This is a genomic window from Brachybacterium sp. NPDC056505, assembly GCF_042794925.1.
GTDB classification, from domain to species: Bacteria; Actinomycetota; Actinomycetes; order Actinomycetales; family Dermabacteraceae; genus Brachybacterium; species Brachybacterium kimchii.
This window is the reverse complement of record NZ_JBHTSV010000010.1, coordinates 1-53,891: the sequence shown is the minus strand read 5'-3', so window position 1 is coordinate 53,891 and position 53,891 is coordinate 1. Positions and strand designations below refer to the sequence as shown.

At 72.8% G+C, this 53,891-nt stretch carries 54 protein-coding genes (1 of these 54 running past the window's edge); 24 read left to right on the top strand and 30 right to left on the bottom strand.

Annotation, left to right across the window (positions count from 1 at the left end):
* A protein-coding gene (locus ACFQ53_RS08310; RefSeq protein WP_377857988.1) for a glutamate-5-semialdehyde dehydrogenase crosses the window boundary here: on the bottom strand, nucleotides 1-843 show its 5' portion. 519 nt of this gene lie to the left of the window's left edge; only the first 843 of its 1,362 coding nucleotides appear in the window; the start codon lies at nucleotides 841-843; its stop codon lies beyond the left edge, outside the window.
* 192 nt (nucleotides 844-1,035) lie between these two features.
* Here ACFQ53_RS08310 and ACFQ53_RS08305 point away from each other — a divergent pair, with 192 nt between their 5' ends.
* Both ACFQ53_RS08305 and ACFQ53_RS08300 read left to right on the top strand, forming a co-directional pair.
* A complete protein-coding gene (locus ACFQ53_RS08305; RefSeq protein WP_377857985.1) occupies nucleotides 1,036-1,410 on the top strand; it encodes a DUF488 domain-containing protein in 375 nt (124 codons plus the stop codon).
* Nucleotides 1,411-1,607: 197 nt separating this feature from the next.
* Nucleotides 1,608-2,570, top strand: coding sequence for a ribokinase (locus ACFQ53_RS08300; RefSeq protein ID WP_377857981.1), 963 nt, complete (start codon nucleotides 1,608-1,610; stop codon nucleotides 2,568-2,570).
* Nucleotides 2,571-2,791: 221 nt separating this feature from the next.
* Here ACFQ53_RS08300 and proB read toward each other — a convergent pair whose 3' ends face one another.
* The 5 genes from proB to ACFQ53_RS08275 all read right to left on the bottom strand — a co-directional run bounded on the left by proB (nucleotide 2,792) and on the right by ACFQ53_RS08275 (nucleotide 9,813).
* Complete coding sequence (gene proB / locus ACFQ53_RS08295; RefSeq protein ID WP_249479567.1) at nucleotides 2,792-3,979, bottom strand: glutamate 5-kinase; 1,188 nt, start codon at nucleotides 3,977-3,979, stop codon at nucleotides 2,792-2,794.
* A 2-nt stretch (nucleotides 3,980-3,981) separates the two neighbouring features.
* On the bottom strand, nucleotides 3,982-5,514 hold the full coding sequence (gene obgE / locus ACFQ53_RS08290) for a GTPase ObgE (RefSeq protein WP_377857977.1): 1,533 nt from the start codon (nucleotides 5,512-5,514) through the stop codon (nucleotides 3,982-3,984).
* A gap of 126 nt (nucleotides 5,515-5,640) precedes the next feature.
* Nucleotides 5,641-5,895, bottom strand: a complete 255-nt coding sequence (rpmA, locus tag ACFQ53_RS08285; protein WP_152352809.1) for a 50S ribosomal protein L27 — start codon at nucleotides 5,893-5,895, stop codon at nucleotides 5,641-5,643.
* 39 nt (nucleotides 5,896-5,934) lie between these two features.
* Nucleotides 5,935-6,243 (bottom strand): 50S ribosomal protein L21, encoded by a 309-nt coding sequence (gene rplU, locus ACFQ53_RS08280; protein ID WP_152352808.1) that lies wholly within the window; start codon nucleotides 6,241-6,243, stop codon nucleotides 5,935-5,937.
* A gap of 258 nt (nucleotides 6,244-6,501) precedes the next feature.
* Entirely contained in the window at nucleotides 6,502-9,813 is a 3,312-nt protein-coding gene (locus ACFQ53_RS08275) for an Rne/Rng family ribonuclease (RefSeq protein ID WP_377857972.1), read from the bottom strand.
* A gap of 478 nt (nucleotides 9,814-10,291) precedes the next feature.
* On the opposite strand from ACFQ53_RS08275, the gene ACFQ53_RS08270 reads away from it, so the two are divergent.
* The 5 genes from ACFQ53_RS08270 to ACFQ53_RS08250 are packed head-to-tail and all read left to right on the top strand — an operon-like array spanning nucleotide 10,292 to nucleotide 17,725.
* The gene (locus tag ACFQ53_RS08270) at nucleotides 10,292-11,848 is read left to right on the top strand and encodes a cytochrome ubiquinol oxidase subunit I (protein WP_377857969.1); all 1,557 of its coding nucleotides are present in this window, start codon (nucleotides 10,292-10,294) and stop codon (nucleotides 11,846-11,848) included.
* A gap of 15 nt (nucleotides 11,849-11,863) precedes the next feature.
* On the top strand, nucleotides 11,864-12,946 hold the full coding sequence (gene cydB, locus ACFQ53_RS08265) for a cytochrome d ubiquinol oxidase subunit II (protein ID WP_377857966.1): 1,083 nt from the start codon (nucleotides 11,864-11,866) through the stop codon (nucleotides 12,944-12,946).
* A gap of 11 nt (nucleotides 12,947-12,957) precedes the next feature.
* Nucleotides 12,958-14,805 (top strand): thiol reductant ABC exporter subunit CydD, encoded by a 1,848-nt coding sequence (gene cydD, locus ACFQ53_RS08260; protein WP_377857964.1) that lies wholly within the window; start codon nucleotides 12,958-12,960, stop codon nucleotides 14,803-14,805.
* Nucleotides 14,802-16,601 (top strand): thiol reductant ABC exporter subunit CydC, encoded by a 1,800-nt coding sequence (gene cydC, locus ACFQ53_RS08255; RefSeq protein WP_377857962.1) that lies wholly within the window; start codon nucleotides 14,802-14,804, stop codon nucleotides 16,599-16,601. The genes cydD and cydC overlap by 4 nt, the downstream gene beginning before the upstream one ends.
* On the top strand, nucleotides 16,598-17,725 hold the full coding sequence (locus ACFQ53_RS08250) for a sensor histidine kinase (protein WP_377857959.1): 1,128 nt from the start codon (nucleotides 16,598-16,600) through the stop codon (nucleotides 17,723-17,725). Before cydC ends, ACFQ53_RS08250 begins: the two co-directional genes overlap by 4 nt.
* 107 nt (nucleotides 17,726-17,832) lie before the next feature.
* On the opposite strand, the gene ACFQ53_RS08245 is transcribed toward ACFQ53_RS08250, so the two are convergent.
* Together ACFQ53_RS08245 and ACFQ53_RS08240 are read right to left on the bottom strand one after the other, a co-directional pair.
* Nucleotides 17,833-18,447, bottom strand: coding sequence for a response regulator (locus tag ACFQ53_RS08245; RefSeq protein WP_377857956.1), 615 nt, complete (start codon nucleotides 18,445-18,447; stop codon nucleotides 17,833-17,835).
* 90 nt (nucleotides 18,448-18,537) lie between these two features.
* A complete protein-coding gene (locus ACFQ53_RS08240; protein ID WP_377857953.1) occupies nucleotides 18,538-18,864 on the bottom strand; it encodes a putative quinol monooxygenase in 327 nt (108 codons plus the stop codon).
* Between the two features lie 208 nt (nucleotides 18,865-19,072).
* Here ACFQ53_RS08240 and ACFQ53_RS08235 point away from each other — a divergent pair, with 208 nt between their 5' ends.
* A complete protein-coding gene (locus ACFQ53_RS08235; RefSeq protein WP_377857950.1) occupies nucleotides 19,073-19,690 on the top strand; it encodes a DUF4396 domain-containing protein in 618 nt (205 codons plus the stop codon).
* A 23-nt stretch (nucleotides 19,691-19,713) separates the two neighbouring features.
* Here ACFQ53_RS08235 and mutM read toward each other — a convergent pair whose 3' ends face one another.
* The 6 genes from mutM to ACFQ53_RS08205 all read right to left on the bottom strand — a co-directional run bounded on the left by mutM (nucleotide 19,714) and on the right by ACFQ53_RS08205 (nucleotide 24,163).
* Entirely contained in the window at nucleotides 19,714-20,691 is a 978-nt protein-coding gene (gene mutM / locus ACFQ53_RS08230; RefSeq protein WP_377857947.1) for a bifunctional DNA-formamidopyrimidine glycosylase/DNA-(apurinic or apyrimidinic site) lyase, read from the bottom strand.
* 14 nt (nucleotides 20,692-20,705) lie between these two features.
* The gene (rnc, locus tag ACFQ53_RS08225; RefSeq protein WP_249479544.1) at nucleotides 20,706-21,458 is read right to left on the bottom strand and encodes a ribonuclease III; all 753 of its coding nucleotides are present in this window, start codon (nucleotides 21,456-21,458) and stop codon (nucleotides 20,706-20,708) included.
* Nucleotides 21,458-22,123 (bottom strand): YceD family protein, encoded by a 666-nt coding sequence (locus ACFQ53_RS08220; protein ID WP_377857944.1) that lies wholly within the window; start codon nucleotides 22,121-22,123, stop codon nucleotides 21,458-21,460. Before ACFQ53_RS08220 ends, rnc begins: the two co-directional genes overlap by 1 nt.
* Before the next feature lie 74 nt (nucleotides 22,124-22,197).
* Complete coding sequence (gene coaD / locus ACFQ53_RS08215; RefSeq protein WP_377857941.1) at nucleotides 22,198-22,716, bottom strand: pantetheine-phosphate adenylyltransferase; 519 nt, start codon at nucleotides 22,714-22,716, stop codon at nucleotides 22,198-22,200.
* Between the two features lie 9 nt (nucleotides 22,717-22,725).
* Nucleotides 22,726-23,334, bottom strand: coding sequence for a GNAT family N-acetyltransferase (locus ACFQ53_RS08210; protein ID WP_377857938.1), 609 nt, complete (start codon nucleotides 23,332-23,334; stop codon nucleotides 22,726-22,728).
* A 55-nt stretch (nucleotides 23,335-23,389) separates the two neighbouring features.
* A complete protein-coding gene (locus ACFQ53_RS08205; RefSeq protein ID WP_377857935.1) occupies nucleotides 23,390-24,163 on the bottom strand; it encodes an SDR family oxidoreductase in 774 nt (257 codons plus the stop codon).
* 143 nt (nucleotides 24,164-24,306) lie between these two features.
* On the opposite strand from ACFQ53_RS08205, the gene ACFQ53_RS08200 reads away from it, so the two are divergent.
* A complete protein-coding gene (locus ACFQ53_RS08200) occupies nucleotides 24,307-25,143 on the top strand; it encodes a helix-turn-helix domain-containing protein (RefSeq protein WP_377858081.1) in 837 nt (278 codons plus the stop codon).
* A 33-nt stretch (nucleotides 25,144-25,176) separates the two neighbouring features.
* On the opposite strand, the gene ACFQ53_RS08195 is transcribed toward ACFQ53_RS08200, so the two are convergent.
* From ACFQ53_RS08195 to ACFQ53_RS08185, 3 genes are read right to left on the bottom strand one after another with little or no spacing between them, the layout of a single operon-like run.
* Nucleotides 25,177-26,373 (bottom strand): erythromycin esterase family protein, encoded by a 1,197-nt coding sequence (locus tag ACFQ53_RS08195; protein WP_377857932.1) that lies wholly within the window; start codon nucleotides 26,371-26,373, stop codon nucleotides 25,177-25,179.
* The gene (locus tag ACFQ53_RS08190) at nucleotides 26,370-26,990 is read right to left on the bottom strand and encodes a class I SAM-dependent methyltransferase (protein WP_377857929.1); all 621 of its coding nucleotides are present in this window, start codon (nucleotides 26,988-26,990) and stop codon (nucleotides 26,370-26,372) included. Before ACFQ53_RS08190 ends, ACFQ53_RS08195 begins: the two co-directional genes overlap by 4 nt.
* Nucleotides 26,987-27,664, bottom strand: coding sequence for a GNAT family N-acetyltransferase (locus ACFQ53_RS08185; protein ID WP_377857927.1), 678 nt, complete (start codon nucleotides 27,662-27,664; stop codon nucleotides 26,987-26,989). The genes ACFQ53_RS08190 and ACFQ53_RS08185 overlap by 4 nt, the downstream gene beginning before the upstream one ends.
* Nucleotides 27,665-27,838: 174 nt before the next feature.
* On the opposite strand from ACFQ53_RS08185, the gene ACFQ53_RS08180 reads away from it, so the two are divergent.
* The gene (locus tag ACFQ53_RS08180) at nucleotides 27,839-28,276 is read left to right on the top strand and encodes a helix-turn-helix domain-containing protein (RefSeq protein ID WP_377857924.1); all 438 of its coding nucleotides are present in this window, start codon (nucleotides 27,839-27,841) and stop codon (nucleotides 28,274-28,276) included.
* Between the two features lie 512 nt (nucleotides 28,277-28,788).
* On the opposite strand, the gene ACFQ53_RS08175 is transcribed toward ACFQ53_RS08180, so the two are convergent.
* Together ACFQ53_RS08175 and ACFQ53_RS08170 are read right to left on the bottom strand one after the other, a co-directional pair.
* Entirely contained in the window at nucleotides 28,789-29,370 is a 582-nt protein-coding gene (locus tag ACFQ53_RS08175; protein ID WP_377857921.1) for a ClpP family protease, read from the bottom strand.
* On the bottom strand, nucleotides 29,367-30,086 hold the full coding sequence (locus ACFQ53_RS08170) for a ClpP family protease (RefSeq protein WP_377857918.1): 720 nt from the start codon (nucleotides 30,084-30,086) through the stop codon (nucleotides 29,367-29,369). The genes ACFQ53_RS08175 and ACFQ53_RS08170 overlap by 4 nt, the downstream gene beginning before the upstream one ends.
* Before the next feature lie 143 nt (nucleotides 30,087-30,229).
* On the opposite strand from ACFQ53_RS08170, the gene ACFQ53_RS08165 reads away from it, so the two are divergent.
* From ACFQ53_RS08165 to moaA, 3 genes are read left to right on the top strand one after another with little or no spacing between them, the layout of a single operon-like run.
* On the top strand, nucleotides 30,230-30,715 hold the full coding sequence (locus ACFQ53_RS08165; protein WP_377857915.1) for a molybdenum cofactor biosynthesis protein B: 486 nt from the start codon (nucleotides 30,230-30,232) through the stop codon (nucleotides 30,713-30,715).
* 5 nt (nucleotides 30,716-30,720) lie between these two features.
* On the top strand, nucleotides 30,721-31,155 hold the full coding sequence (locus ACFQ53_RS08160; RefSeq protein ID WP_377858078.1) for a molybdenum cofactor biosynthesis protein MoaE: 435 nt from the start codon (nucleotides 30,721-30,723) through the stop codon (nucleotides 31,153-31,155).
* On the top strand, nucleotides 31,152-32,270 hold the full coding sequence (gene moaA, locus ACFQ53_RS08155; protein ID WP_377857912.1) for a GTP 3',8-cyclase MoaA: 1,119 nt from the start codon (nucleotides 31,152-31,154) through the stop codon (nucleotides 32,268-32,270). Before ACFQ53_RS08160 ends, moaA begins: the two co-directional genes overlap by 4 nt.
* Nucleotides 32,271-32,338: 68 nt before the next feature.
* On the opposite strand, the gene ACFQ53_RS08150 is transcribed toward moaA, so the two are convergent.
* From ACFQ53_RS08150 to glp, 3 genes are all read right to left on the bottom strand, one after another.
* Nucleotides 32,339-32,608 (bottom strand): DUF6457 domain-containing protein, encoded by a 270-nt coding sequence (locus ACFQ53_RS08150; RefSeq protein ID WP_377857909.1) that lies wholly within the window; start codon nucleotides 32,606-32,608, stop codon nucleotides 32,339-32,341.
* A gap of 73 nt (nucleotides 32,609-32,681) precedes the next feature.
* Entirely contained in the window at nucleotides 32,682-33,164 is a 483-nt protein-coding gene (gene moaC / locus ACFQ53_RS08145; RefSeq protein ID WP_377857906.1) for a cyclic pyranopterin monophosphate synthase MoaC, read from the bottom strand.
* On the bottom strand, nucleotides 33,161-34,405 hold the full coding sequence (glp, locus tag ACFQ53_RS08140; protein WP_377857903.1) for a gephyrin-like molybdotransferase Glp: 1,245 nt from the start codon (nucleotides 34,403-34,405) through the stop codon (nucleotides 33,161-33,163). Before glp ends, moaC begins: the two co-directional genes overlap by 4 nt.
* A 252-nt stretch (nucleotides 34,406-34,657) precedes the next feature.
* Between glp and ACFQ53_RS08135 the strand changes: the two genes are divergently transcribed.
* The 5 genes from ACFQ53_RS08135 (at nucleotide 34,658) to fdhD (ending at nucleotide 38,870) form a co-directional block, all read left to right on the top strand.
* Entirely contained in the window at nucleotides 34,658-35,050 is a 393-nt protein-coding gene (locus tag ACFQ53_RS08135; RefSeq protein WP_377857900.1) for a molybdopterin-binding protein, read from the top strand.
* 85 nt (nucleotides 35,051-35,135) lie between these two features.
* Nucleotides 35,136-35,945: a molybdate ABC transporter substrate-binding protein gene (modA, locus tag ACFQ53_RS08130; protein WP_377857898.1), complete on the top strand. Its 810-nt coding sequence runs from the start codon at nucleotides 35,136-35,138 to the stop codon at nucleotides 35,943-35,945.
* The gene (locus tag ACFQ53_RS08125) at nucleotides 35,942-36,730 is read left to right on the top strand and encodes an ABC transporter permease (protein ID WP_377857895.1); all 789 of its coding nucleotides are present in this window, start codon (nucleotides 35,942-35,944) and stop codon (nucleotides 36,728-36,730) included. The genes modA and ACFQ53_RS08125 overlap by 4 nt, the downstream gene beginning before the upstream one ends.
* On the top strand, nucleotides 36,727-37,911 hold the full coding sequence (locus ACFQ53_RS08120) for an ABC transporter ATP-binding protein (RefSeq protein WP_377857892.1): 1,185 nt from the start codon (nucleotides 36,727-36,729) through the stop codon (nucleotides 37,909-37,911). Before ACFQ53_RS08125 ends, ACFQ53_RS08120 begins: the two co-directional genes overlap by 4 nt.
* A gap of 47 nt (nucleotides 37,912-37,958) precedes the next feature.
* Nucleotides 37,959-38,870: a formate dehydrogenase accessory sulfurtransferase FdhD gene (gene fdhD, locus ACFQ53_RS08115; RefSeq protein ID WP_377857889.1), complete on the top strand. Its 912-nt coding sequence runs from the start codon at nucleotides 37,959-37,961 to the stop codon at nucleotides 38,868-38,870.
* A gap of 60 nt (nucleotides 38,871-38,930) precedes the next feature.
* On the opposite strand, the gene ACFQ53_RS08110 is transcribed toward fdhD, so the two are convergent.
* The gene (locus ACFQ53_RS08110) at nucleotides 38,931-39,815 is read right to left on the bottom strand and encodes a helix-turn-helix domain-containing protein (protein ID WP_377857886.1); all 885 of its coding nucleotides are present in this window, start codon (nucleotides 39,813-39,815) and stop codon (nucleotides 38,931-38,933) included.
* A gap of 18 nt (nucleotides 39,816-39,833) precedes the next feature.
* Here ACFQ53_RS08110 and ACFQ53_RS08105 point away from each other — a divergent pair, with 18 nt between their 5' ends.
* Nucleotides 39,834-40,208 (top strand): VOC family protein, encoded by a 375-nt coding sequence (locus ACFQ53_RS08105; RefSeq protein ID WP_377857883.1) that lies wholly within the window; start codon nucleotides 39,834-39,836, stop codon nucleotides 40,206-40,208.
* A gap of 34 nt (nucleotides 40,209-40,242) precedes the next feature.
* A complete protein-coding gene (locus ACFQ53_RS08100) occupies nucleotides 40,243-40,776 on the top strand; it encodes a GNAT family N-acetyltransferase (RefSeq protein ID WP_377857880.1) in 534 nt (177 codons plus the stop codon).
* Nucleotides 40,777-40,790: 14 nt separating this feature from the next.
* Here ACFQ53_RS08100 and ACFQ53_RS08095 read toward each other — a convergent pair whose 3' ends face one another.
* Nucleotides 40,791-41,369 carry an RsmD family RNA methyltransferase gene (locus ACFQ53_RS08095; protein WP_377857877.1) on the bottom strand — a complete coding sequence of 193 codons (579 nt, stop codon included), beginning with the start codon at nucleotides 41,367-41,369 and terminating at the stop codon, nucleotides 40,791-40,793.
* Nucleotide 41,370: 1 nt separating this feature from the next.
* Nucleotides 41,371-43,626, bottom strand: a complete 2,256-nt coding sequence (locus tag ACFQ53_RS08090; protein ID WP_377857874.1) for an ATP-dependent DNA helicase RecG — start codon at nucleotides 43,624-43,626, stop codon at nucleotides 41,371-41,373.
* A 308-nt stretch (nucleotides 43,627-43,934) separates the two neighbouring features.
* On the opposite strand from ACFQ53_RS08090, the gene rpmB reads away from it, so the two are divergent.
* Together rpmB and ACFQ53_RS08080 are read left to right on the top strand one after the other, a co-directional pair.
* A complete protein-coding gene (gene rpmB / locus ACFQ53_RS08085; protein ID WP_152352778.1) occupies nucleotides 43,935-44,129 on the top strand; it encodes a 50S ribosomal protein L28 in 195 nt (64 codons plus the stop codon).
* Nucleotides 44,130-44,258: 129 nt separating this feature from the next.
* Nucleotides 44,259-44,942, top strand: a complete 684-nt coding sequence (locus ACFQ53_RS08080) for an HAD family hydrolase (RefSeq protein WP_377857871.1) — start codon at nucleotides 44,259-44,261, stop codon at nucleotides 44,940-44,942.
* 40 nt (nucleotides 44,943-44,982) lie between these two features.
* Here the strand turns inward: ACFQ53_RS08080 and ACFQ53_RS08075 are convergent, their stop codons facing one another.
* The 5 genes from ACFQ53_RS08075 to ACFQ53_RS08055 form a co-directional block, all read right to left on the bottom strand.
* The gene (locus tag ACFQ53_RS08075; RefSeq protein ID WP_377857868.1) at nucleotides 44,983-46,344 is read right to left on the bottom strand and encodes an LLM class flavin-dependent oxidoreductase; all 1,362 of its coding nucleotides are present in this window, start codon (nucleotides 46,342-46,344) and stop codon (nucleotides 44,983-44,985) included.
* On the bottom strand, nucleotides 46,341-47,399 hold the full coding sequence (locus ACFQ53_RS08070) for an LLM class flavin-dependent oxidoreductase (protein WP_377857865.1): 1,059 nt from the start codon (nucleotides 47,397-47,399) through the stop codon (nucleotides 46,341-46,343). Before ACFQ53_RS08070 ends, ACFQ53_RS08075 begins: the two co-directional genes overlap by 4 nt.
* On the bottom strand, nucleotides 47,399-48,421 hold the full coding sequence (locus ACFQ53_RS08065; protein ID WP_377857862.1) for a transporter substrate-binding domain-containing protein: 1,023 nt from the start codon (nucleotides 48,419-48,421) through the stop codon (nucleotides 47,399-47,401). The genes ACFQ53_RS08070 and ACFQ53_RS08065 overlap by 1 nt, the downstream gene beginning before the upstream one ends.
* Before the next feature lie 62 nt (nucleotides 48,422-48,483).
* Entirely contained in the window at nucleotides 48,484-49,299 is an 816-nt protein-coding gene (locus ACFQ53_RS08060; protein WP_377857859.1) for an amino acid ABC transporter ATP-binding protein, read from the bottom strand.
* Nucleotides 49,296-50,342, bottom strand: a complete 1,047-nt coding sequence (locus tag ACFQ53_RS08055; RefSeq protein WP_377857856.1) for an amino acid ABC transporter permease — start codon at nucleotides 50,340-50,342, stop codon at nucleotides 49,296-49,298. The genes ACFQ53_RS08060 and ACFQ53_RS08055 overlap by 4 nt, the downstream gene beginning before the upstream one ends.
* Before the next feature lie 175 nt (nucleotides 50,343-50,517).
* Between ACFQ53_RS08055 and ACFQ53_RS08050 the strand changes: the two genes are divergently transcribed.
* On the top strand, nucleotides 50,518-53,025 hold the full coding sequence (locus ACFQ53_RS08050; protein WP_377857853.1) for an FAD/NAD(P)-binding protein: 2,508 nt from the start codon (nucleotides 50,518-50,520) through the stop codon (nucleotides 53,023-53,025).
* A gap of 39 nt (nucleotides 53,026-53,064) precedes the next feature.
* On the top strand, nucleotides 53,065-53,841 hold the full coding sequence (locus tag ACFQ53_RS08045; RefSeq protein ID WP_377857850.1) for a Type 1 glutamine amidotransferase-like domain-containing protein: 777 nt from the start codon (nucleotides 53,065-53,067) through the stop codon (nucleotides 53,839-53,841).
* Nucleotides 53,842-53,891: the final 50 nt, after the last annotated feature.

Genomic DNA, 53,891 nt, shown 5'->3' with positions numbered 1-53,891 from the left:
CACGCCGATGCGCTGGGTCTTCGCGTTCTCGACGATCGCAGCGGCCTTGGCGAGGTCGGCGCTCGCGTCGATGAACACGTGCGTGGTGCCCGTGCCGGTCTCGATCACCGGGACCTTCGCGTTCTCGACGACGCGTCGGATCAGGCCGGCGCCGCCGCGCGGGATGAGCACGTCGACCAGGCCGCGGGCGCGCATGAGGACGTCGGCCCCGGCGCGCCCGTGCTCGTCGATGCCGACGACGAGATCCCGCGGGAGACCCTGCTCCTCCAGGACGTCGCGCAGCACGGCGATCAGGGCCGTGTTCGAGTGCAGCGCGGCGGAGCCGCCGCGCAGCACCACGGCGCTGCCGGCCTTGAGCGAGAGCCCGGCGGCGTCGACGGTGACGTTCGGGCGGGCCTCGTAGATCATGCCGATCACGCCGAGGGGCACGCGGACCTCGCGCAGCTCGAGACCGTTGGCGAGCAGTCCGCCGCGGACCACCTCTCCGATCGGGTCGGGAAGGGCGGCGGCGTCGCGCAGCTGCTGGGCGATGGTCGCGACGCGGTCCTCGTCCAGGAGGAGGCGGTCGCGCAGGCCCGCCTCGATGCCCGCGGCGTCGGCCTCGGAGATGTCCTGGGCGTTGGCCTGCACGATCTCGGCGGCGCGCGCGACGAGGGCGTCGGCCATGGAGCGCAGCACCTGATCCTTGCGCTCACGGGTGAGGGTAGCGAGCGCGGGCTGGGCGTCCTTGGCGCGACGGGCGGCGACGAGCACCGCCTCCTCGACGTCGGCCGCGGCGCCGGGGGCGGGCGTGCCGGGAGCGGGAGCAGAGGTGGGCGTGGGCGTCGAAGTCGTCTCGTCCATCCCTCCACAGTAGGCGCGAGGCGCGTCCCGCAGGCAGGTCCGTCCCCCTTCTGGACGCGAGGAGGCGTGGGCGGAGTCACGTTCTGCGGTGCTACGGTCGCGAGCACCGGCGCAGACCCGTCGGCACAGCACCGTCGACCGGGCACCATCGACATGGCACCGTCGGCACGGCCCCGTCGGAAGGAGTCCACGATGACCACGATCCGGGTCCGACGCGTCTACGACAATTCCGAGCGGTCCGAGGGCGCGCGGGTGCTCGTGGATCGCATCTGGCCGCGCGGCGTGAGCAAGGAGCGGGCGGACCTCACGAGCTGGTGCAAGGGCGTCGCTCCGTCGACCGACCTGCGGAAGTGGTACCAGCACGACCCGGAGAAGTGGGAGGAATTCGCCGACCGCTACCGCGCGGAGCTCGACGAGCCCGAGCGCGCGGAGGCCCTCGACGAGCTGCGCGGCTTCGCGGCGAAGGGGGACCTCACGCTCCTCACCGCGTCGAAGCGCGACGACATCAGTGAGGCGACCGTGCTGAAGGACGTGCTCGAGGAGGAGCGCACGGGCCAGGGGTCCTGAGGACAGGGCTGCTCAGCCCGAGGTCCCGGGTCCGCGACGTCCTGGGCCCGGGGTTGCCGCGAGCTGCGGAGCAGGCAGCGCTGATGGGACAGAATCGGAGCATGCACTCCGACTCCCACTCCCCTGCGCCCGCGCCGTCCGCTTCGGCGCCATCCTCGCCCGGGCCCTCTCCGTCCCGGCGCTCGCCTTCCGGGTCCGTGTCGACCGCGCCGGAGTCTTCGGACCCGCGGATCGTGGTGGTCGGCTCGATCAACGCGGACCTCTCCACGCGCGTCGCCCGCCATCCGCAGCCCGGCGAGACGCTGCACGGCACGGGCGGTGAGGTGCGCCCGGGCGGCAAGGGCGCCAACCAGGCGGCAGCCGCCGCGCTCCAGGGCGGAGCGGTCGCGATGGTGGGTGCGGTCGGCGATGACGCCATGGCGTCCGATGCCCTCTCCGTACTCTCCTCGAGCGGCGCGGACCTCTCCGCGGTGCGCACCGAGGAGGGGCCGACGGGCCTCGCCGTCGTCACCGTCTCCGACGACGGCGAGAACACGATCGTCGTGGTGCCCGGCGCGAACGCGAGCATGAACGCCGCGCGGGTGCGCGAGAGGAGTGACCTCATCGCCGGCGCCGGGGTCGTCGTCCTGCAGGGGGAGATCCCGCGCGATGGGATCGAGGAGGCTGCCCACGGCACGCGCGGACGCCTGATCCTGAACCCCGCTCCGGTGCTCGAGCTCGACCGCGACGTGCTGCTGCGTGCGGACCCGCTCGTGGTGAACGAGCACGAGGCGGCGCTCGTCCTCGATCTGCTCGAGGACGACGCAGGCTCCTCCCCCGCTCCGGAGGACCTCGCCCACGCCCTGCGCACGGCCGGTATCAACAGCCTCGTGATCACGCTCGGAGCCGAGGGCGCCCTGGTCGGAGGCTCAGGAGCCGACGACGATCCGCGGTCCGACGCGGCCTGGTCGCTCGTGCAGGTGCCCGCCGTGACGGTTCGCGCGGTGGACACCACGGGGGCCGGGGACGCCTTCGTCGGATCCCTCGCGGTGCGGCTGGCGGATGGCTCGTCCCTCGTCGACGCCGCCCGCTTCGCCACACGGGTCTCCGCCGCATCGGTGACGCGGGAGGGGGCGCAGACCAGCTACCCGCGCGAGGGCGAGGAGCTGCCCGGCGGCTGACAGCGCTGCGCACCTCCGGCGGCTGAGGGTGCTGCACTCGTCCTGGCCTCCGAGAGTGCTGCGCTCGTCCTGGCCTCCGAGAGTGCTGCGTAATGGTCGTTATGAGCGCTCATAACGACCATTACGCAGCACTGAACGCCTCGAAGGGGCCGACGTCCGCCGGCCGCCGCTCACTCGGCGAAGCCGGTTCCCCCGCTCACTCGGCGGAGCTGTTCCCCAGCTCACTCGGCGGAGCCGGTGGCGTCCGCGACGGGAGAGGTGATCAGCACCATGTCGTCGCGGTGCACCACGGAGCGGCCGTAGCGGTCGCCCATGCGGTCGCGCAGCTCCTTCGTGGTGAGCCCCGCCATCGCGCGCAGGTCCTCGCTCGAGTAGGTGACCAGGCCGCGGGCGATCACCTCGCCGTCAGGCGCCGCGATGTCCACCGGGACGCCCGCGGGGAACGCGCCGTCGACCTCGGCGATGCCCACGGCGAGCAGGGAGCGGCGGCGGGAGCGCAGCGCATCGGCCGCGCCCTTGTCGACCACGAGGGTCCCCGCGCCGCGGGTCGCGTATCGCAGCCACACCAGGCGGGAGCGGCGACGGCCCTGCTGAGCGGGGAAGAACGTGCCCACGTCCTCGCCCGAGACGCCGCGCCCGAAGTTCTCGGCGGCGGTGAGCAGCGTCGCGGTGCCGGTGCTCGCGGCGTGGTGGGCGGCGTCGAGCTTGGTGACCATGCCGCCGGTCCCGACGGAGGAGCCCACCGAGCCCACCTTCACGTCCGTCAGCGCCGCGAAGTCCTCGACCACGCTGAGGCGCTCGGCGTCCGGCTCTGCCGGGTTCTTCGTATAGAGCCCGTCGACGTCGGTGAGCAGCACCAGCAGGTCGGCGCCCAGCAGCTGGGAGACGAGCGCGGCGAGGCGGTCGTTGTCCCCGAAGCGGATCTCGTGGGTGGCGGTGGTGTCGTTCTCGTTGATGATCGGGATGATGCCGAGGCCCAGCATCGCCTCGAGGGCGGTGCGGACGCTGCCGTACGTCTCGCGCCGGATGACGTCGGCCTCGGTGAGCAGCACCTGCCCGGTGATCCGGCCGTGCGCGCCGAAGGCCGCGGACCAGGCCGTGGCCAGCAGCGCCTGGCCGACGCTCGCGGCGGCCTGCTGGGAGGGGACGTCGGTCGGCCGCGCATCGAGGCCCAGGGGGCGCAGCGACGCGGCGATCGCGCCCGAGGAGATGATGACGACGTCCCAGCCGTCCTCGAGCAGTCCGGCGATCCGGTCGGCGATGATCCGCAGCCCGGTCTCGTCGAGATGCCCGTCGTCGCGGGTGAGGCTCGAGGAGCCGATCTTCACCACCGCCCGACGGGGTCCGGGGATGTCGGTGCGCGCCTGCAGTCGCGCCGGCTGGTGCGGTTCGTCGGTCACGGTGGCCATGGTCAGTCCTCCTGGTCGTCGATCGCGGGATCGGCCCAGTGCCCGGCGCGGCGCTCCTCCTCCATCGCTGCCAGGCGATCCATGCGGGCGGCGACGCGGGCCTTCTGGTCCTCGCGCTTCTCGTCACGAGTCGGTCGGTGGTTGTCCTCGACACGGCGGTCCGTGCCGCGGCGGCCGAGCATCTCGGCCCCGCCCACCATTGTGGGCTCCCAGTCGAAGACCACGGCGTCCTGTCCAGGACCGATGACCACGGTGCTGCCTGCGACGGCGCCGACCTTGTAGAGCTGGTCCTCGACGCCGAGGGTGGCGAGGCGGTCCGCGAGGTAGCCGACGGCCTCGTCGTTCGAGAAGTCGGTCTGGCGCACCCAGCGCTCGGGCTTGTCGCCGACGACCCGGTACGCCTTGTCCCCGTCGTACTGCTCGGTGACGACCTCGAACTCCTTGACGCCGACGGCGCGCGGGGTGAGGACGATGGGCGCGGCCTCCGGCTCGGGAAGCCGGGCGCGGGCCTCCTCGACGAGCTCGGCGAGGGCGAATCCGAGCTCTCGCAGTCCGCTGCGGGAGACGGCGCTGACCTCGAACACCGGCACGCCGCGCTCGGCGAGACGGTCGCGCACGAGGTCGGCCATGTCGGCGCCGTCGGGCACGTCGGTCTTGTTCAGGACGACCACGGTGGGGCGCTCCATGAGCGGCGTGCGGTCCTCGGCCTCCTCGTCGAGGCGGCCCGCGTAGGCGGCGAGCTCGCCCTCGATGGTCTCCAGGTCCTTCACGGGGTCGCGGTCGGACTCGAGCGCGGCGGCGTCGAGCACATGGACGATCACATGGCAGCGCTCGATGTGGCGCAGGAAGTCCAGCCCCAGGCCCTTGCCGCTGCTCGCGCCCGGGATCAGCCCGGGCACGTCGGCGACGGTGAAGCGATGCTCCCCCGCCTCGACGACGCCCAGGTTCGGCACCAGGGTGGTGAAGGGGTAGTCGGCGATCTTGGGCCGCGCGGCGCTCATCGCGGCGATCAGGGAGCTCTTGCCGGCGCTCGGGTAGCCCACGAGGGCGACGTCCGCGACGCTCTTGAGCTCGAGCACGAGGCTCCGCTCCTGGCCGGGCTCGCCGAGCAGGGCGAAGCCGGGCGCCTTGCGCTTCGGGGAGGCGAGCGCCGCGTTGCCGAGGCCGCCCTGTCCGCCGCGGGCGGCAACGAAGCGGGTCCCGGTGCCGACCATGTCGACGAGCACGTTCCCGTCCTTGTCGGCGACGACGGTGCCGTCGGGCACGCGGAGGATCAGGTCCTCGCCGCGGGAGCCGTGGCGCATGTCGCCCTTGCCGAAGTCGCCCGAGCTCGCACGCTGGTGGGGCTTGTGGTGATAGCTCAGCAGCGTCGTCGTCGACGGGTCGACCTCGAGGACCACGTCGCCGCCGCGGCCGCCGTTGGCCCCGTCGGGCCCGGCGAGCGGCTTGAACTTCTCGCGGCGGATGGAGGCGGAGCCGTGCCCGCCGTCACCGCCGGTGACGTGCAGGACGACGCGATCGACGAAGGTGGCCATGGGTCTCTCCTGCGGACGGCGGGATGGTGCTGCGGGGAAAAGCGTGAAGGGGCGGAGCAGGTGCTCCGCCCCTTCACGAGGGTATGTGCTGCGTCGCGCTGTGCGCGCCGCGCCGGGACCGAGGTCTCAGGCGCCGGCGATCACGTTGACGACGTTGCGGTCGCGCTTGCGGCCGAACTCCACGGTGCCCGCGCTGAGCGCGAACAGCGTGTCGTCGTTGCCGCGGCCCACACCCGCACCGGGGTGGATGTGGGTGCCGCGCTGGCGCAGGATGATCTCGCCCGCGCCGACCTGCTGGCCGCCGAAGCGCTTGACGCCGAGGCGCTGCGCGTTCGAGTCGCGACCGTTCTTCGAGGAGCTCGCGCCCTTCTTGTGTGCCATGGGAAGAACCTTCTCTCGTTCAGCCTGGAAGGGCGACGCTCAGGCGATGCCCGTGATCTTCAGACGGGTCAGCTCCTGGCGGTGACCCTGGCGCTTCTTGTAGCCCGTCTTGTTCTTGTACTTGAGGATGCGGATCTTCGGACCACGGAGGTCCTCGACCTTCTCCGCCGAGACGGTGACCTTGTCGAGGTCACCCTTGGCCGAGGTCACCGAGTCGCCGTCGACGAGCAGCACGGGCGTGAAGTCGACGCTCTGGCCCGGCTCGCCGGCGACGCGGTTGATCACGATGGTGTCGCCGACCGACACCTTCTCCTGACGACCGCCTGCGCGGACGATTGCGTACACCACGTCACTGCTCCATCTTGGTTCGTACTGGGTCGTCGTCTCCCGCCGCACCGCCTCCGGCGCTCCGGGGCGGAGAGCTGGGCGGGTGACGTCCGGGCCGGGTGCGCGACCCGCGAGGGTCGCAGCTCCGCCGACCGAGCGGCCGGGAACGACGATCGACGCGTTCTGCGCCGAGGGACAGCCTACGAGGCCCGGCCGGACCGGTCAAGGCTCATGACCGGTCCGACCTGCGATTTCATCGCTGAGACCCTGTGGAACTCATCACGCGTCGGCGGCGCTGTCGTCGCGCGCCTCGGCGCTCGCGGACCCGTCCGCGGCATCGGGGGTGACCTCGGTCGCCTGCTGCGGCGTGTCACTGTCGGCCTGCGCGGCCTCGGCCTCCACCGTCACGGCCTCGCCGTCGACGACGACCTCGGGGTCCTCCTCCTTGGTGCCCGTGGCCGCGGCGATCGAGGCGATGGTCGCGCGGGCGAGGGCCCGCGAGGCGCTGTCCGACTCGAGACGGTGCACGTCGGTGGAGGCGGTGAGCTCCTCGACGGCCTCCTGGGCGCTCTGGGATCCGCGGCCCGAGCCGCCGTTCCCGCCGCCGGAGCCGTTCGCGCCGCTCCCGTTCCCGCTGTTCCCGCCGTTCCCGCTGCCGCCCTTGGACTTGCCCTTGCGGCGGCGGCCGCCCTTCGAGGAGTCGTCGTCCTGGGAGCCCTGGCCGCCGTGGTGCTGATGGCCGGTGTCCACACCGTCGAGGTCCACGATCATGCCGCGGCCCGCGCAGGCCTCGCAGGTCGTCGAGAAGGTCTCGACGAGCCCCGCGCCCACGCGCTTGCGGGTCATCTGCACGAGGCCCAGCGAGGTGACCTCGGCGACCTGGTGCTTGGTGCGGTCCCGGCCCAGGCACTCCACGAGGCGGCGCAGCACGAGGTCGCGGTTGGCCTCGAGCACCATGTCGATGAAGTCGATGACGATGATCCCGCCGATGTCGCGCAGGCGCAGCTGGCGGACGATCTCCTCGGCCGCCTCGATGTTGTTCTTGGTGACGGTCTCCTCGAGGGACCCGCCGGCACCGGTGAACTTGCCGGTGTTCACGTCGATCACGGTCATCGCCTCGGTGCGGTCGATGACCAGGGAGCCGCCCGACGGCAGGTAGACCTTGCGGTCCATGGCCTTCAGCAGCTGCTCGTCGATGCGGTGCTTGGCGAAGACGTCCTTCTCGCCCACGTGCTTGGTCACGCGCTCGAGCAGGTCGGGGGCGACGTCGGAGACGTACTCGTGCACGTCCGAGTGGACGCTCTCGCCCTCGACGATCAGCGAGGTGAAGTCCTCATTGAAGACGTCGCGGACCACCTTGATGGCGAGGTCGGGCTCCTGCGAGAGGGAGGCGGGAGCGGACTTCGACTTCTGCGCCTTCTGGATCCTGTCCCACTGCTTGCGCAGGCGCTCGACGTCGCGGGTGAGCTCCTCCTCGCTCGCCCCCTCGGAGGCGGTGCGCACGATGACGCCCGCGTCCTCGGGGATGACCTGCTTCATGATCTTCTTCAGCCGCGAGCGCTCGGCGTCGGGCAGCTTGCGGGAGATGCCGGTCATCGAACCGCCCGGCACGAAGACCACGTAGCGGCCGGGCAGGGAGATCTGGCTGGTCAGCCGCGCACCCTTGTGACCGATCGGGTCCTTGGTGACCTGCACCAGCACCGGGTCGCCGCTGGAGAGCGCGAGCTCGATGCGGCGGGGCTGGCCCTCGAGGCCGGCGGCGTCCCAGTTGACCTCGCCCGCGTACAGCACGGCGTTGCGGCCCTTGCCGATGTCGACGAAGGCCGCCTCCATCGACGGCAGCACGTTCTGGACCTTGCCCAGGTACACGTTGCCGACCATCGAGGTGTGCGACTTCTGGGCGACGTAGTGCTCGACGAGGATGTCGTCCTCGAGCACCGCGATCTGGGTGCTGCCCTTGCGCTCGCGCACCACCATGGAGCGCTTGACGGACTCGCGGCGGGCGAGGAACTCGGCCTCGGTGATCACGCTGCGGCGGCGGCCCTGGTCGCGGCCCTCGCGGCGGCGCTGCTTCTTGGCCTCCAGGCGGGTCGACCCCTTGACGGCCTTGACCTCGTCACGGGCCTCGCGGACCTTGACGACGGTGTTCGGCGGATCATCGGAGGAAGAGCCGCTCTCCGAGCCCGACGAGGACCCGGAGCGGCGACGACGGCGACGACGGCGCGAGCTCGACCCGCCCGAGGAGCCGTCCTCGTCCTTGCCCTGGTCCTCGCCGTCCTGCGCGTCGCGGCTCTCGGAGTCGTCCGCCGACGAGTCCTGCTTGTCCTTCTTCTCCTTCTTCGCGTGCTCGGAGGCGTCGTCGGAGGAGTCCTCGGAGCGCTCGTCGCCGTCGCGGGAGTCCTCGTCCTCGCGATCGGCGGAGTCCTCGCCCCGTCCGCGTCCGCGGCGACCACGGCCGCCCCGGCGACGGCGGCGACGCGAGGAGCCGGAGGTCTGGCCGTCCTCCTCCTCGCCGCTGCCCTCGTTCTCCTCGTCCGCGCCGCTCGCATCCGCGTCGGCGTCGTCGCGGGCGTCATCGCGCCGGGCGCGGCGGTCCTCGCCGGAGTCCGGGCGGTTCTCCTCGCCCGACTCGTCCTCGGAGGCCTCGCCCCGGGAGGAGCCGCGGCGTAGACGGCTCGAGGAGCGGCGCCCGCGGGAGCCGCGGCCGCGGCCGCCCTGCTCCTCCTGCGCCTGCTCGTCCGTGCTCGCCTCTGTCTCGTCGGCCTCCGCGGCGTCCTCGTCGTCCGCGGGCGCGTGCCCCTGCTCGGGGAGCACCGCCTCGCTCTGGGGCCGGGTGGCGCGGCGGCGGCGCGAACCGCGGGAGGCGGTGCCGAAGGACAGCTCCGCACTGCCGGACTCGTGGTCCTCGTCGTCGTGGCCGGCGCGCTGCTCGGGCACCGTGGTGCGCTTCTCGGGCGTGGGCGCCTGGAAGATGAGCGAGGCGAAATCGATCTGGGTCTGCTCGCGCACGGCCCGCTTCGGCTCGTGCGGGCGGTTCTCGGCGAGAGCCTGCAGGTCCGCGGCGACGCCGCTGGGCTGCTCCGAGTCCTCGGCGTCATCGGAGTCCTCGGGCTCGACCTCCGTGCTGGCGGCGTCGTCGGTCTCGTCCGCGGCATCGGTGTCGTCCGCGGCGTCGGCCGCAGGGGCCGTCTCGGGCGCGGGCTCGGCGGGCGTCTCGGCCGCGGCGGTCTCGACGACGGGAGTCCCAGCGGCATCAGCTGCCGCGGTCCGCTCGTCGGCGGCCTCGACGGGCTCGGCGGCGGTGGTCGGCGCGGCGGGCGGGCCGGCGGGGGCGCCGGCGGCGCGGCGTCGGCGCGTGGTCGCGGGCTTCTCGGCCGGTGCGGGGGCCGGCTCGCTCGTCGGAGTCTGCTGGGCGGCGACGGTGGTGTGCCGCTGGGGAGCGTCGGGCTCGGGCGCCGTCTCCTGGTGCTGCGGCGCGCCGACCGGGGATCCGGCGCGGCGGCGCGGACGCTTCGCCCTCCCCGTTCCGCTCGTGGTGCTGGGCGTCTCCTGCGACGCCGACGTGTCGGGGGTGCTGATGTCCTCAGCCATGGGGCTGCTCCTCATAGAGGGACCGACGCACCCCGGGCCCTTCGGTCATCGTCCATGCGGACGGAAGTCGTTCGCCCTCTCCGGCGCGCGGCTCCAGGTCAGGAGCGCTGCGATGTCGGCCGCTCGATGCATCTCGATCGCGCTGTGCGCGGTATCGGTGCATGGCTGGTCGGCCCCGAGGAGGTTCCCCCTCCGGGTACGCGGAGGAAGAGCGCTCCCGGCAGTATGGCACAGGCGAGCGCCCCTCCCGGGGACCCGCGCACCCGTGAGACGCGTGCGAAGGGTTCGGAGCGAGGGGGCCCGAGGTGCCCGGACGGGCTCGGGACGGCTCTGGGCAGCTTCGGCGGATCCCGCTCGGATCCCCGCCGGCGGCAGGACCATCGTCCCTCTGCGCCCGCTCCCCCGGGTCCTACGCTGAGCGTGAACGCGGCGCACTCGCGTGCCGCGCCGTCCCCTCGCCCCACGGAGGACAGGACCCATGGAAGCCCTCGACATCGCTCGGTGGCAGTTCGGCTCGATGACCGTCTACCACTTCCTCTTCGTCCCGCTCACGATCGGCCTGTCCTTCCTGGTCGCCGTCATGCAGACGATCTCCATGCGCTCGCGCAGCCCGATCGCCAAGGACGCCTGGACCCGTCTGACGAAGTTCTTCGGCTCGATGCTGATCGTGAACTTCGGCATCGGCATCGCCACCGGCATCCTCCAGGAGTTCCAGTTCGGCATGAACTGGTCGGAGTACTCGCGGTTCGTGGGCGACGTGTTCGGCGCACCGCTGGCCCTCGAGGGCCTCGTCGCCTTCTTCATGGAGTCGGTGTTCCTGGGACTGTGGATCTTCGGCTGGGGCCGCCTGGCCGAGAAGGTGCACCTGCTGACCATCTGGTGCGTCTCCTTCGGCACCATGGCCTCCGCCTACTTCATCGTGGCCGCGAACTCCTTCATGCAGCACCCGGTGGGCGCCTCGATCAACCCCGAGACGGGCCGCGCGGAGCTCGATCCCGACAAGGGCGGGCTGTGGGCGATCCTCACGAACATCACCACCCTCGTGGCCTTCCCGCACATCATCTTCGGCGCCCTGCTGGTCGCCGCCGCCTTCGTCACCGGCGTCGCCTCGTGGCACATGGTCACCCACCACAACCGCGCCCGCACCGCAGGCCTGACCACCGACGAGGGCCGCGCGCACGACCAGCAGGCGCGCACGATCTTCCGCCCCGCCGTCCGCTTCGGCGTGATCGCTCTGTTCATCGCCGGCCTGGGCCTGTTCGTCACGGGCGACCAGCAGGGCCAGATCATGTTCAAGCAGCAGCCGATGAAGATGGCCTCGGCCGAAGCGCTCTGCGAGACGGAGACCGGGGCGTCGTTCTCGATCCTCACCGTCGGCGGACCCCAGGCCTTCCACCAGGACTGCGGGGACGTCACCCACGTCATCCAGGTCCCCTACGTGACCTCGTTCCTGGCCACGCACACCTTCGACGCGACGCTGCAGGGCGTCGACGAGCTGCAGGCGAAGGATCTCGAGACCTACGGCACCACCGTCACCGACGTGCACGGCGAGCAGCACGCCGCCGACTACCGGCCCAACCTGTTCGTCACCTTCTGGTCGTTCCGCCTGATGATCGGCCTGGCCGTCTTCAGCGCGGTCCTCGCCTTCTGGGCGCTGTGGATCACCCGCGGGCGGGGCGAGAAGGCGCGCACCTCCGGCTCGCAGGTCTTCAAGTGGTTCGCCGTGCTGTCGATCCCGATGCCGTTCTTCGCGAACGCCGCCGGCTGGGTCTTCACCGAGATGGGCCGACAGCCCTGGGTGGTGGTCCCCAATCCGGACGACCCCACGGTGTTCCTGATGACGATGCAGGGGGTGTCGGGCAATCCCGCCTGGATGGTGATCACCTCGCTCACCTCCTTCGCCCTGCTCTACACGGTGCTCGCCGTGATCTGGTTCCACCTCATGCGCAAGGCCGCGCTCAAGGGCATACCCCTGCCTCGGCGCGACCCCGAGACGCAGCAGCTGGACACCCCCACCCTGTCCTTCGAGTACTGAGGGAGACACGGAGCCATGGATCCCGTCCTCACCGACCCCACCGCCGTGCAGACCGCGTGGTTCTGCCTCATCGCGTTCATGTTCGCCGTCTACTTCGTGCTCGAGGGCTTCGACTTCGGCGTCGAGATGAACCTGGGCGTCCTGGGTCGCGGCGACAGCGAGCGCCGCGGCACGATGCTCTCGACCATCGGCCCGATCTGGGACGGCAACCAGGTCTGGCTGATCACCGCCGGCGCCTCCCTGTTCGCGGCCTTCCCCGAGTGGTACGCGACGCTGTTCTCCGGGTTCTACATCCCGCTGCTGGTCATCCTGCTCTCGCTGATCCTGCGCGTGTGCGCCTTCAAGTGGCGGGACAAGCTCGAGGGCCGTCGCTGGCGCACCTCCTGGGACGTCGTCCACACGATCACCGCGCTGCTCCCCTCGTTCCTGTGGGGCGTCGCCTTCTCGAACATCGTCGCGGGCGTCGCGATCGACGAGAACAAGTGGGTGACGACCTCCGTGCTGGGCCTGCTCACCCCGTTCGCCGTGCTGGGTGGGCTCGTGTTCGTGATGCTGTTCTGGACCCACGGCTCGCTGTACCTGGTGCTGCGCACGGGCGACCCGCTGCGCGCGGACGCCCGCACCCTCGCGGGGCGCACGATCTGGCCCACGACCGTGCTGGGCGCCGTCTACCTGATCTGGGCGCAGCTGACCGTGTCCCACACAGCGCTCACCTGGATCCCGCTCGCCGTCGCCGCGCTCGCCCTGGTCGCGGTGATCGCGACGAACCGTGCGCGCCGCGACGGACTCGCCTTCATCGCGAGCGCGATCGCGATCGCCGCCGCCGGCGTGCAGCTGTTCGCGGGACTCTTCCCGTTCGTGATGCCCGCCGCGAACGATGCGGCCCAATCGCTGACGGTCGCGAACGCCTCCTCGTCCCCGCACACCCTCACGGTGATGCTGATCGCCGCGTGCGTGCTGCTGCCGTGCGTGATCGCCTACACGATCTGGGCGTACTGGGTGTTCCGCCATCCGGTGACCGGCGATGGGTCCGACGCCCCGGAGTCCCTGCTCGCCAGGGCCCGCCGCGGGTACCGGCAGGCCTTCGAGCAGGAGTGACCCGATCGGCCATGGACCACGCAGCACCGGCGTCGACCCCGACCGCGTCCTCCCCGCGTCCGTCCGCCGCGGACGAGACCGAGGACCGGGCCGCCGGGGCGCCCGCGACGAGCGGGGATCCGACGAGCGGAGATCCGACGGGCGGGAATCTGGCGAGTGGCCGGCGCTCCGGCGAGCGTAGGCCCCCGCTGGACCCGCGGCTGCTGCGCGAGGTCACCGCCGCCCGCCGCCACGTGCTGCGGACCGCCGCGCTCGGGCTCGTGCAGGCCGGCGCTGTCATCGCGACCGCGCTGCTGCTCGCCCGCCTCGGCGCGGGGCTGCTCGTGGACCACCACCCGCCATGGGAGTCCCCCGGCCTGCTCGCCGGCCTGGTGATCGCCCTCGGTGTCCGCGCCCTCGCCGTCCTCCTCGAGCAGCGCACCGCCCACCGCGCGGCCACGGCGGCGATCGCCGACCTGCGCGCGCGCCTCATCGGCCACGCCGCGCGCCTGGGACCGCGCGCGGGGGCGGGGCGCGGTGCGGACCTCACCACCCTGGCGACGACGGGCCTGGAGAAGCTGCGCCCCTACCTCGTCGGCTACGTGCCCCAGCTCCTGCTCACTGCGACCGTCACCCCGCTCACGCTGCTGACGATCCTGCTGCTGGATCCCACCAGCGCGGGGATCGCCGTCATCACGCTTCCGCTCGTGCCTCTGTTCATGATCCTCATCGGCAAGCTCACGGTGGGCCGCTCCGAGGCGCTGCTGGCGGACACGCGCACGCTCTGGTCGCAGCTGCTCGATCTCGTCGACGGGCTTCCCACGCTGCGCGCTCTGGGCCGCGAGCGCGGCCCGGAGAAGATGGTGCGCGACCTGGGCGAGCGGCACCGCCGCTCCACCATGGGCTCCCTGCGCTTCGCCTTCCTGTCCTCGATGGTCCTCGAGCTGCTGGGCACGCTGTGCGTCGCGCTGGTCGCCGTCGCGATCGGTCTGCGCCTGGTCTACGGGGACATGGAGCTCGCCCCCGCCCTCGCGGTGCTCGTGCTGATCCCCGAGGTGTACCTGCCGCTGCGCCAGGTGGGTGCTCAGTTCCATGCCTCGACCGATGGCGTCGCGGCGGTCTCCGCCGCCTTCGAGGTGCTCGGCGAGGAGGTCCCGGCCGACGGCACCCTGACCTGCCCGGATCTGCGCTCCGCGACGCTGCGCCTGGACGGGGTGGGCGTGAGGTCCCGCGACGGCTTCGCCCCGCACCGCGCGAGCCTCACCGTGCGCCCCGGCACCGTGCACGCGATCGCCGGGGCGAGCGGCAGCGGCAAGACCACCGCGCTGCAGGTCATGCTCGGCCTTCTCGAGCCCGACGAGGGCTGCGCCGAGGTGGTCGCGGCCGACGGGAACGCCACGCCCGTGCCGGAGCTGCGCCGGGACTCGCTGTGGTCGCAGACGATGCTGCTGCCCCAGCGTCCCGTGCTGCCCACCGGCACCCTCCGCGAGGTGCTCGCCGAGGCGGCGCCGCTCGATGCCGCGTCTCCCGGGGACCTCGAGTGGGCGGCGCGCGCCGCGGGCCTGGACGATGTCATCGCGACGCGCGGCTGGGAGGCCGAGGTCGGCCGCGGCGGCACCGGGCTCTCCCTGGGAGAGCGCCAGCGCCTCGCCCTCGCGCGGGCGCTGCTGGCCCCTGCACCGCTCGTGGTCCTCGACGAGCCGACGGCCCACCTGGACGGCGCCACCGAGGATCTCGTCCTCGACCTCGTGCGCGCCCTGCGGGCCGACGGCCGCACCGTGGTGCTGGTCGCCCACCGCTCACGGCTGCTCGAGGCGGCCGACGAGGTCACGCAGCTGCGCCCAGGCGACGCCCGAGGCGCCGAAGGGGGCGGACGATGAGCGCGACCAGCACCCGGACCACGCCGCGGGCGCGGTCCTCGGCCCTGCGGCGGATCATCGGCCTCCTCGAGATCCCCCGCTCCCGGATGCTCGCCGCCGTCCTCGCGGCGGCCGCTACCCTCGCCTCCTCCTTCGCCCTCGCGGCGGTCGCCGCCTGGCTGGTGACGACCGCCTGGACGATGCCCAACGTCCTGGATCTCACGGTGGCGGTGGTCGCGGTGCGCGCGCTCGGGATCTCCCGCGGCGTCTTCCGCTGGCTGGACCGCATGCTCACCCACGACGTCGCGCTGCGCGGCGTCGTCTCCCTGCGCACGAACCTCTACACCGCCCTCGCCCGCCGCCGGGGCGATGCCCTCAGCAGGATGCGCCGCGGCGACCTGCTCGCCCGCCTGGGCGATGACGCCCAGGAGCTCGGGGACCTCGTGATCCGCGCGGTCGTGCCGGGTCTGGTGGCCGCGGTGATGACGGTGGTGGTCGTGGTGACGATCGCGCCGCTCAGCCTGCCGGCCGCCGCATGCATGCTTCTCTCGCTCGCGCTGGCCGGGATCCTCGCCCCGCTCGCTGCCCACCGGGCGGCGCGGCTCACGGAGACGGCCGTCGTCGAGACCCGATCCGATCTCACCGCGAGCGGACTGGGCATCCTCGATGATGCGACCGCGCTGCGGGTGCAGAACCGTCTCGAGGAGCGCCTGGAGGAGCTCGCGCGGGCGCAGCGCGCCCACGACGCCGCGATCGACCGCGCGGCCCTGCCCTCGGCGCTGGCCTCGGCGTCGGTCCCGGCGGTGATGATCCTCGCGGTCCTCGGCTCCGTCCTCGCCGCGGGCGCGGCCTGGCTGCACGGGGGCGCCGGAGCCGGCGCGATCGGCATGCTCGTCCTGCTGCCCCTGAGCAGCTTCGAGGCCGTCACCGCGCTGCCCGCCGCGGCCGCCCAGCTGGCTCGCACGCGCGCCGCCGCCGCCCGCCTCGACGAGGCCGTCGGCCCGGACGCGGCATCCCCCACCCCGGCGGGCATTGCCTCCGGCGTTCCCGACGGCGCCGCGGGAACGGAGAGCACGGACGCACGTGCGCAGACCGCTCCCCTGCGCCTCACGGCGCACGGACTCGGCGCCGGCTTCGGACCCGGCGCCGTGCGGGTGGAGGATCTGGATCTCGAGCTCTCCCCCGGGGAGCGGATCGCCGTGATCGGTGGCTCGGGCGTCGGCAAGACCACGCTCCTGCAGACCCTGGCCGGCCTCCTCGACCCCGTCTCCGGGAGCGTCCGCCTGGGCGGCCGGAACCTGCCGACGATGTCCGAGGCCGAGGTCCGCGCCCAGGTGATCGCCCTGCTGGAGGATGCGCACGTGTTCGCGACCACCGTGCGGGAGAACCTGCGGGTCGCGCGCGGCGATGTCAGCGCGCAGGAGTGCGAGGCCGCCCTGCGCGCCGTCGGCCTCGAGGACTGGGTGGAGTCGCTCCCCCGCGGTCTGGACTCGATGCTCGGGCCCGACGGCACCACGATCTCCGGCGGCGAGCGGCGACGGCTGCTGCTGGCGCGCGCCGTGGTCCGCGCCGCGCCGATCACCCTGCTGGACGAGCCCACCGAGCATCTCGATGCGGCGCGTGGCGACGACCTCCTGCGCCGGCTCCTGGACCCCGCCGACGGGTCCCTGCTGCCCGTCGGCGCGAGCGCCGTGATCGTCACCCACCGGGTCGAGGCGATCCCCGACGGCACCCATGTCCTGCGTATCCTGCCCGGTGGCGGGCACGAGCTGGTGCGCGCCGAGTCCCGCACCGACGAGCCCGGGAGCCCGCGATGACCGGCCGCACGCCCACCTCTCCCCGACCGGCCGAGGCGAGCCTGCACGAGCTCGCCGCCGCCGTCGCCGCCGGCGGGGACGTCGAAGACCTACTCGACCTCCTGGTCCGTGCGGTGCCGCCGCGCACCGGCGCCGACGCCGCGGCGCTCGTGCTGCCCCAGCGCCGCGGCGAGTGGAGCGTCGAGGTCGCACAGGGACGGGAGGCGTCGCTGCTGCTGGGCGCTGCACCGGATCCGGGCTCGGCGCTGCATGCCGCCCTGGTCAGCGGCGACCCGGATGCGGTCGGTGCTGTCGACGAGCTCACCCTCGAGGGCCGGACGTGGCACGCACGGGCGGAGATCGTCGAGGCGGGCGACCAGGGTCCGGGCGCCCTGCTCGCGATCAGCGCGGGTGGCATCGCGAAGGATGCGCGTCGTGCGCTCGAGCCCCTCGCGCTGCTGGTCTCCCTCGCGCTCGACGACCGACGCGGCACCGCCGAACAGGACCTCGACGACGAGCGCCGTCGGATCGCGAGGGACCTGCACGACCTGGCGATCCAGGAGCTGTTCGCCGTCGGGATGGAGCTCGAGGGCCTGACGTCCGCGCTCGACGAGGCGGCCGGAGCGGTCTCCAACGCGTCGATCCGCCGCAGCGTCGAGTCGTCGCTGCTGGGCGTCGAGAACGCGGTCGCGCAGATCCGCCAGATCGTCCAGTCCCTGCGCCGCGAGCGCAGCGAGGCGACGCTCAGCGAGCGGCTGCGCCACGAGACGGGCCTCGCCACGGCCGGTCTGGGCTTCGCCCCCGCCCTGCGCCTGCCGCGCAACGTCGCCGCGATGGATGCCGAGGTGCCCGAGGAGATCGCGGAGGACGTGGTCGCAGTGGTCCGCGAGGCACTCGCGAACGCCGCCCGGCACGCGCACGCGAGCGCCGTCGCGGTCTCGGTGACGCTCTTCAGCGAGGGCGTGGATCGGGTGGTGCAGGTGGCGGTCTCCGACAACGGGCGCGGCATCGATCCCTCGGTGAGCCGCCGCAGCGGTCTGGCCAACATGTCGAGCCGGGCACGTCGTCATCAGGGCTGGGTCGATGCGATCTCGCTCGAGCCGGGGACGATGATCAACTGGCGGGTGACGCTCCCGCCCGCGTGAGGCGCGGTGCGAGCCCGTCGCAGAGCAGAGCAGAGCAGAGCAGGTCTCAGGGCGCAGGTGAGCGGATCCGAGCACGCGGCTCAGGGCGAGGGGTCAGGGGTCAGGGCTCAGGACTTCCAGCCGGCCCGCCGACGGGCCGCCACCATCGCCGCGACCTGGGTGCGCCGCTGCAGACCGAGGGCCTGCAGGATCACGGTGACCCGGTTCTTCACCGTCTTCTCGGCGATGCCCACCTCCTCGGCGATCTCGCGATTCGAGTGCCCGTCGCCGATGAGCTCGACGATGCGCTGATCGGAGGCGGAGAGCTCGGGCCCGTCGGCCGCTCGGTCCTCGGGCCAGATCGACTCGCCGCGGTGCACCGCGAGGATCGCGCCGACGATGTCCGCGGCCCGGGCCGACTTCAGGACCAGTCCCGCGGCGCCCGCTGCCCTCGACTCGTGCACGGCGGGGTCGTCGTCGAAGCTGGTGAGCACGAGCATGCGCATGTCGGGGTCGACGCCGCGCGCCGCGCGCATGACGTCGATGCCCGTGCCGTCGGGCAGCTGCAGGTCCACCACGAGCACGTCGGGCCGGATGGCCGGCAGGCGGCGCGCCGTCTCGGCGACGCTCGCCGACTCCCCCACGACCCGGAGGCGGGGGTCGGCCGCGACCACCGTCGCGATCCCCCGTCGGACGACCTCGAAGTCGTCGACGAGCATCACGCCGATCGGGGCGTCGTCCATGGCAGAGTCCTCCGCGAGTGGGTCCGGCGGGTGGTCGGGGTCCGGCTCTCGCCACGCTACCTCAGGAGGTCATCCCCTCCCTGAGGGTGCTCAGGCCTTGTCGCCGGGGAGCTCCGGGATCGCCGCGTACGGATGCACCTCGACGCGGCGCAGCGGAGGACCGTCGAGGGTCTCGAGGATCTCGTCGCGCAGCTCGTCGGCCAGCGGACTGTTCTCGTAGTGGTCCTTGTCCTCCTCCGAGCGGAAGATCTCGATGTTCCACAGCACGTCGGGGTCGGCGTCCTCGCGCAGCATGATGAAGCGGTCGGAGGCGCCGGACTTGAACATCCCCTCGGTGGCGAGCTCGAACAGACGGTCGCCCATGCCGGGCTTCGCGCGCATCTGGATGACGTAGCCGGGCTGGTCCTGAAGTGCCATGAGCGTCTCCTTCTCCTGCGGTGCGCACCCTCGCGGGTGCCTGGCCGACGCTAGACCCGCGCCGCGATGCCCACAAGGAGCTCCGCGGGCCGACGCAGGGAGCTCCCGGCCCCTCCGCAGGGGCGCCGCGGACGGAGCGGGTCGTAGCATCGACGGGTGGCGTCGGCCCGACGCGCGCAACCAGCGCAGGACGTGGAGGAGGACCCTGGTGGACCACACGCCGGATGAGCATGCGCACCACGATCACGGTCCCGGCGCGCAGGCCGCAGCGGACCCGCACGGCGGGCACCATGCCCATGACATGTCGGGGATGGCCGTGGGCGCGACGCTGCACTGCCTGACGGGATGCTCCATCGGGGAGATCATCGGGCTCCTCGTCGGCACCGCCGCGGGATGGACGAACCTCCCCACGACGCTCCTGTCGATCCTCCTGGCCTTCGTCTTCGGGTACTCGCTCTCGTCGCTGCCGCTGCTGCGCGGCGGCATCGCCCTGAGCGCCGCACTGCGCCTGGTGCTCGTGGCCGACACCCTCTCGATCGCCGTCATGGAGATCGTGGACAACCTCGTCATGCTCGTGATCCCTGGGGCGATGGGCGCGACGCTGCTCGACCCGCTCTTCTGGATCTCGATGGCGATCTCGCTCACCATCGCGTTCTTCGCCGCGTGGCCCGTCAATCGCGCGCTGCTGCGCCGCGGCAGGGGGCACGCCGTCACGCACCATGCGCTGGGCGAAAATGCGGCGATGGACAACCGGCCGCTGCTGATCGGCATCAGTGCGTTCCTGCTCGGCGGCTTCATCGCCTCGATCGGCTCGCTGCTGGGCTGAGCACCGCCGCGGGAGACGGCGGGTCACGCCTTACGCTGGCACCTCGGGCAGTAGAAGCACGAGCGCTGCTGGAGCACGGAGCGGCGGATGATCGCGCCGCAGCGCGGGCACGGCTCGCCCGCCCTGCCGTAGGCGGCGAGGGAGCGGGCGAAGTACCCGGAGCGCCCGTCGACGTTCACGTAGAGGTCGTCGAAGCTCGTCCCTCCCACCTCGAGCGCCCGGCGCATGACGGCCTCGGCGCCGTCGAGGACGCGTCGGGCGCGACCGCGGGTGAGCGTCTCGCCGGGGGCGTCGTAGCGGGTGCGGGCCGCCCACAGGCCCTCGTCGGCGTAGATGTTGCCGATGCCGCTGACCAGGGACTGGTCCAGCAGCAGCGCCTTGATCGGCGCGCGCCGCGAGCGCATCACCTCGATCACGGCCGAGCGGTCCTGCGCGGGGTCGAGCAGGTCGCGGCCGATGCCCATCACGTCGGCCGGCAGCAGGTCGTCGATGGAGTCCGCGGTCGCGGGCAGACCATCCGCGTCCTGCTCGAGCGGGCTCGTCCAGAGACCGCCGAAGATCCGCTGGTCCACGAAGTCGACCTGCGCGCCGTCGTCCAGGTGCAGGACGATGCGGCGATGCCTGTGCGGATCGCTCGCGGGACCCTCGCCGCGCGGGGCGGGATCCGGTGGGGCGGGGTCCGACGGACCGGGCGACAGCGGCGCCATCTCCGCGCCTCCTCCCCCGCGCACGCGCATCTGGCCGCTCATGCCCAGGTGCGTCATGAGCGCCTCGCCGAGCTCGTCGCCGCGCTCGTCCTGCAGACGCCACCACAGGAACTTGCCGCGCCGCTCGAGCCGGGCGACGCGGGCACCGGTGACGGCCTGCACGAACGCATCGGGCCCGCCGATCTGGCGGCGCAGGGACCTCGGCTCGTGGACGTCGACGCGTGTGATGACGCGGCCGTCCACGTGCGGGGCGAGGCCGCGGCGGACCACCTCGACCTCGGGCAGCTCGGGCATGGACGGTCTCCGGTTCAGCCGCGCGGGAGCACGGACTCGCCGCGGGCCTCCAGGAGGCTGCGCACGGCGTGCTGGGCGGCGGCGAGCTCGGCGTCCTTCTTCGAGGCGCCCTCGCCGCTCGCGGTGACGATGCCGGCGATGGTCGCGGTCGCGGTGTAGGTCTTCGCATGCTCGGGGCCGGTGCCGGTGATCTCGTAGACGGGCACCGTCCCGGTCTCCGCGGCGATCTCCTGCAGGCGGGTCTTGAAGTCGTACCCGGCCTCGAGGATCTCGTCGCTCTCGAGCAGCGGGCGCAGCAGCTCGAGCACGTACCGGCGGGAGACGTCCTGTCCGCACGAGAGGTGCACGGCGCCGATCAGCGCCTCCATGGTGTCGGCGAGGATCGAGGCCTTGTCGCGGCCGCCCGAGAGGTCCTCGCCGCGGCCCAGCTTCACGTACTGGCCCAGCTCGATGCGTCGGCCGATGAGCGCGAGCGCGCGCGTGTTCACCGTGGCAGCGCGGCGCTTGGCGAGGTCCCCCTCGGGCAGCGTCGGATGGACGGTGTACAGCTCCTCCGTGGTCGCGAGCTGCAGCACGGCGTCGCCCAGGAACTCGAGGCGCTCGTTGTGCGGGATCTGCTCGTGCTCGTAGGAGTACGAGCGGTGCGTGAGCGCGAGGTCCAGCAGTCCGGACTCGGTGAGCCGGCGCGCCTGGTCGGGGAACAGCGGCAGCGTCGCGAGCAGCTCCTGGGGGTCCTTCGCCTCGGTGGACCGCCGTGAGCGGGCCATCAGCGCTCCTCGTCGACGGCCGCGCCGTCGTCGGGGTCGCCGTCGGTGCGGTCGGCGTCGGTCCCGCCCTCGGAGCCGGCGGACTCGGAGTCGTCCGCGTCGGCCGACTGCCCCTCGCCGCCGAGCAGGCCGCTCAGGGCCGCCCAGCGCGGGTCGATGACGTCGTGGTGGTGGTCGGGATCGTCCTCGAGGCGCGCGCCGCACTGGGCGCACAGGCCCATGCACGAGGGCTTGCACAGCGGGCGCTCCTCGGCTTCGAGCGCGATGACGTCGTGCACGAGGGGGCCGAGGTCCACGTCGTCGCCGCTGAGGGCGGGGACGTCGTCCTCCTCGTCGGCCCTGATCTTCTCGGGGTAGCTGAAGAGCTCGTCGATGCGAGCGTCGACCTCGCGCTCGAGCGGGTCCAGGCAGCGCGAGCACTCGCCGGTGACGCGGGCCTCGACCGTGCCGCTGACGAAGATGCCCTCGACCACGGACTCGAGCTCGGCGTCGAGGCTGATCGACTCGCCCGCGGGGACGGTCAGGGCGAGGTTCCCGACCTTCTGGTCGACGACCTCCACGGTGCGGTCCACGTGCCGGTGGGCTCCCGGGCGGCCGATGAGGTCGACGACGTCGAAGCGGAGGTCGAGATCGTCGGGCGCGGGGATGCTGGCTCGAATGTTCACGGCCCCAGGATACGAGCGGGAGCGCCGACGCGGCTCGGGGCGCGCGGGTCGGGTGACGGGTCCGACCCGAGGCGTCAGGCCTCGGACGATCCCGTGGGCGCCTCCCGCTCCGCGAGCGCCGCCTCGAGCGCGCGGCGGGAGGCCTCGGGGAGCATGTCGTCGATCGGGCCGCCCAGCTGGGAGACCTCGCGCACGAGGCTCGAGGAGATGTGGGAGTACCGGGCGTCGGTGAGCAGGAAGACGGTGTCGACATGCGCGAGGTGCTGGTTCATGCGCGCCATCGGCTCCTCGTAGGCCAGGTCGATCTGGCCGCGCATGCCGCGCACCACGGCCCGTGCGCCGTGCTCGCGGCAGAAGTCGACGAGCAGTCCGCGGGGCAGCACGGCGCTCGTGACCTTGGGGTCGAGCCCCTCGGCGCGGATGGTCTCGTCGATCGCCTGCTGGCGCGCCTCGAGGCGCAGCATCCCCTTCTTGTTCGGGTTGTGGGAGATCGCGATGATCAGCCGGCTGCACAGCATCGCGGCCCGGCGGGCGAGATCCAGGTGGCCGAGGGTGAACGGGTCGAAGGAGCCCGGCAGGACGATGGTGCTCATGGAGGAAGCCTAATCGGCCGACGGCGACTGCCCGGACGGCCTCTGGTCAGGGTGCTGCGCGTGCCACTCCTCGTCAAGGATCGCCCAGGTCATGCCGTCCATCCAGCCGCGGGTCGCATGCAGCGAATCCCCGCGGAAGACGCCCTCGCAGCGCAGCCCGATCTTCTCCATGATCCGGGCCGAGGGCGCGTTCGCGGCGAAGCAGCTGGCCTCCACGCGGTGCAGCCCCAGCCCGGCGATCGCGATGCGCAGGAGCGCCGCCGCGTACTCGGTGCCGAGCCCCCGGCCGTGCACGTCGGGGTCGAGGACCCAGGACAGCTCGCCCTGGCTGCGGTGGGCGGCGGCGATCGCCTGGCGCTGGGACCAGGAGTCCTGGACCATCACGCCGCCCACGGCGACGACCCTGCCGTCGAGCTCCCCGACGATCCTCGCCGCGAGCGACTGCTCCCAGGTCTCGACATGGGCGGCGCGCGAGGCGGGCAGGCCGTAGGTCCATTCGTGGACCTCCGGCCTGCCGTACCAGGGCCAGATCGCCTCGGCATCCTCGGCGCGGGCGCGGCGCAGCGTGAGTCGCTCGGTGCGGAGCGGCCAGTCGAGGTCTGCGAGCGTGGTGGTCACCGCGCCAGGGTACGCACGTGAGCACGGTCCGACGGGGGATTCGCCGGGGCCGGGATCAGGGCTTGCCGTGCGGGTCGCGGGCGTTGAGCATCTCGACCACCTGCGGATAGTCACCGCCCACCTCGGCATAGCGCAGCACCTTCACGGACTCCACCTGGATCTCGCGCAGGGAGGACGCGTCCCGCGCCGCGAGGATCTCCATGACCTCGTCGGCGAAGGCGTCGAGCGGCATGGCCATCTCGTTCTCGGCGTGCCCCGGCATGAGGTCCGTGCGCACGGCCGGCGGCTCGAGCTCGAGGATCCGCACCCCGGTGCCCTCGAGCTGCAGGCGGACCGACTCGCTGAGCATGTGCATCGCTGCCTTGGTCGCGTTGTAAGTCGGGGTCGCGGCGAGCGGGGTGAAGGCGAGGCCCGAGGAGACCGTCATGATCGTCGCGTCCCGTCGGCCGACGAAGTGGTCCAGCAACGCGGCGATCAGGCGGATCGGCCCCAGGACGTTGGTGGTGACGGTGGCCTCCGCGGTCGCGAGCAGGCCCTCGGACGTCGTCCAGTCCTCGGCGCGCATGATCCCGGCCATGGCGATGAGCATGTCCAGGTCCGGGTGCTCGGCGAGAACGGTGCGGGCAGCCGCCTCGATGCTGCGCGGGTCGGTCACGTCCAGGGCCACCGTGCCCAGGCCCGGATGCTGGGCGGCGAGCTCGGCGAGGCGCTCGGTGCGTCGGCCGCCGATGATGACGGTGTTGCCGCGCTCGGAGAAGCGCAGCGCGAGGGCGAGGCCGATGCCGCTGGTCGCGCCGGGGATGAAGATCGTGTGTCCGGTGAGTTCCATGGCAGGGAGTCTTCGCCCCGCGTCGGGTGCGCACCAGGGCCGGCTGATCGGGGGATCCGCGATCCCTGGATGCGCGGGCGCGCTGCCGGGATACTCGGGGCATGGAGCCAGTGAGAACGGGGACGGGCGGCGCACGCACGGGGATGGACCGCGAGGCGCTCGCGGGGTTCCTCGCGGCGAGGCGCCGCAGCATCTCCCCTGCGGACGTGGGTCTGCCAGCGGGCACGCGCCGGCGCACCCCGGGGCTGCGACGGGAGGAGGTCGCGCAGCTGGCGACGATGTCCGTGGACTACGTGACGCGTCTCGAGCAGAAGCGCGGCCCGCAGCCGTCGACCGCGATGCTCGCCGCGCTCGCGCGGGCACTGCGCCTCACGGCCGACGAGCGCGACTACCTGTTCCGCGTGGCCGGGCACAGCGCCCCGGACCGATCCGTCGCGCACTCCTATGTCGCGCCCGGTCTGCTGCGGGTGCTCGACCGGATCCGCGACGTGCCGGCGATGATCATCTCCGACCTCGCCGAGCCGCTCGTGCAGAACGAGCCCGCACGCGCCCTGTTCGGCGACGCCTCCCTGCTGGAGGGATGGGAGCGCAGCGCGATCTTCCAGTGGTTCGCCCGCCCGGAGACCTGCCGGGGCATGTACCCGGCCTCCGACCATGCCCGGCAGAGCCGCGCCCAGGTCGCGACCCTGCGCGCCGCCTACGGTGCAACGGGTCCGCGCTCCCGCGCCGGCGAGCTGGCGCGCGTGCTGCACGATCGCAGCGAGGAGTTCGCCGAGCTCTGGGACGCCCAGATCGTGGCGCGGAGGTTCGAGGACCACAAGGTGGTGGTCCATCCCGAGGTCGGAGAGATCGAGGTGGACTGCCAGGCCCTGTTCACGGAGGACGAGACGCAGGTGCTGCTCGTGCTCACCGCGGCCCCGCACACCGAGGACGCGGGCAAGCTCGAGCTGCTCTCGGTGCTGGGGACGCAGCGGACCTGACCCGCTGCGCCCGCGAGCGCCCCGTCGGCGGGCTCATTGCGCCGCAGCGCTCGGCCCCATCAGCTGGATCTCGGCGAAGTCGCTCGTCGGGCGCATGATCTCGAAGGCTGCGGGATCTGACGTGGCGAGGTCGCTGTCCACCTGCCACCCGATGAACCGACGAGGGCCAGGATGAGGCAGCAGATCCCGCGTGCGGTGGAGCCCCCGAGGCACATCCGCGAGAGCGTGCTCGGTGGTGCGGGGCCTGATCGGGGGCAGGCGAACGGAGCTGTACCCCTCATCGCCGGACGCGGGGTCGACGGCGCGGCACTCCCCTGTCGTGCACAGCACGCCGACAGGCACATAGCGGGGTCCGAGCTGCTCGGCGAGATACCACCCCATCGACGGCGTCGCCGCGGCGGGCCCGGCTCCCGTTCTCGCGGCCTCGTTGAGCGCGTCCTCGGCGCGGGAGACGTGCTCGTTGTGCGCCCAGACCACCGTTCCGCCCACCGACGGCAGGTTCTCGACCACGGTGCTCGCCATGTGCGGCTCACGCAGGTGAAGCCCCTCGAGACCGGGCCGTTGGAGGTAGGTCTCGACGTACCTGGCGATCTGCCGCGCGAGCGCGCCGTCCACGGATGCATCGGCCGCTGCGGCGTGTTCCGAGCACGGACTCCCTGCCGTCCGCGCGATGCGCCGCGTCGCGGCGAGCAGACGACCGGGCCCGTCGATCCCGAGCTCTCTGCGCTCGGCGAGATCGATGAGCACGGGCTCCTCATGCCCTCTGTCGAGCAGCTGACGGGCGGCCTCATGGGGTTTGCGGACGTCGATCCCCAGGAAGCGGATCCGACTCTTCGGTGGGAGTTCGAGGTTCAGCTCGCGCAGTGCGTGCAGTCCGGCACGGATCTCCCGGGTGTCCCAGATCGACGATCCCCTGCCCCAGGCCTCGTCGAGAGCCGACGCCACGGGGGCCGCGGAGGCCGCACCAGTTGTCAGGCCATCGGTGCCCGGACGCAGGACTGCGTCGACGGCACGCCCGACGGCGTAGGACTCCTCGAAGGCAACGGTCGAGATCAGTCCGCGCCGCGCGAGGTCGAGGATGACCTGCCACTTCCAGGCGAAGACATTGCCGCTTCCGTGCGTCGGCTCGCCGAGCCCAAGGACCCCGTTCACCGGGAGCAGGTCGATGGCATCGATAGGACGCTCTTCTTCCTCGTGCACCGCCGTGTCCCTCTCCTCCGGTGTAGTCATGAGCGAAGCTCCCGTCGCGCCTCGATGGCACCATGCGGTCTTGCGCCCGGGTCGGTGCGCTGCTCGACATCGGTCACCGTGAGGCCGACGTCCTCGAACAGGCTTTCGAGTTGACCGACGGGCCAGTAGTGCGCGGTCGTGATCACGTGGTCGAAGGGCTCGAGCCGCGCCCCGTCGAAGAAGCCCAGCAGCAGCGTGCCACCGGGCCGGAGCATCCGCACGATCGACGCGAGGGCTGCGCGCATGCGCGCAGGCTCGAGATGGATGAGCGAGTACCAGGCGAGAACGCCCGAGCAGGTCGGCTCCCCGATCGCCGGCGCGAACACGTCGCCCACGGAGAAGGCGACACCCGGGTGAGTGTCGTGCGCGAGCTCGATGAATCCGGGCACCGGGTCGATGCCGCGCACACGATGTCCTCGCGACGCGAGGTGCGCGGCCCAGTGACCGGGACCGCAGCCCAGGTCGAGGAGCAGCCCGCAGCTCACTCCGTCGGTCCGCGCCGCCCACGTCTCGATCCGCCGACGGTCCTCCGCTGCCATCCTGTCGACGGATCCGAGCAGCCGGGCATACTCCTCGGCGCGCTCCCCGTAGGCGTTCCGGGTCCCCTGCTCGCTCACGGTTCGAGAGTAGGGACGTCGAGCGCGACGGGCCGGCTGAACCGCCGGCACACGTGGACTCGCTCGAAACGGTCGCGGATCTCGGCCTCGTTCGCGAGGTCCGCGTGGCAGAAGGCCATCACGGGGCGCCGCAGCGGCTCCGGGGCCTTCCACCCCTCCGGGGGTTCGTCCCACCCCTTGTAGACGTGCAGGTAATGATCCGATTCCGTGAAGCCGTTCGCCCGATACCAGGCGTGAGCGGCCGCGTCTTCGCGGGTCCAGGCATCCAGCACCGCGATCCCGGGCGGCAGTCGCCGCAGGCCCTCGGCCAGGAGGGTGTCGGCGATGCCCCCGCGGCGGTGGTCGGGGTGGACGCCGATGGTGTCGATCGTGGCGAGGCTGCCGTCGATCTCGATGTCGAGGATCCCGATCACCTCATCGTGGTCGGCCGCGTCGGGCCCGGGTGCCACGGCCACGAGCTGCAGCGTGGGCCCTGCGGGACGCGACCGCCGGACGTCGTCGTAGTAGTCGGTGTCGAGGAAGGCGAGCGCGCGGCAGCGGAGCCAGCTCTTCTCGTCCTCCGGGCTGTAGGGCCGATTGACCCACGTGGTGGATGACGGCTCGTCGGGCTCCGGGTGCTGGTCGTAGCCGGTGTCGGGGCCGAGTGCGGGTGCGGGGCTGGTGGTCTCGGACATGGTTCTCCCTGGGTCGAGGTGCCGTGCTGTGCAGATCTTCAGAGGGAGAACATGGGGGCAACGCTAGATCGGGCGAGTCGCCGTGGCGAGCAGTTTTCGAAGAGGCGCCCGAGGACTCTTCCGCTCACAGCAGAGGCCCGCGCGTCCGATCGCCGCGCGCCGTAGGCTCCGAGCATGGACGCCACCGAACCCCTGCTGCGAGAGCTCGTCGGCGCCGCGCTCCGCGAGGAGCGCCGCCGCCAGGACCTCACCCTCGCGCGTCTCGCCGAGGCGAGCGGCGTGAGCATGCAGCACGTCTCGGATGTCGAGCGCGGTCGCAAGGACCCCTCGAGCGAGGTGCTCGCGGCCCTGACCGGCGCTCTCGGGATCAGCGTCTTCGACATCGGCCGACGGGTGCATCTCGCGGCGGTCCCGCGCGACGAGGAGGATCCTCGCGAGTCCCGGCGCGACGTGCGTCAGCCGGTCCTGCACCGAGGCGCCGCGCGCCAGGGAGTCGTCCTCGACCTGACCGCTCGCGGCCGCAGTGCGGGACTCCAGGAGGCCACGGCGCTTCCCGTCTCCCATGGCATCCGCACGTCCTCCGCGCGCGAGCCGCAGCTCAGCGCCGCCTGACCACGCGCGTCCGGTCGCGGCCGCCTGCCCACACGAGGGTCGCCACCGACTGAAAACACTCGGAGTCCCCGTCGCACGCCGCGTACTCGTGCCCTCGCCATCGAGCGCCAGGACGGCGCGCCCACCTCGTCGTGGCAGAGTCCGCCTGCCCCCGTGATGGCGGACGGGACGCGTTCACTCGAGATCCGGTCCTTCTCGACACCTGATCTTTGTCCCACGCTTTGTCGCAAACGTTCCCGCGGGAACGTCACAGCGACCCGATGTGTCAGATCCTGGTGTGCCCTCCGCGCGTCGCATCGGGTGCGGCAGTCGCAGCAGTGACCAGACCACCGCAGTGCGTCGAGAGAGACGAGCTACGCGGAACTGCCGAGCGTCCCTCACCCGCCGACAGTGCTGCGTAATCGTCGTGAAGCGACCTCTTCACGACGACTACGCAGCACTCAACTGCAGACGGGGGCGCCCGCGAACCGCACGTCGGGTTCAGACACACGCCCGCCCGCGCCTCACCGCCGTCACAGCACCCGGTCCGCGAGACCGTAGTCCACGGCGGCCTGCGCATCCAGGACTCGTTCGCGCTCGAGGTCGGCGCGCACCGCGGCGATGTCGGTGGCGCTGTGCTCGGCGATCACGGCCTCGAGCTCGCGGCGCACCCGCTCGACCTCCTGCGTCGCCAGGATCAGGTCGGGCACGGCTCCACGGCCGCTGGCCTCGAGCGGATGCAGCACCACCCGGGCGTGCGGAAGCACCGAGCGCATGCCGGGCGTCCCGGCGGCGAGCAACACCACGGGCGCGGCGACGACCTGTCCCACGCAGGTGACGGCGACGTCGCTGCGCACGTACTCGAGGGCGTCATGGATCGCCAGGACGGCCTGCGCGTCCCCGCCCTCCGAGTTCAGGTACAGCTGGATCGGGCGGTCAGGGGCGTCGTTCTCGAGGTGGAGGATCTGGGCGATGACGGTGTTGGCGACGCCGTCGTCCACAGGCGTGCCGAGGTAGACGATGCGGTCGCTGAGCAGGCGGGAGAACACGTCCGCGCTGCGCTCGGCGCCGTGGGAGGTGCGCTCGATGACCGAGGGGATCGTGTAGCTGCTCATGCCGCGTCTCCCGCCCGGATCCCTGCACGGGCACCGGCGCCGCGACGCTCGCCGTAGGGCAGGATCTGATCGAGCGATTCCACCACGTGGTCGCAGAAGCCGTAGGCGACGGCGTCGGCCGCCTCCCAGATGCGGTCCCGCTCGGAGTCCCGGGCGATCTGCTCGCGGGAGCGGCCGGTGCGCTCGGCCGTGATGTCGATGAGCAGGTCGCGTCCGCGGCGCAGGTCCTCGGCCTGGAGCTCGATGTCCGCTGCGCTGCCGCCGAAGCCGGCAGAGCCCTGGTGCATGAGCACGCGGCCGTGCGGGAGGATGAAGCGCTTGCCGGGGGTGCCGTGGGTGAGCAGGTACTGTCCGGCGCTGTAGGCCATGCCGAGCGCGACGGTGCGCACATCGCACGGGATCACGTCCATGAGGTCGCCGATCGCGAGCATCGCGGGCACCAGGCCACCGGGCGAGTTGATGAGCAGGGTGATGTCCCGGCTCGGATCCTCGGCGGCGAGCAGCACGAGCTGCGCGCACAGCTGCGCGCCGTTGTCCTGCTCGAGCTCTCGGTCCAGCAGCAGGATGCGCTGGTGCAGGAGCCCGGTCGCGGTGCGGTCCGCGAGCGCGGGCGGTGGGGTCGGTGCGTTCTGGTCGGCGTCCTCGGAGTCGGCGCGGGGGCCGACGGGGTATGTGTTCTCGAGCGTTCTGGTCCTGGCTGTTCTCATCCGTGTCATGCCCTCGAGCCTCGCGGTTCGTCGGGGCCGACGGGCGCTTCTCCGTTCTGCGCTGATCCACCGTCGGCTGATCCCGGAGCCCGCACGCTGCGCCTCGTTCCCTCGTCCCGCCCCGGCGCACGGTGCGCGACTACAGTGGACGCATGGAGAATCCGGACAGGTCAGCCGCGATGATCACCGTGTCCGACCGCTCGGCGGAGGGCACCAGGGAGGACGTCTCCGGTCCTCTCGGCGCCCGCCTGCTCGAAGAGGCCGGATGGGAGGTCACGGGCGTCGTCGTCCCCGATGACCGGGATGCGATCGCCGGTGCGATCCTCACGGCGGTCGATGGCGGTGCGGCGCTCGTGGTGACCACGGGCGGCACCGGGCTCGGCCCGCGGGACGTCACCCCCGAGGCGACCGGGCCGCTCCTGGACCGCCCGATCCCCGGGATCGCCGAGCGCCTGCGCGCCATCGTCGCCGACCGCCTTCCCGCCTCGATGCTCTCGCGCGGCCTCGCCGGACTGCGCGGCCGCACGCTCGTGGTGAACCTCGCCGGCTCCCCCGGCGCCGTGCAGGACGGCATGCCCGTGATCCTCTCGGTCGCCTCCCACGTGGCCGACCAGGTCCGCGGAGGTGACCACACGTGATCGTCATGTCGGCCGTGACCGCCGCACCCCTGGACGTCGCCGCGCACCTCGACGCGGTCTCGCACCCGGCGGCCGGAGCGACCGCCGCCTTCATCGGCACCGTGCGCGACAACGATCCCGAGGCCACCGGGACGGTGGTGCGCCTGGACTACTCCGCGCACCCCGAGGCCGAGCGGCTGCTCGCGGACATCGCGGCGCGCTGCGACAGCGAGGACGTGCGCATCGCCGTCTCCCACCGCACCGGGTCTCTCGAGGTGGGCGGGATCGCGATCGTCGCCGCCGTCTCGAGCGTGCACCGCGCCGACGCCTTCGACGTGGCCCGCGAGGTCGTCGAGCGCGTGAAGGCCGAGCTGCCGGTGTGGAAGCGCCAGGTCGAGGCCGACGGCACCGCCGAATGGGTGGGGCTCGGGAGCCTCGCCGAGACCGGGATGAGCGCATGAGCACCGCGTACCACCCCGCTCCGACGCCGACCGCCGTCGCCCTGCCGACGCCGACCGTCCGCGTGCGCTCCGCCGAGGCTCCTGCGACGACCCCGGAGGCGTCCCCCGAGGACGTCTGGGACGGCCCGCTCGTCGACGGCTTCGGGCGGGTCCACCGCGATCTGCGGATCTCGCTCACGGACAAGTGCAATCTGCGCTGCACCTACTGCATGCCCGCCGAGGGCCTGCCGTGGCTCGCGAAGGAGAACGTGCTGACCACGGACGAGATCGACCGGGTCGCGCACGTCCTCGCCCGCCTCGGGATCGTGGAGGTGCGCCTGACCGGCGGCGAGCCGCTGCTGCGTCCCGACATCGTCGACGTGGTGCGCCGCCTGCACGCGATCGAGGGACCCGAGGGACCGCTCGACATCTCCATGACCACCAACGCAATCCGCCTGGACCGCGTCATGGACGATCTGAAGTCGGCCGGCCTGTCGCGGCTGAACATCAGCCTGGACACCGTGGACCCCGAGCGGTTCGCGACGCTCACCCGCCGCGAGCGGTTCTCCGCCGTGCAGGCGGGCATCGCGGCCGCTCGGGAGTCGGGCCTGCGGCCGCTGAAGATCAACGCGGTCGCCATGCGCGGCGTGAACGACGACGAGTTCTGCGACCTGCTGCGCTTCGCGATCGACCACGAGGCCCAGCTGCGCTTCATCGAGCAGATGCCGCTGGACGCGGGCCACGTGTGGTCGCGCCACACCATGGTCGACGGTGCCGAGATCCTCGAGAAGCTCTCCGCCGAGTTCGACCTCGAGCCCGTCGGCGATCGGGGTTCGAGCCCCGCCGAGGTGTTCCGCGTGCGCGGCACCGACGCGACCGTCGGCGTGATCGCCTCCGTCACCGCGCCGTTCTGCGGCGCCTGCGACAGGGTCCGCCTGACGGCCGACGGGCAGCTGCGCAACTGCCTGTTCGCGCGGGAGGAGTCGGATCTGCTCTCCCTGCTGCGCGGGGACGGGTCCGACGAGGACGTGGCCCGGATGATCCGCGCGAGCATCGGCGCCAAGCGCCCCGGTCACGGGATCGACGATCCCGGCTTCCTGCAGCCCGACCGCCCGATGTCCGCCATCGGCGGCTGACCGGGCCGGACGGTTCCCGGTGCGGATCGCTCCCGGGCGGGATCAGGATGGACGGTCCGGCGGATCGCTCAGGCGTCGTCCTGCTGCGGGTGCTCGGCCTCCCAGTCGGCGAGCTGCGCCTTGACCACGCGGGTCGCCTCCTGTGGGCTGCTGCCGGCGGCGACCGCGAGCCCCATGAGGTAGGTGGTCACGGGCGCGGCGGGACGGGTGACCCCGTGGGCGACCTGACCGGTCAGGCCCAGCAGCAGGTTCGTGGGCACGTCCTCGGCGGCGAGGCCGAGGGCGGGGGCGAGCTGCTCGATCCAGGGCTCGAGTTCGGGCGGGACGCTGCGCGGCATGTGTTCTCCTCGATGCGGTCGGTGCGGTCGGTGCGGTGGGTCGGCGTCGGGATCCGACGGGCTTCCGCGGGGATCAGGTGCGATGCCAGGTGCCGCTCTTGCCGCCGGTCTTCTCGATCAGCTCGATGCGCTCGATCGCCACGGACTTGTCCATGCCCTTGACCATGTCGACCACGGCGAGGGCGGCGACGGAGACGGCGGTGAGGGCCTCCATCTCCACGCCCGTGCGGTCGGCGGTGCGCACGGTCGCGCGCAGCTCCACGCCGTCGTCCTCGATCTCGGCGTCGAGCACCGCACCGTGCACGCCGATCACATGCGCGAGCGGCAGCAGCTCGGGGGTGCGCTTGGCGCCCTGGATGCCCGCGATGCGGGCCACGGCGAGCACATCGCCCTTGGGGACCGTCCGATCGCGCAGGGCGGCGATGATCTCCGGGGTGCACAGCACCCTGCCGCGGGCTGTCGCGCTTCGCACCGTGGGCGTCTTCTCGGTGACGTCCACCATGCGCGCCTGCCCGTCGGCATCCAGGTGGGTGAAGGGCTGGGGGTTCTCGCTCATGACAGCACCATCACCTCGACCTCGTCGCCCGCCTCGACCCGGTCCGCGGCGGCCGGGACGATCGCCAGGTCGTGCGCCCGGGCGAGCGAGACCACCAGGTGGGATCCGCTGCCGCCCGCGCTCGCGGGGGCGACGGTCCTCTCGTCCATGATCGCCGGCAGCGCCTGTGCGCGGCCCTTCGGGCACGTCCAGCCCACCCGTGCCCGGCGCAGGACGGTGGGGCGGAGGACCTGGTCGTTCCCGGACATCACGCGCAGCGCGGGACGCACGAACAGCTCGTAGCAGACGGAGACCGCGACCGGGTTGCCGGGCAGGCAGAACACGGGGAGGCGGTCGTCCACGAGGCCGAAGCCCTGGGGCTTGCCGGGCTGGATCGCCACCTTCTCGAACCTCACCCCGAGCGGTGCGAGCGCGTGCTTGGCGACGTCGAAGGCGCCCACGCTCGCGCCGCCGCTGACCACCACGGCGTCGGCGAGGCCATCAGCCGCGAGTGCGCGGACGTGGCCGGCGAGGTCCTCGCAGTCCTCGTCGCGGAACCAGGAGACGTCCACGACCTCGAACGCGTCGGCGTCGAGCGCCGCGGCGAGCAGCACGGAGTTGGACTCGGGGATCTGGCCGCGGCGCAGCTCCTGCCCCGCGGGGACGAGCTCGGACCCGGTGGAGACGACCGCGACCCGCGGCCGCCGGATCACGCGCACGCGGCCATGACCGGCTGATGCCGCGGCGGCCAGGTGCCAGGGGGTGAGCTCGACGCCGGCCGGGACGGCGATCTCTCCGGCAGGGGTGTCCTCGCCGAGCCGTCGGATGTGCGCGCCGGGCTTCGGCTCCTCGAGGATCTCGATCCGAGCCGGGAGCCCGTCGGACCCCGTCGTCCCGTTCTCCGGCGCTCCGTCCTCTGCCGGATCGATCCGGACCTTCTCGATCGGGACGATCGCATCGGCGTCCGACGGGACCGGCGCACCGGTCATGATCCGCACCGTCTCGCCCGGGCCGAAGGACGGGTCCTCGGCGGCGCCCGCCGGGGCGTCTCCCACCACGCGCAGGCGTGCGCCGGGGCGTGCGTCGGAGCGTCGGACGGCGAATCCGTCCATGGCGGAGTTGTCGAACAGCGGCACCGGATGCATCGTGCGGACGTCGTCCGCGAGCACGGCACCGCGGGCCTCGGCGAGCGGCAGCTCCACCGGATCGAGTGCGCGGACCGCCTCCATGAGGCGGGCGCGATGGTCCTGCCAGGGGATCATGCCCTCTCCCCTGCGCATCGCGTGCGGAGCGTCGTCAGCGAGGTCAGCATGCTCTCCATGCTAGTCGTGCAGCGTGCTCGCCCGGTGCTCCTCGACGGCGCCGGCGAGGAGCCCGGACCCGGTCGGTCCGCGCCCGACCGCATCGTCCGGCGGCGGCGTCCGCGGCAGCCCCCTCGGCTCCGCTGCATCCGCACCCACGGAAACAATGCCATGATTCCTCCGCAATTGCGGGTTCGTGGTCTACTTGAGGTCATGACCACCTTCCGCGTGAGCGAGGCCGCCGCGCTGCTCGGCGTCAGCGATGACACCGTGCGCCGCTGGATCGACAACGGGGCGCTCACCTCCTCGTCGGACGCCGCGGGCAGGACCGTGCTGGAGGGCCGGGAGCTCGCCGCGCGCCTCGAGGCCGCCGCCGGCGGACCCGACGATCCGGTGCGCCGCGGGTCCAGCGCCCGCAACCGCTTCGTGGGCCTGGTGACGGGCATCGTCAGCGATCAGGTGATGTCCCAGGTGCAGATGCAGTGCGGACCCCACCGGGTGGTCTCGCTGATGTCCACGGAAGCCGTTCGCGAGCTCGAGCTCGAGGTCGGATCCCTGGCCACTGCCGTCGTCAAGGCGACGACCGTCATCGTCGAGACGCCCTGACCCGGAGCCTGCGCTCCCCCGCCCCCGCGCTCCCCGTCGGGCGCTCCCCCGTCCATCCCTCCCCTCCGATACGAAGGATCACCCCATGTCCCTGTCGACCACCGCTCGCCTGCGCACCGCCGGCGCGCTCCTCGCCGTCTCCGCCTTCGCCCTCGCCGGCTGCTCGGGCTCGGACTCGGACTCGGACGACTCCGCCGCCTCCGACTCCGGCGACGGCTCGACGAAGACAATCACGATCTTCGCGGCCGCCTCGCTGCAGGGGCCTCTGGACACGGTCGCGAAGGACTTCACCAAGGCGCATCCCGAGTACGAGGTGAAGCCGATCGTGTACGACGGCTCGCAGGCGCTCGCCACCCAGGCGATCGACGGCGCGGACGTCGACGTCCTGGCCTTCGCCTCCGAGAAGAGCCTCGAGCCCGTGACCGAGGCCGGCATCACCGACGACTCGAAGATCTTCGCGACCAACACCCTGGAGATCGCGGCGACCCCCGGCAATCCCAAGGGCATCAAGACCTTCGACGACCTCACGAAGTCCGGCGTCTCCGTGGTCACCTGCGCCTCCGAGGTCCCCTGCGGCCAGGCCACCGACAAGGTCGAGGACGCCACCGGCGTGACGCTGAAGCCGGTCAGCGAGGAGACCAACGTGACCAGCGTGGTCAACCGCGTCGCCGAGGGCGAGGCCGACGCCGGCCTCGTCTACACCACCGACGTCACCGCCGCTGGCGACAAGCTCGAGGGCGTCGACTTCCCGGAGGCCGACGAGGCCGTGAATAAGTACCCGGTCGCGGTGAGCACGAAGTCGAAGGACCCCGAGGGCGCCCAGGCCTTCGAGGACTACCTGCTCTCCGACGACGGCCAGAAGGTGCTCGACGAGGCCGGCTTCGGCGCGCCGTGAGACCTCCCGCCTGGCTGCGGACCATCGCCCTGGTGGGCCTCGCCGTGCTGGTGCTGCCGCTCGCCGGGATGCTCACCCGGGTGCACTGGTCCACCCTCGGCGAGGACCTGGTCGCCCCCTCGACGGTGACGGCGCTCTGGCTCTCGCTGCTCACCGCCTTCTGCTCGACGATCGCATGCCTGGTCCTGGGCTTCCCGCTCGCGTTCCTCATCGCCCGCGCGTCCTCGCGCACGGCCGCGGTGCTGCGGGCGGCCGTGATGGTGCCGCTGGTGCTGCCGCCGATGGTGGGAGGCCTCGCCCTGCTGTCCCTGCTGGGACGCTCGGGCGTGTTCGGGCGGCCGATCTTCGAGGCCACCGGGTTCTCCCTCCCGTACACGACGGCGGGCGTGATCGTCGCCCAGACCTTCGTGGCCATGCCGTTCCTCGTCATCACCCTCGAGGGCGTGCTGCGCACCTCTGGCCAGGGCCATGAGAGGGTGGCCGCCTCCCTCGGCGCGAGCCGCTGGCGCGTGCTCACCCGCGTCACCCTGCCGCTGGTGACACCCGGTCTCATTGCGGGGACTGTGCTCGCCTTCGCACGCGCCATGGGCGAGTTCGGGGCGACCGCCCTGTTCGCGGGCAACTCCGAGGGCGTCACCCGCACCATGCCCCTCGCGATCTACACGGCGTACAACGGGGTCGGCGTCAGCCAGGACTCCGCCCTCGCGCTCTCCCTGCTGCTGCTGGTGAGCGCCGTGGTGATCGTCGCCGGCCTGCGCTCCTGGCGTGAGGAGGCCGTGCGGTGAGCGCGGGATCGGAGCGTCCGACGGGTGCGGGGCTCGCCGCCGATCTCGTGGTCCACCGCGAGAGCTTCGACGTGCGCGCCCGCCTCGAGGTGCCTCCGGGCGGCCGCCTGGCCCTGCTCGGTCCGAACGGGGCCGGCAAGTCCACGATCCTCGGCGCCCTCGCCGGCGCCGTCCCGCTCGCCGACGGACGCATCGCCGTCACCGAGGGCGGCGAGCAGGCGCGGGAGCACGTGCTCGATGCCCCCGGTCGCCGCAGCGTCCCCACGCATCTGCGCGGCATCACCCTGCTGGAGCAGCGTCCGCTGCTGTTCCCCCACCTGGATCTGGTCGCGAACGTGGCCTTCGGCCCGCGAGCGCGCGGCATGGGGCGGCGCCCGGCCCGCGCGCTCGCCCTGGACTGGCTCGACCGGGTGGGACTCGCCGACCGCGCCGCCCAGCGCCCGCACCGCCTCTCCGGGGGTCAGCAGCAGCGCGTGGCCCTCGCCCGGGCCTTCGCCGCCGGCCCCTCGGTGATCCTGCTCGACGAGCCCTTCGCGGCCCTCGACGCCGAATCCACTCCCCGCGTGCGAGGGCTCCTCACCCGCGAACTCGCCCGCACCGGCACCACCGCGCTGCTGGTCACCCACCAGCTCAGCGACGCCTGGGACCTGGCCGACCGCTGCGTCGTCCTCGAGTCCGGCACCATCCGCGAGCGCACCGTCCCCGAACAGATCGCGACGTCCCCGCGCAGCCGTTTCGGCGCCCGCCTCGCGGGCTTCGGCGTCATCGAGGGCACGTGCACGGCCGGGGAGGGCGGTGCGGCGGCAGCGGCCCTCCGCGTGGGCGACGCGGTGCTGACCGGCGCGCCCGATCCCGAGGCCCTTCCGCAACATGGCGAGAGCGCCCTGGGGATCGCCGCCCCGGAGGACGTCGATCTGCTGCCGCTCGACGACGGGACCGCGGCGGGCGACGGCGACGCCCGACGGGGCCCGTCGGGTGTGGTCGGCCAGGTCATCGGGGTGCAGGCGAGCGCCGGTCGCGTCCGCGTCGAGGCCGACAACGGCCTGGTCGCCCAGGTCTCCCCCGACGACGCCGCACAGGCCACCGGCAGCGGCCTGCCGGTCGTCGGCTCCCGGCTCCGCTTCGCCCCGCGCGCCCTGCGCCTCGTGGAGGACCGGCCCCAGGACGAGCCCGCCCGCTGACGTCGACCGCTCGTGCCGCGCGAAGGCCCCGGCGTACCCTGTGCGGCATGGGTCGCATCACCTCCAGCCGTCCGATCACCCGCATCCGTCTCGGGTACGGCAGCACCCGCAGGCCCGACACGCTCGCGGTCGAGGAGCCCCTCGAGATCCGGGCGGACGGACGCCCGGTCGCGGTCACGATGCGCACTCCCGGCCATGATGTCGAGCTCGCGACCGGCTTCTTCCTTTCCGAGGGGATCATCCGCGGTTCGCGGGACGTCGTGCAGGCGATCCACTGCGGCGGCCCCGGCACGGGCGGCGAGATCAACACGTACAACGTGCTGGACGTGGCGCTCGCCCCGCACGTGCCTCCGCCCTCCCGGTCGACCGAGCGGAACTTCTATACGACCAGCTCGTGCGGGGTGTGCGGGAAGGCGAGCATCGACGCCGTCCGCACCGAGTCCGCCTTCGGCGTCACCGACGACGACCTCCGCATCGCCCCCGAGCTCATCTCCTCCCTGCCGGACACCCTGCGCGAGCACCAGGACGTCTTCGACAAGACCGGCGGGCTGCACGCGGCCGGGCTGTTCGACGCCGCGAGCGGTGAGCTGCTCGTGCTGCGCGAGGACGTCGGGCGGCACAACGCCGTCGACAAGGTCGTGGGCTGGGCCGCGCAGAACGGCCGCCTGCCCGCACGCGGCACGATCCTGCAGGTCTCCGGCCGGGCGAGCTTCGAACTGGTCCAGAAGGCCGTGATGGCCGGTATCCCCGTGCTCTCCGCGGTCTCCGCCCCCTCGTCCCTCGCGGTCGAGCTCGCCGTCGAGTCCGGTCTGACCCTCGCGGGCTTCGTGCGCGGGCCGCGGTTGAACGTCTACTCGCGGCCCGACCGGGTGCTCGAGCCGGCCATGGAGGAGCAGGCCGCGGGCGGGGCAGACGTCGGGGCCGAGGTCGAGGAGAGCCGGCCCGCCGCGCTCCGCTGAACGGTGCGGTCCGCAGAACGGCGCCAGCAAGGAAAGCTCCGGTGGGTGCGGGGCGGCGGGTCAGCCGGAGACCCGCCGGGCGTAGCGGGCAGGGGTCTCGCCGGTGAGGGACCGGAAGTCGCGGATGAAGTGCGACTGGTCGAACCAGCCCAGAGCGGTGGCGATGTCGCTCAGCGAGCGCGGGTCTCCGCGATCGAGCGCGGCCGTCGCGTCTATCACCCGGGCTCGCACGAGCATCCGCTTCACACCGACACCCAGTCCTCGGTCGAACAGCCGCTGGAGCGTGCGCGTCGATACGCCGCTGCGACGCTCCAGATCAGCCAGCGAGTGCGTCGCCGAATCGTCGATGATGCCCAGGAGGCGACGCAGCGTCGGGGCGTCGGGCGGCTCCTCCGGGCCCCGTGCGAGGAGCCACGCGTCGAGACGCGCGGACGCGGACGCCGCATCGTGGGGCAGGGCGCCCGACGGGTCGCCGTCGGCCAGGTGCACCGCGGCCCCGCCGAACCACTGCTCGGCAGGGATGGTGCGATCGCGCAGCGCACGCAGGTCCTGCGTCGCGAAGGCGCGCGTCCCGCCGAGCGCGAACTTCACGCCCACCACGCTGCCGCTGCCGGTCAGTCGCACGTCGAAGCGCCCCCGGGTCACGGGCCCGGTGATCCAGACACCCGCTCCCACCGTGGTGCCCGCCGCGTCCGTGCCGTCCCGCTGCGCGCCGCCGCGCTCGACGGTGAGGTTGATCGACGGGTCGTCGAGGGTCGCGACCGGGAAGACCTCCCCGTCCTCCAGGTCCCAGCGGACCGACCAATACCGCTCCACCCAGGGTCGCAGCGCGGCACAGGGCCGGGCGAAGTCGTAGCGCGCCCGCTGCAGGAGCTCCTCGGGGCGCAGCACATGGCCGTACATGTGCGGAGGTGTCGCCTTCGTCCTATCGGCGTCCGTGCCCATGGCGGCAGTCTTCCACCCATGGACGACACCGCTGTTGCACGCCTTGCCATGACGACTCTCGACGCCTCCGAGACCGAGCCGGAGGCCCGCTTCTGGTCCGCGGTGCTGGGATGGCCGATCGCCGTGCTCACCGAGGACTACGCGATGCTGACCGGCCCCTCCGGAGCCCTCGGCATCGGCCGCATCCCCGACCACGTGCGCCCGACCTGGCCGGACGACGGCCGCAAGCAGTTCCACCTCGACCTCGCCGCCTCCGACCCGCAGGCCGCGGCGGAGCGCTGCGTCGAGCTCGGCGCCACCCGGGTCGAGCCCCAGCCCGGCGACACCTGGATCGTGCTGCAGGACCCGGCCGGGCACTTCTTCTGCCTGACCGACGAGAAGAACTGGGGCTGACGACGGGAGAGGCGCGCGCGCCATACTGGCGCCCATGCGCGAATCCCCGGACCCGACCCCGCCCGCACGGCCCGAGTTCACGATCGACGTGCCGATCCTCGCCGATGCCGACGCCCTCGCCGCCCTGCACACGAGGGTGTGGCGCGAGGCGTACACGGGGATCGTGCCGTCCTTCGCCTACGACGACGTCTCCCTCGGCCGGCGCCGCACCATGTGGCGCCGGATGCTCGATCCCGAGCGCGAACGGACTGTTCGCGAGCGCCTGCGGATCGGCCGTGACGCCGAGGGGGTTCCCGTCGGATTCCTCATGATCGGCACCGGCCGGGACGAGGATGCTCCGCATCCGCTCGAGCTGCAGGCCCTCAACGTGGGCCGCGAGTTCCACGGCACCGGTCTGGCGCAGGCGCTGGTCGCGGAGCTGCTGGGCGATCGGTCCGCCTACCTGTGGGTGGTCGAGGACAATCCGCGCGCCCGCCGCTTCTACGAGAAGGTCGGCTTCCGGGCCGACGGCGGCGCGAAGGTCGATCCCTCCCTGGAGGACCTCCGGGAGATCCGCATGTCCCGCTGACCGGGCCCGCCCGGTCAATCGGTCGCAGGGCCCCCGTACTGCAGCACGGTCTCGCCGTAGGTCCTGGTGCCGTCGTCCGCCCAGCCCCCTGGCCAGGAGAGCGGAAGGGAGCGGCTCGAGCGCTCGATCACCACGAGCGCGTCGTCCGCGAGCGCCGGGCGCAGCACGCGCAGCAGCTGCTCGAGCGCCTCGGTGGGCAGGTCGTAGGGCGGGTCGAGCATCACGAGCGAGAATCCCCCATCGACCGGCGCGCCGGCCTCCGCGAGCTGCGCCGCAGCCTGTTCGGCCTTCCCGGTGCGCATCGTGCAGCGCGCGGCGAGGCCGAGTCGCTCCGCGGTCGTGCCGAGCTGTCGTGCCGTCGGCCCGTGCATCTCCACCAGCAGCGCCGACTCGGCGCCGCGCGAGAGCGCCTCGAAGGCGAGCGCTCCCGTGCCGGCGAACAGGTCGAGCACGCGCGCACCGCGCAGGGCGTCCCAGCCCTCGAGCCGGGAGAAGAGCGCCTCGCGGACCCTGTCGGACGTGGGGCGCGTGCCCTTCCCCAGGGGCCCGGGGATGGTGCGTCCGCCCAGCTCGCCGGCGATGATGCGGGGCATCTCAGCTCCTCTCCACGTTCGGGTCGGCGTCACGCAGGCGGCGCTCGACGGCCGCTGCGAGCTGCGGATGGTCCTCGAGGTCGACATCGCCCGCGACCAGGTCGAAGGCGATGCCACGGGCACGCGCGATGATCTTCTCGTCGCGCAGCACGTCCAGGTGCTCCAGGGTGCGGTGCAGACCGGACTGCTCCTCCCCCACCAGATCGCCCGTTCCGCGACGGCGCATGTCGATCTCGGCGAGCTCGAAGCCGTCGGTCGTCGCGGCGATCTTGGTGAGCAGCTCTGACGTCTCCGAGCCGTGCGGGGTGCGGGTGTCGAAGAAGGCGATGCCGGGGTGCTCGCCGCGGCCGATGCGCCCGCGCAGCTGGTGCAGCTGGGAGATGCCGAAGCGCTCGGCGTCCATCACGACCATCACGGAGGCGTTGGGCAGATCCACGCCCACCTCGATGACGGTCGTCGCGACCAGGAGATCGAGCTCCCCGGCGACCATGGCGTCCATGACGTCCTGCTTCTCCTGGGCGGAGAGCCGCCCGTGCATGACGCCGATGCGCGCGTCGCGCAGCTGGGGCCGACGGGCCAGGCGCTCGGCCGTCTGGGTGACGCCGCGCGCCTCGAGCCCCGGGTCGGTCGCGCTGGCGACGCCCTCGAACACCTCGCCCATGATCTCGAGGTCCGACCCCTCCTCGCGCTCGTCGATCCGCGCGCAGACCACGAACGCCTGGCGGCCGGCGCCGATCTCCTCGGCGGTGCGCGCCCACATGCGCGTCTCCCACGCCGGGTCCTCCTCGTGGACGACGTGGGTGGTGATGCCGGGGCGGCCGCTCGGGCTCTGGGTGAGGCTGAGGACGTCGAGGTCTCCGGCGGTCGCGAGCGCCGCGGTGCGCGGGATCGGCGTCGCGGTCATGACGATGACGTGGGGGTTCTTGCCGTCGGCCCCCTTGGTGCGCAGCCGCCTGCGGTGGTCCACGCCGAAGCGGTGCTGCTCGTCGATCACGACGAGGCCGAGCGCCGCGTACTCGACGGACTCCGTGAGCAGCGCATGGGTGCCGACGATGATCCCGGCCTCGCCGCTGGTGACGTCGAGCAGGGTGCGCCGGCGGTCGGCGACGGACTGCGAGCCGGTGAGCAGGCGCACGCGCGTGGCGTCGGGATGGGCGTGCATGTGATCGGCGCGCCCCAGGTCGCCCAGGAGGTTCAGGATGGTGCGGTGGTGCTGCTCGGCGAGGACCTCGGTGGGGGCGAGAAGGACCGCCTGGTGGCCCGAGTCCACGGCCTGAAGCATGGCCCGCAGCGCGACCACGGTCTTCCCCGAGCCGACGTCGCCCTGGAGCAGCACGTTCGTGGGCCGCGAGCGCGCGAGCTCGTGGCGGATCGCCTCCCCCACCTCGGCCTGGCTCGCGGTGAGCGTGAAGGGCAGACGCTCGTCGAGCAGGGGCTGCAGCGGGCCGCTCGCGCCGAGGGCGGGCGCGGGCGTGCGCGCGTCGAAGGCACGGCGCTGCGCGAAGATCGTCTGCAGGATGAAGGCCTCCTCGAAGACGAGGTGCCTCGTGCCGCGCTCGGTCTCGGCCATGTCCTGCGGGGTGTGGATGAGGCGCATGGCCTCGGGCAGCGTGGGCAGGTGCTCGGCGGCGCGCACGGTGGGCGGGAGGATCGTGGTGAGCTGGTCGGCGAACTCGACGGCCTTCTTGTACGCCGAGCGCAGCGTGGCCTGCTTGGCCTTCTTGCGCAGACGGTAGACGGGGACCGGCCGCATCAGCCGCGCCCGCGCCTCCGCGCTCCCGTCGTACGGCTCGTAGCGGGGATTCGTGATCTGCGGGGCGCCCTGGTGGAAGCGGGGGTCGAAGTGGACCGTGCCGAACACGGCGATGCAGGCGCCGGGTGCGAGGTGCTCCTGGTGCCAGCGCACGATGTGGTCCTTGGGCAGGAAGAACGTGAGGGTGAGCTGCGCGTTCTCGTCGGCGACGCGGACCTCGAGGACCGAGCCGGGCCTGCGCTTCATGCGGCGGGCCTGCGAGCCGACGACGCGGACGATCACCGTGGCGTCGTCCCCTTCGCGCAGCGCACCCAGGTCGCGGAGCTCGCCGGGGACGATGTAGCGCAGCGGCGTCAGGCGGAGCATGTCGTCGAGGTCCTCCGCGCCCTGCGCGTGGACGGCCCGCAGCTCGGCGGCCGTGAGGAGCTCGGAGAGCTCAGGCACGCCGGAGGAGCGGCGCGGCGCGCGCGCCGTGCGGCCGGTGCCGCTCGCGTCAGCGTTCATGGTGCGACGTCCTTCTCCCCGTTCCCTGCCCTGCCCTGCCACTGACTCCCGTCACCGGCCCTCGCCTGCACGGATGCGTGCGGGACAATGGTGCCACCTGCACGGGAGGCTGTGTCTGAATCCACAGCGCTCGGCGCTCTCCGCGCTTCCGGCGCCCGGCAGCCGTGGGCTATGCTGTCGGGGTTGCCTTGCGCGGCCGCTCTTCCTGTGGTCGACCACGGTATGCGAACCCTCCGACGATCGAGCGTCGGCCGGGGCGCGTCCGGCGGGCGAGGCACCCGCAACGATTCGATCTTCAGGAGACGACAGTGGCTTCCACGTGTGACATCTGCGCCAAGGGCCCGAGCTTCGGCAAGAGCGTGTCCCACTCGCACCGCCGCACCTCGCGCCGCTGGAACCCGAACATCCAGACCGTGCGCACCGTGATCAACGGCACCCCCACGCGCCTGAGCGTCTGCACCTCCTGCCTCAAGGCCGGCAAGGTGCAGAAGGTCGGCGCCTGAGCAGGACGCGCTCGGCCCTCGCGGCCAGGCCATCCCTCGGGATTCCCCGTCGGAGCCCCCATCGGAGACGGTGGGGGCTTCCGTGCGTCCGGGGCCGGTCCGATGCGTCGCGCCACGTACGCTGAGTCGATGGTCGACGCACTCGCTGACTATCGCGCCCTCCTCGCCGAGGGCGACGTCCAGGTCGCGGTGAGCGACCTCGACGGGGTCCTGCGCGTCTTCGACACGACGCCCTGGACGGCGCTCGACGAGCAGCTCGGACTCCCCCAGGGCTCCGCCTTCCGCGCGGTGCTGCGCGACCCGCTGCTCGAGGACGTGACGCGCGGTCGCGCCACCCATGCGGACTGGCGGGAGTCCATCCTCTCCACGCTCCGTGACCAGGGCGTCCCCGCCGCTCGGGCCCGCCGTGCCATCGCCACCTGGGCGGACGACCGCGGCCGGCTCGACACGGACGTCCTCGACCTGCTGCGGGACGCGCAGCGGGAGGGGATCGACGTCTTCGTGCTCACCAACGGCACCGACAGGGTGCGCGAGGAGCTGGAGGGACTGCGCGCCCACGAGGATCCTGCCCACTCACCGCCGCGGCGCTTCAGCGCTCTCCTCGATCCCCGCGGTGAGCGGGTCCTGAACACGGCCGAGCTCGGCGAGGCCAAGCCCGATCCCGCCGCATTCGTCGTCGCCCACGCACGCATCGAACGCGTGCTCGGCCGCCCCGTCCCCCGGGGCGCCGTCGCCTTCCTCGACGACAGCGCCTCCCACACGGAGGGCGCAGAGGAGTTCGGCTGGCGCGCGGTCCGACTGCGTCGGGCGTGAGCGCGCCGCCGACCACCTCCCCCGGGCGTCCCTCGTCACCTCACGCGAGCGCGGGCAGTCCGAGGTTCTCGCGCAGCGTCGTCCCCGCGTACTCGGTCGGGTAGACGCCGCGCTCCTGGAGGCGGGGCACGAGCTCGTCGACGACGTCGTCGAGGCCTCCGGGGACCAGCCACGGGGTGATGTTCAGCCCGTCGATCGCTCCCCACCGGGCGTACTCGGCGAGCTGCTCGGCGACCGAGTCGTAGGAGCCGGTGAAGCTGCTGCCGCGCGAGCCCTGGCGCGAGCGCGCGAACTCGAGGATCGACAGCCCCTTCTGGGCGGCCTCCTCGCGCCAGGCGCGCGTGAGCTCCTGGGCCTTCTCGAACTGGAACCCGGCACCTCGGGTGACGCCGGACTCGACGACCAGGGGGTCCACGTCGGGCAGCGGCCCGTCGGGGTCGTAGTCGGTGAGGTCGCGGCCCCAGTACTGCTCGAGCAGCGCGATCGCCTGCTGCGGGCCCACCTGCTGCTCGCGCACCCAGCGCAGCTTGTCCTCGGCCTCGGCGTCGGTCGCGGCCAGGATGAACTCGGCCCCCGGGAAGATCTGCACGGACTCGGCCGAGCGGCCCGCGGCGAGCGTGCGCTCGACGATGTCGTGGCGGAAGTCGATCGCGCGTTCCAGATCGCCGAAGGGCGAGAAGATGACGTCGGCCGTGCGGGCGGCGAAGTCACGCCCCTGCGGGGAGACGCCGGCCTGGAAGAGCACGGGCTCGCCCTGGCGCGAACGCGGCAGCCTCCCGCTCGCGCGCACGTGGTAGTGGCGGCCCTCGTGGTCGACGTCCTCGCCGCGCCAGATCCGTCGGGCGATGTCGACGAAGGCCTCGGCGTGCTCGTACCGCTCGGCGTGGTCGATGTAGCCGCCGCGGCGGAAGTTCTCGCCGGTCCAGGCGTTGTCGGTGGTGACGATGTTCCAGGCGGCGCGGCCGTCGCTTAGCAGGTCGAGGCTCTGCAGGCGCCGGGCGAGGTCGACCGGGTCGTTGTACGTGGTGTTCTGAGTGGCGACCAGGCCGATGTCCGTCGTGATCGAGGCGAGCGCCGCGAGCAGCGTCTGCGCATCGGGACGGCCCGCGACGTCGAACTCGAGAGGCACTCCCTGGTGCTCGCGCAGGCGCAGCCCCTCCCCCAGGAAGAAGGCGGAGAACACGCCGCGCTCGGCGGTCGTGATGAGGCGCTCGAAGGACTCCCAGGCGACCTGGTCGCCGGCGCCCGGCGCGCGCCAGGCGGTCGAGGAGTTCACGCCCTGGAAGAAGACGCCCAGGCGGATGGTCCCGCTCGGGGTGTGCGCGGCGTGGATGGGGTGGGCGGAGTCGGCGGGCGAGGCTGCGGCTCCGGCGGTGGTCTGCTCGGCGGTGGTGCTGCTCATCGAGCGGTCTCCTTCTGGGCGGTGCGGGCGCGGTCCGAGCGGCGCGCGGGGTCGATGGTGACGTCGGGGCGCGGGAGTCCGAACTGCTCGCGCAGGGTGGCACCGGCGCCCGGGGCCGGGGCGACGAGACCGTCGGCTCGGAGCTGCGCAGCGGCGTCGGCCACGCGCGAGGCGAGCTCGGCGGGTCGGAACGCGTCCTCGTCCGCCTCGATCGGGTGCGGCTCCGACTCCTCGTCGGCGGGTTCCTCCTGGCCGAGCAGACCGACGAGCCGCACGAGGCGCGGCGCAGTGGGGGCGGCGCCCTCCGGGGCCGCGTCCGCGGACGTCGGGTCGAGATCGGCGCCGACGATCCCTGCCGCGCCGAGCGCCTCGCGGACAGTTCCCGCGATCTCCTGGGCGGTCGCGTCGGCGTCGAGCACGACGTCGACGGCGCGGCCGTCGGCCAGCTGCTCGGCGACCACGTCGCCGACCGCGGCGCGGTCGGCGTCCGCCACGAGCACCGGCAGCAGGCCCTGCGGGGAGCGCGGGGTGATGGAGGGCCCGCGCACGGAGAAGGTCTCCCCCTCGAAGTCGACGTACTGCAGCTTCGCGGCATCGACGTAGACGCCGGTCTCGGCGTCGCGCACCACGGCGTCGTCGCTCCAGGAGTCCCAGACCAGGCGGGCCACGGTGACGACGTCCGTGGTCTCGCGGCGCGCCGCCTCGGGGTCCAGGGCCTCGCGTCCGACGACGTGGGCGGCCTCGTCGTCGGTGCGGGCCTCGACGAGCCAGCCGGCGCGGCCGCCGCTGATGTGGTCGAGGCTCATGAGCTGGGTGGCCAGATGGAACGGCTCGACGTCCACGGCGTCGGTGCGGACCACGAGCGACAGGGCGCGGGTGAGCGGGGCGAGGTGCGAAGCGACGTGGATCGGGTGGAGGTCTCCGCGCTCGGCGTCACCGCTGATGCTGAGGGCGCCGAGGCCGGCCGCGTCGAGCGCCCGGGCGAGGTCGCGCACGGCCCCCAGGCGAGCGGGCGTGCTCGGCAGGTCGACGGTCAGGACGGGCGGTGTGGTCATCACGGGTTCTCCTTGGTGTGTGCACGGCTCTCTGTCACCGCTTCTTCGGTCAGTCCCCAGCGGTCCAGGACCTTCGCGTAGGTGCCCTCGTCGATCGTGGCCTGGAGGGCCTTCGCGTAGACCTCGGCGATCCCGGTGCCCCGCGTGAAGGTCGCGGCGACCAGGGTCTTCCCGGGTGAGAGCTCGTCGATCTTCCCCTGGGTCTCGACGTCGTCGCGGGTGGAGGCCACGTAGCTCATGGTCTCGTAGGGGGCGAGGTAGGCGTCGATGCGTCCGGCGCCGAGGGCGAGCAGCACGTCGGCGTCGCTCGAGAAGTTCTTGAGCTCGGCCGGGTCCTTGCCGTCCTTCTGCAGGTCCTCGTTCCAGTGCATGAGCAGGGCCTCCTGGTTGGTCCCGTTGCCCACGGCGATCACCCGGCCGCTCACGGAGTCGGGCTCGCCGAGCCCGAGGCCGGCGCCCTTCGTCACGAGGAACGTCATGAAGGCGCGCCGATAGGAGGCGAAGTCGAACGTCTCCAGCCGCTCGTCGTTGATGCCGACGTTCGAATGGACGACCTCGAACTCGCCCGCCTTCAGTTTGAGCGGCCAGTTCTCCCAGCTGGTGATCTTCAGGTCCAGGTCGAGGCCGAGCTTGTCGGCGGCGAGCTGGGCGATGTCGGGCTCGGACCCGATGGGGGTCTTGTTGTCGTCGGCCATGAAGCACAGCGGCGGCCCGCCCACCACGGTGGTCGCGACGGTCAGCTTGCCGTCCTTGCGGAAGGACTCGGGAACGGCCTTCGCGAGCTTCTCGTCGATGGTCGTGCGGATCCTCTTCTGCGTGCCGGAGGTGTCGATCGGCGAGGAGCCGCCCGAGCCGCCGTCGGAGGCTCCCCCGTCGGAGCCGCCCGAGCCCGCCGCGCTGCTCACCGTGGTCGGATCGGCGCACGCCGCGAGCGCGGCGAGGACGGGCAGGGAGGCGGCCCCGGCGAGGAGCCTCCGGCGCGGGAGTGGGTGCCGACGGGCGTCGGCAGGATGCTGGGTCATGGGGTCTCCGGTGGGGGCGTGGGTGGGGGACGGGCCGACGGGGCCCGGGCCGCGACGGGCGCTCATGCGGCGTGGATGCGCTGCAGGAAGCCGCGGGTGCGCTCGTGGCGGGGCGCGCCGATGACCTGCTCGGGCGGCCCCTGCTCCACGATGCGACCGCCGTCCATGAAGACCACGTGGTCGGCGACGTCGCGCGCGAAGGCGATCTCGTGCGTGACGATGAGCAGGGTGGTGCCGGCGCTCGCGAGGTCGCGGATCACGGCGAGCACCTCCTCGACGAGCTCGGGGTCGAGCGCCGAGGTGGGCTCGTCGAAGAGCAGCACCTTGGGGCGCAGGGCGAGGGCGCGGGCGATCGCGACGCGCTGCTGCTGGCCGCCGGAGAGCTGGCGCGGGTAGACGTCGGCCTTCGCGGCCAGTCCCACGGTCTCCAGCAGTTCGCGGCCGCGCGCGAGCGCCTCGCGCTTGGGGACGCCGAGCGCTCGGCGCGGCGCCTCGGCGACGTTCTGGAGCGCGGTCATGTGGCCGAAGAGGTGGAACTGCTGGAACACCATGCCCACCTCGGTGCGCTGGCGCAGCACGTCCTTCTCGGACAGCTCGAGCAGCAGGTCGTCGCGGCGGCGGTAGCCCATGATCTCGCCGTCGATCGCGACCACGCCGCGGTCCAGGGCCTCGAGATGGTTGAGCGTGCGCAGCAGCGTCGACTTCCCCGAGCCGCTGGGCCCGAGGATCGCGGTGACGGTGCCGGGCTCGACGGTCAGGTCGACCCCTCGCAGCACCTCGAGATCGCCGTAGGACTTGTGGGCCGCACGGACCTCGACGCACCCTCCGCGGGGCGCCGTGATGGCGGTGGTCTCCGAGATGGTCCCGAGCGCGGTCATGCGCGCACCTCCGTCCTCTTCGAGCGCAGGCTCGAGAACTGGCCGCGCAGCCGCTGCAGCGGGGTGGGCGGCAACGTGCGCACGGCTCCCTTCGCGAAGTGGCGCTCGATGTAGTACTGGGCGATGGACAGCAGCGAGGTGATGACGATGTACCAGAGGGTCGCGACCATGAGCATCGGCAGCACCTGCTGGGTGCGGCCGTAGATCAGCTGCACGGTGAAGAACAGCTCGGCGTGGGCGATCACGTAGACGATGGCCGTGCCCTTGACCAGGCCGATCACCTCGTTGAACGCCGAGGGCAGGATCGCCCGCATGGCCTGCGGGAGCACGATCCGCAGGTTCCTGTCGCGCGCGGGGATCCCGAGCGCGCTCGCTGCCTCGACCTGTCCGGCGTCGACCGACAGGATGCCGCCGCGGATCAGCTCGGAGGCGTAGGCCGCCTGGTGCAGGCCCAGGCCCAGCACGGCGGCGACGAGCGGGGTCATGAGATCGCCCGTGCGGGCGTCGACCAGGCTGAGGTCCGTGAAGGGGACGCCCACCACGATGCGGTCGTAGAGGTAGCCGAGGTTGAACCAGATGAGCATCTGCACCAGCAGCGGCGTGGAGCGGAAGATCCAGGAGAACGTCCAGGACAGGCCCGAGGCGAGCCGCGAGCCGGAGAGCCGCATGAGCGCGAGCACGAGGCCCAGGCCGAATCCGAGCACTCCCGAGAGGACGGTGAGCTTCAGCGTCTCCCCGAGCCCGCGGATGATCGACCGCGCGAGGAACCAGCTGCCCACCACGCCCCACTCCCACCGCGGGTTCAGGGCGATGGCGACGAGCGCGGCGAGCACGAGGACGCCCACGATGGCCACGACGACGCGGCGCACCGGCCGCCGGGCGGGGGCGACGCGCAGCCGGTCGATCTGCTCCGCGCCCAGCGCGTCGAGCGAGCGGCCCTCGGCCCCGTCGTCCTCCGGCCGGCCGGGCATGTCCGAGGCACAGGACTCCTCGCCGCTCGTGCGGAGCGTGCGGGATGCGGCGTCGCGTGCAGTGAGGGTCACGGCTGTGCCTTCCGGTCGAGGGGCGGGGCCGACGGTCGTCGGCTGCGGGATGGCGTGGATCTGTGTGAACGCACGTAACACCCCTGTTGCAGTTATGGACCGTATAAGCGAGTCTTTAGTTGTGGCAAGCGGAGACGTCTCGACCGGACACATCACGACACAGAAGGGAGCGCCGATGAGCACCAGCAGCGCGCGGATCGTCGTCGTGGGCGCTGGCCCGCGGCCCTCTGGCCTGCTGGAACGCCTCGGCGCGAACGCCGCGGAGTTCGCCGGCGCGCACGTGCGGATCGACCTCGTCGACCCCAGCACGCCGGGTGCGGGACGCATCTGGGACGCGCACGAGAGCCCGCTCCTGCTCATGAACTCCCGCGCCATGGACGTGACGATGTTCACGGACGAGGCGTCCAGCATCGACGGCCCCGTCCGCCCCGGCCCCTCCCTCGCGCAGTGGGCCGAGGGCATCCGCGAGGGCAGCATCGCGGCCCCGACGGCCGGCACCGAGCGCCTCGCGGAGATCGAGGCGCTCACTCCCGAGTCCTTCCCGAGCCGCCGCGTGCAGGCGCTCTACCTCGAGTGGGTGTTCGGCCGCGTGCTCGCGGACCTGCCGGAGAGCATCGAGGTGCGCATCCACCGCCGCCTCGCGACCGGCATCGAGAAGCGCGGCGGACCGGAGGGCACCGCGCCGTCCGGCGCCTCCTGGCGCGTCACGCTCGACGACGGCACCTCGCTCACGGCGAATCTCGTGCTCGTGACCGTCGGCCACACCGACGCCCGCCCCACCCCCGCGCAGCGGGAACTCCATGACTTCGCCGCCCGCCACGGCGGCGTCTACGCCTCCCCCTCGCACGCCGACGGCGTCGACCTGGCCTCGCTGCCCGCGGGCCGGGACGTCATCCTGCGAGGGATGGGCCTGGGCGCGGTGGACCTCATCGCCCTGCTCGCCGAGGGCCGCGGCGGCAGCTTCTCCCCCGCTCCGCTCTCGGGCGACCCGGACCGGCTCTCGTACGAGCCCTCCGGCGAGGAGCCCGTGCTGTGGCTCGGCTCGCGCCGCGGCACGCCCTTCCACTCGAAGGTGCGCGGGGAGGACGTCCCCGCCGGCCCCTCCGACCTCGCGCACCTGACGCCGGAGGCGCTCAACGCGGCAGAGGACGCCGAAGGGCACGTCGACTTCGAGCGCTCCGTGCTGCCGCTGGTCGCCGCCGAGATCCGCCATGCGGTCCCCGGCGTCGCTCTCGGCCGCACGGACAGCGAGGGCTGGGATCTGCTCACTGCGCTCGACGATCCGCTGGTCGGGCTCTTCGCGAGCGATGGCGCGGCCCCCGACGACGACGCCGAGGCGCTGCGCCGCACCCGTGAAGTGCTCGTCGGACACATCGAGAGCGACCTGCGCGAGCGCACAGGAGAGGACCCGACGCAGGCGCGCGCGCTCTTCCAGGTGCTGCTGCGCATCACGGGAGCCCTCGCCCGACTGCTTCCCGCCGAGCGCCTCTCCCCCGCCTCGCGCGGCAGCTACCCGGGGCTGTGGCACTCCCTGTTCAGCTTCGTCTGCTCGGGTCCGCCGCCGCGCCGCCTCCAGCAGATCCTCGCCCTCGAGCGCGCCGGCCTCCTCCACTTCCTCGGGCCGCGGCTGCAGGTGACGGCCGACGAGGAGACCGGCGAGTTCGTCGCCGAGGGCGCGGGCGGCGCACGGGTGCGGACCCGCGCGCTCGTGGACGCGTTCCTCCCGGCGCCCACGCTCGAGGGCTCCTCGAACTCCTTCCTGCGCCGCCTCGGCACGGACATCGGAGCGAGCGATCTCCATGCGCCGGGCCGACTGCGCACCGACGGCGAGGGCCGGGTGCTCGACGCCGAGGGAGAGCCGGTCCCGGGGCTCTGGGCCGTCGGACCGGCGACCTCCGAGTTCCCGCTCGGTGCCTTCGCCCGCCCCCGCACCGACGCCCCCGTCTTCCGACGCAACGACGCCCTCGCCCGCACCCTGCTCGCCGAGGCGGAGGCCGTCGCCGCCGGTGCTCCGAGCACCGATGCCGGCCACCCCGCGCATGACGTCGGCATCGTGGGCGCCGGCAAGATCGGCACCGCGATCGCTCGCCAGGCAGTGCGCAGCGGGCTGCACGTGCACGTCGAGACCTCCCGCGACGCCCGCTCGCTGAGCGCGCGGATACCCGGCGCCGTGGCGGGACTGCGCACGCCGTCGGCCGGGGAGGTCGTCGTGCTCACCATGCCGTTCCACGCCGTCTTCGACCTCGATCCCGAGCGCCTGCGAGGGGCGGTCGTCGTCGACGCGACCAACCCCTGGGGACCCGAGGACCTGGCGGCGATCGAGCAGGCGCGAGGGCGCTTCGGCGCCGACCTCTCGAGCAGCGAGCTGGTGGCGGCGCACCTCGTGGCGAGCCGCGTCGCCAAGGCCCTGAACCATATCGGCTACCACGACGTCGAGGACCATCCGCGGCCGGCCGGGGCGAGCGATCGCCGCGCCCTCGCGATCGCCTCCGACGACGAGTTCGCGGCCGCCCGGGTCGCGTCGCTCCTGGACCGGCTGGGCTATGACGCGGTGCTCGTGGACGGACTGGGCCAGGCCCGCCACCTCGAGCCCGACGGCGCCGTCTTCGGCTCCCACGCCTCCCGCGACGTGCTCACCGCGGCCCTCGAGGCGGCCGACGCCGCGGTGCTCACCGCGGCCTGACCCGGCCCGCGCGTCGCGCGGGTCGGGCATGCTGGGCCCATGACCGCCTCGGCACCGACCATCCTCGCGACCAGCGCCGGCTGCGTCCCCCATCGGCGCCTGCGCTTCGCCTTCGGGCCGATGATGCGCCTGGCGACCGAGCTCGCCGCCGAGGACGGATGGCACGACCCGTCCGGCCCGCCCCGCATCTGCAACGTCTCGACCGCCTCCGGCGACGACGCGCGCTTCCAGAGGGACATGGAGGAGGCCGCCCGCGAAGCGCGGTACGAGCTCCACCACCTCTCGCTGTTCTCCACGCCGAACGTCGCGGACATCCCCGCCTACCTGCGGTCCTTCGACGTGATCTGGGTGAACGGCGGCTCCGTGGTGAACCTGCTCGCGGTGTGGCGGGCACATGGCCTGGACCGCGTGATGCGGGAGCTGTGGGAGGAGGGCGTCGTGCTCGCGGGCGTCTCCGCGGGCTCGATCTGCTGGCACACGGGCGGGGTGACGGACTCCTTCGGCCCTCACCTCGCGCCGGTGACCGACGGCCTCGGCATGCTCCCCTGGGCGAACGGCGTGCACTGCGATTCCGAGGAGGCGCGGATGCCGCTGCTGCGGCGACTCGTGGCCGAGGGCACGCTCGGCGAGACGCACTGCACCGATGACAGCACAGGGCTGCTGTACCGCTCACAACAGCTCGTGGACGCTGTGAGCGAGAAGCGCGGTGCCCGGGTCCGCAGACTGCACCGCGACGACGTCTCCGGCGGTCTCGTCGAGGAGGACCTCCCGGTGCGGCTGCTCGAGGGCGCGCTCCCGGGCGGGTCCGCCGACTGACGCCGGACGGACGACGGGCCCGGCAGCCTCCCCTGAAGGAGGCCGCCGGG

Bases quoted from the DNA above. Each gene is read 5' to 3' on its own strand.
- ACFQ53_RS08305 (WP_377857985.1), top strand. From the start codon at position 1,036: ATGACCACGATCCGGGTCCGACGCGTCTACGACAATTCCGAGCGGTCC.
- proB (WP_249479567.1), bottom strand. From the start codon at position 3,979: ATGGCCACCGTGACCGACGAACCGCACCAGCCGGCGCGACTGCAGGCG.
- obgE (WP_377857977.1), bottom strand. From the start codon at position 5,514: ATGGCCACCTTCGTCGATCGCGTCGTCCTGCACGTCACCGGCGGTGAC.
- rpmA (WP_152352809.1), bottom strand. From the start codon at position 5,895: ATGGCACACAAGAAGGGCGCGAGCTCCTCGAAGAACGGTCGCGACTCG.
- ACFQ53_RS08275 (WP_377857972.1), bottom strand. From the start codon at position 9,813: ATGGCTGAGGACATCAGCACCCCCGACACGTCGGCGTCGCAGGAGACG.
- ACFQ53_RS08270 (WP_377857969.1), top strand. From the start codon at position 10,292: ATGGAAGCCCTCGACATCGCTCGGTGGCAGTTCGGCTCGATGACCGTC.
- cydB (WP_377857966.1), top strand. From the start codon at position 11,864: ATGGATCCCGTCCTCACCGACCCCACCGCCGTGCAGACCGCGTGGTTC.
- cydD (WP_377857964.1), top strand. From the start codon at position 12,958: ATGGACCACGCAGCACCGGCGTCGACCCCGACCGCGTCCTCCCCGCGT.
- cydC (WP_377857962.1), top strand. From the start codon at position 14,802: ATGAGCGCGACCAGCACCCGGACCACGCCGCGGGCGCGGTCCTCGGCC.
- ACFQ53_RS08250 (WP_377857959.1), top strand. From the start codon at position 16,598: ATGACCGGCCGCACGCCCACCTCTCCCCGACCGGCCGAGGCGAGCCTG.
- ACFQ53_RS08245 (WP_377857956.1), bottom strand. From the start codon at position 18,447: ATGGACGACGCCCCGATCGGCGTGATGCTCGTCGACGACTTCGAGGTC.
- ACFQ53_RS08240 (WP_377857953.1), bottom strand. From the start codon at position 18,864: ATGGCACTTCAGGACCAGCCCGGCTACGTCATCCAGATGCGCGCGAAG.
- mutM (WP_377857947.1), bottom strand. From the start codon at position 20,691: ATGCCCGAGCTGCCCGAGGTCGAGGTGGTCCGCCGCGGCCTCGCCCCG.
- rnc (WP_249479544.1), bottom strand. From the start codon at position 21,458: ATGGCCCGCTCACGGCGGTCCACCGAGGCGAAGGACCCCCAGGAGCTG.
- coaD (WP_377857941.1), bottom strand. From the start codon at position 22,716: ATGAGCACCATCGTCCTGCCGGGCTCCTTCGACCCGTTCACCCTCGGC.
- ACFQ53_RS08205 (WP_377857935.1), bottom strand. From the start codon at position 24,163: ATGGAACTCACCGGACACACGATCTTCATCCCCGGCGCGACCAGCGGC.
- ACFQ53_RS08200 (WP_377858081.1), top strand. From the start codon at position 24,307: ATGGACCGCGAGGCGCTCGCGGGGTTCCTCGCGGCGAGGCGCCGCAGC.
- ACFQ53_RS08195 (WP_377857932.1), bottom strand. From the start codon at position 26,373: ATGACTACACCGGAGGAGAGGGACACGGCGGTGCACGAGGAAGAAGAG.
- ACFQ53_RS08185 (WP_377857927.1), bottom strand. From the start codon at position 27,664: ATGTCCGAGACCACCAGCCCCGCACCCGCACTCGGCCCCGACACCGGC.
- ACFQ53_RS08180 (WP_377857924.1), top strand. From the start codon at position 27,839: ATGGACGCCACCGAACCCCTGCTGCGAGAGCTCGTCGGCGCCGCGCTC.
- ACFQ53_RS08175 (WP_377857921.1), bottom strand. From the start codon at position 29,370: ATGAGCAGCTACACGATCCCCTCGGTCATCGAGCGCACCTCCCACGGC.
- ACFQ53_RS08170 (WP_377857918.1), bottom strand. From the start codon at position 30,086: ATGACACGGATGAGAACAGCCAGGACCAGAACGCTCGAGAACACATAC.
- ACFQ53_RS08165 (WP_377857915.1), top strand. From the start codon at position 30,230: ATGGAGAATCCGGACAGGTCAGCCGCGATGATCACCGTGTCCGACCGC.
- ACFQ53_RS08160 (WP_377858078.1), top strand. From the start codon at position 30,721: ATGTCGGCCGTGACCGCCGCACCCCTGGACGTCGCCGCGCACCTCGAC.
- moaA (WP_377857912.1), top strand. From the start codon at position 31,152: ATGAGCACCGCGTACCACCCCGCTCCGACGCCGACCGCCGTCGCCCTG.
- ACFQ53_RS08150 (WP_377857909.1), bottom strand. From the start codon at position 32,608: ATGCCGCGCAGCGTCCCGCCCGAACTCGAGCCCTGGATCGAGCAGCTC.
- moaC (WP_377857906.1), bottom strand. From the start codon at position 33,164: ATGAGCGAGAACCCCCAGCCCTTCACCCACCTGGATGCCGACGGGCAG.
- glp (WP_377857903.1), bottom strand. From the start codon at position 34,405: ATGATCCCCTGGCAGGACCATCGCGCCCGCCTCATGGAGGCGGTCCGC.
- ACFQ53_RS08135 (WP_377857900.1), top strand. From the start codon at position 34,658: ATGACCACCTTCCGCGTGAGCGAGGCCGCCGCGCTGCTCGGCGTCAGC.
- modA (WP_377857898.1), top strand. From the start codon at position 35,136: ATGTCCCTGTCGACCACCGCTCGCCTGCGCACCGCCGGCGCGCTCCTC.
- fdhD (WP_377857889.1), top strand. From the start codon at position 37,959: ATGGGTCGCATCACCTCCAGCCGTCCGATCACCCGCATCCGTCTCGGG.
- ACFQ53_RS08110 (WP_377857886.1), bottom strand. From the start codon at position 39,815: ATGGGCACGGACGCCGATAGGACGAAGGCGACACCTCCGCACATGTAC.
- ACFQ53_RS08105 (WP_377857883.1), top strand. From the start codon at position 39,834: ATGGACGACACCGCTGTTGCACGCCTTGCCATGACGACTCTCGACGCC.
- ACFQ53_RS08100 (WP_377857880.1), top strand. From the start codon at position 40,243: ATGCGCGAATCCCCGGACCCGACCCCGCCCGCACGGCCCGAGTTCACG.
- ACFQ53_RS08095 (WP_377857877.1), bottom strand. From the start codon at position 41,369: ATGCCCCGCATCATCGCCGGCGAGCTGGGCGGACGCACCATCCCCGGG.
- ACFQ53_RS08090 (WP_377857874.1), bottom strand. From the start codon at position 43,626: ATGAACGCTGACGCGAGCGGCACCGGCCGCACGGCGCGCGCGCCGCGC.
- ACFQ53_RS08080 (WP_377857871.1), top strand. From the start codon at position 44,259: ATGGTCGACGCACTCGCTGACTATCGCGCCCTCCTCGCCGAGGGCGAC.
- ACFQ53_RS08075 (WP_377857868.1), bottom strand. From the start codon at position 46,344: ATGAGCAGCACCACCGCCGAGCAGACCACCGCCGGAGCCGCAGCCTCG.
- ACFQ53_RS08070 (WP_377857865.1), bottom strand. From the start codon at position 47,399: ATGACCACACCGCCCGTCCTGACCGTCGACCTGCCGAGCACGCCCGCT.
- ACFQ53_RS08065 (WP_377857862.1), bottom strand. From the start codon at position 48,421: ATGACCCAGCATCCTGCCGACGCCCGTCGGCACCCACTCCCGCGCCGG.
- ACFQ53_RS08060 (WP_377857859.1), bottom strand. From the start codon at position 49,299: ATGACCGCGCTCGGGACCATCTCGGAGACCACCGCCATCACGGCGCCC.
- ACFQ53_RS08050 (WP_377857853.1), top strand. From the start codon at position 50,518: ATGAGCACCAGCAGCGCGCGGATCGTCGTCGTGGGCGCTGGCCCGCGG.
- ACFQ53_RS08045 (WP_377857850.1), top strand. From the start codon at position 53,065: ATGACCGCCTCGGCACCGACCATCCTCGCGACCAGCGCCGGCTGCGTC.